Below are 56,574 nucleotides of genomic sequence, written 5' to 3'. Positions count from 1 at the left end.
CGCGAGCGGCTGACCAATTCAATCATTGAGCTATATGACTTCGTTCTGGGATCGCTTCTGTCCGCTGGAATGACCTCCAAGCAAAGCGTCGTGTTCCGTTATGTCACGCGCCTGATGTTCCATATCCCGGATGCCACCATCCACACGTTGCGCGAGCTGATGGAACCGGGCGGGACCGGCAAGTACCAGGAGCATATCGGCAAGCTGGAGGGCACACCACGCCGGTTTTTTGAAACTGAATTCAACAGCAAAGAATTCACCAACACCAAAACTCAGGTGCTCCGGCGTCTCTATGGCGTGCTGGAAAATCAGACTTTTGAGCGGATGTTCACCAACCCGCAGTCCAAGTTTGACATGTTCACCGAGCTGAACGCGGGCAAGCTGATCCTGATCAACACCTCAAAATCGCTGTTGAAAGAACAGGGCACTGAGATCTTTGGCCGCTTCTTCATTGCCTTGATTACCCAAGCCGCACAGGAGCGCGCCACCCTGCCCGCAAGGGATCGCCTGCCCGCTATGGTCTACATCGACGAGGCACAGGATTATTTTGACCAGAACATTGGCATCATCCTCAGCCAGGCGCGCAAATACCGGGTCGGCATGATCATGGCGCACCAATACCTGGGCCAACTCAGCAATGGGCTACAGGAAGCGTTTGAGGCCAACACGTCGATCAAATTTGCTGGCGGCGTCTCAGCCCGCGATGCACGGTCTCTCGCTGGGCAAATGTCGTGCGATGCCGATCTGATCCAGCGCCAACCCAAGGGCACCTTTGCCACCTTTGTGCGCGGATTGACCGACCGCGCCGTGCCTATCAGCTTTCCATTCTTCGTTATGGAGAAACGGGACCGCGCAACAAAAGACGAGATTGATGCAATCCGGGAACACAGTCGAAACACCTATGCGGAACCATGGCAGAACAAGGCTGAAGCCCCCGGAACATCAGATGATGTGCCGCCGGAGCCATCTGAGGAAAACAACGCAGAAGATCCCGCGAATCCTTCGCCAGAGCTCTGATCCAGCCTAATCTGGCATCATGAGCCACTCTGATTCACAACACCACATGAAACAAACCGACAGCCTGGGGCGCGCAACATTCCATCATATTGCGCCACTGACCGACGTGCGTCCCACGGCTCGTGAAGTCCGCTGGCTCAAGCATATCGAGCGTCACGGACCGCTCAACTCGGCCCATCTACATGCACTCACCAAAGGTACGCATCGCTGCAAAGACACCAGCCGGCGGCAGTTGCAGAAATTGCGGGCCGGTGGATTCTTGAGGCTACCGCGCCAACAGCGCTTCACTGAGCATGCCGACTTCAACCCCTACATCTATGACCTGACAAAACAGGCGCGCACTCATCTTATCGATCTTGGCTTGGCAGAACCCGCCGTGCGGCCAACCGGGCATTGGGGACACGGGGCTGCTGTCACTAGCCTGACCAGCGCAATTGATATTGCCGCAGCATTGGACGGCGTGAGCTATATTCCGGCCCATGACATCCTGGCCATCAAACAAACTTCCCTCGCCATTCCCATCGGTAACCGCAAACTGATCCCGGACCAGCTCTTTGCACTGGATTACGGCGGTAGATATCGCGCCTTCCTATTGGAGGTCGATCACGGGACAGAACCCAAGACGTCCAGTGCGGCCCGCAAGAGTTACGCTTCATCGATTGAGCTGTACCGACTGATGATTGAACGGGACCTACACCGTGCGCATTATGGCCTCAAGGCAACCACGTTGGTCCTGTGGGTGTTCTCGCGACGCAGCAACGAACAGCGTTTCCTGGAAATGGTAGCCAAAACCGGTGGCCCGGCGAGAAACCTGATTGGACCTGTCACGGTATTGTTCCGCCCCTTTGAGAGCATATTCTGCCCCAAAGGAGATACACCATGGCACCACGACCATCCGAAGAATTCAAACGCGACGCAGTGCGGATCGCACTGACCAGCGGGCTGACCCGCCGACAGGTGTCCTCCGATCTTGGGGTTGGTATGTCCACCCTGTGCAAGTGGATCAGAACCTATCGTGACGCGGACGTTGTTTCGAAAGAGGATCAGGAACTGGCCAATGAGAACGAGCGCCTTCGCCGGGAAAACCGCCTTCTACGTGAGGAGAGGGAGCTGCTAAAAAAAGCAACAATCTTCTTTGCGGACCAAAGCAAATGAGGTTTTCATTTGTTGAAAAGCACCGCAATAGCATTCCCACAGAGCGACTTTGCCGGATTGTGGATGTCACCCCACGTGGCTACCGAGCCTGACGCAAACGCCCTGCCTGCCAGCGTCAACGTGGGGATATGGTTCTGTTGGCCCACATCCGGGAGCAGCACCGCCTGAGTTTGCAGAGCTACGGCCGACCGAGAATGGTCGAAGAACTGAAAGAGCTTGGTCTGGATATTGGTCACCGCCGTGTCGGCCGATTGATGCGCCAGAACGGCATATCTGTTGTCAGAACCCGTAAGTACAAGGCCACAACGGACAGCAATCACAAGTTCAACATCACGCCAAACCTGCTGAACCGGAACTTCTCAGCAGATCGACCCAATCAAAAATGGGTTGTTGATATCAGCTACATCTGGACCCGCGAGGGCTGGCTCTATCTGGCCGTGGTTCTGGACCTGTACTCCAGGCGCGTGGTCGGTTGGGCTGTCAGCAACCGGATGAAGCGCGATCTGGCCATACGGGCGCTGAACATGGCCATAACCCTGCGCAGGCCGCCCAAAGGATGCATCCATCATTCTGATAGGGGCAGCCAATATTGCTCGCAGGATTACCAGAAAATCCTGCGCCGGTATGGCTTCAAGGTATCCATGAGCGGCAAGGGTAATTGCTATGATAACGCCGCAATGGAAACCTTCTTCAAAACCATCAAAGCGGAATTGATCTGGCGGCACTCTTGGCAAACCCGCAGGGCTGCTGAGATCGCCATCTTCGAGTACATTAATGGGTTCTATAATCCCCGCCGGAGACACTCGGCATTAGGCTGGAAAAGTCCCTTGGCTTTTGAAAAGATCGCCGCCTAAATGAGCACAAGGGGCGGAACGAAAGCGGGACAGGTCCAGATCTGCACGCAAGTGATGCCGAACGACAGAGCCACTCAGGCCAACATCGGTTCCTATTATAGGAGCGATTGGGCCAGATGCCAAAGCGGGCCAGTTCTGTTGTCCCGATCCGGTTTGATAACCGGCTGAACCGAGTGGCCCCAAAAAGCGGGTGACCGAAGTGTGCACCTCCGGCCACCCATACTCCTACATGAGGAGTGTCGGTCAGGCCTCCTCGCGACCCTCCATCCGTATTTGGAGCCAGTCCAGCACTTCATCCTCTACCCATCCCACTCTGCTCGGGCCCAGCTGTACCCGCTTGGGGAATAGGCCGGCCTTTTCCAGACGTGCGACATGTTGTGGTGAATACAGAACCAACTCCTTCAGCTGGGGTTTTGAAAGTATCCTCATCACGATCTCTCCATCTCTGAAGAGCATCGCGATGCCCAAGGTTACGACAATACCTAGGCAGACAGAGGTTAGCAGCTTGGGGATATGGTGGCGAGAGGCGTGTCATCCGGTCAGAATAGGCTTGCTTGGTCAAACTAACTGTCGATGCACAAGAGTATTTGGAAGCGCACAGGAGAGTTAATCTAGGAGCCTATTGCGAGCCTAAGATTCTCAACGATCTTGTAAGTCTTTGTTTTAATGGTGCCCAGGGGCGGAATCGAACCACCGACACGAGGATTTTCAATCAATCTGTGCTTCAATCCTTCCCGAGTTGGGAGCGTCTGATCGGCACTATTTGAGACTAACTGAGACAGGCTAACCCCCTGGAAATCAGTTGAATTGACGAACAAGATTGCGGCATAGTGACGCACAACTTGTCTCAAGTTGTCTCATCCTGTTTCAGGCAATCCCAAGGGTTTTGCAGTCCCGTGCAGTCCCGGTTCTGATAGAGTGCGTCTGGCCAATTTGCATCTCGCAACAACGCGAGAATGAAAATGAAAACCACCCAAATTCTAACCGACAAACTGATCCAAAACATCAAGACGGACAAGCCGCGCATTCAGATCACTGATGCCAAGACAACCGGCCTCAAACTGCGCGTTTCGCGGTCCGGGCACAAGTCTTTCGCCCTGATGATCCGCAACAGCTCCGGAAAATACGCAACTTTCACAATCGGCACCTACCCGGATGTGTCGTTGAAGAAAGCACGCGAAATCGCACTCCAATCACGCGTCGATTTGAAAATCACCGGTTTGGTAACACCGACGGCACCATCCGTCGCTAAGCAGGATGAAACAACCCTCCGTTTACTGCTGGGCGAAGCGCAGTCGGTTTTCGCAGGGAAGAAGAAAACCTGGCGTCCACGTGGCATTCGCAAACCAACTGCTTTTGCCCGGAGGGCCATCGAGAACGTCTTCGAAAATCTATTAGACAAGCCTGTTGAAGCGATTTCAGCTAAGGAATTTGGCTACGCCGCGAACAGCTATAAACCCAAGCGTCCATTGAAGGGGAAAACTACAGCTAATGGCCAAGTCTCTCGTGCATTGTCATACCTCTCCCCGGTCTTAGACTGGGCCGCTCACCGTGGACGCAAATATGGGAAGTTCGGCGCAGGGCGTAAAACCCAACTCAATGTTGCTGAGCTGCTCCGCGTTAATGATCCGTCCACCGACGACCCGACGATTAAGGGCAAACGGGATCGAGTGTTAACGATTGAGGAAATCGCCGCGATATATCCGTTGCTTCGACATCCAACTCCGGACAGAATCCGCCGCAAGAAAGTGTCGCCGAAGAACGACTATGGACCCATCGCAATGCGTTTCCTTTTGTTGTCCGTTGCCCGGCGCGAGGAAGTCGCATCTGCCAAATGGAATGATTTCGATTTCATCAACGGCGTTTGGACCAAACCAGAGGTTAAAGATGCCACCGGAAAGGGTCGCAGCCAACGCTTGCCCCTGTCCGAAGCAGCGTTGAACCTCCTCAAAAGCTTGCCTGGCTTCAAACTATGCCACAAAGACAGCTTCGTGTTCCCCAACCGCGACGGCGGAAAGCTCGACAATTGGAACCGGATTGCAGCGCAAGTTCAAAAAGGCAGCAAGACCAGCGATTGGACGCGCCACGACCTACGCCGCACGGGCGCTACGCTGCTGGAGGAGTTGCAGGTCCCGGTTCAAACCGTCGAAGCCATTCTGGACCACACCAACCGTTTCGCAAATGCGGGCGTCAGTGGTTCCGCCGGGCATTACATGGTCGCCACACGGATCATGAACGTGACGGAAGACCCCAAAGTGACTGCCTTAAATAAATTGAGCACCGCGCTCGATCACATTGTTGCAAAGGCATCTACACCGGCTTCGTTCATCGAGGATTCGTAGAGGTAAAACGCAATGCGTGACTTGCCCATCGCCTGGCAGATATTGGACACAAGGCTAAAGTCCTGGCCAGGTCCAGAAGGCCACTGTTCTGTTTGATGATCTTGTCGGCAGAATTCAGCATCGTGGTTTCCGCGTTTTGATGTTGGTGAGCACCACTATCAAAACGACAACCTCTACCTCGATCATGAGGTCCGCCGCTCCCAGTTCAGTTCGCTAAAATGGGGGCGGTGTCAGCTCAAGTCGAACTATTACAAAACCGAGGGTCCCCGCTTTCGCTGGAATGACATGGCGCGCGTCATTGCAACCAAGGCGGATCCTCGTCCAGCCCCAGTTCTGTGCCTGTTTTTTGTGGTTCTGTGCCTTCAGGGCAAAGCCAATCAGCGCGAACTCTTTCGGGGTTCCACCAATTGTCACCTACATTGGCCATTGACACGTATATTCCTGAAACGTGCGATACCATATTTTCAAACCCTTCTGGCGGTTTAACCCAGCAGGACCAGACATGACGGCCTATCGGTAAAAGCGTGTATTTGTTGCCAATGACTAAATCCAATTGCTCTTGATCAAAGGACTTGGCACCACGTAAATCTGCAGAATGGACGACCGAGCCCGAGAAGACGGTCCGGGCCCAATCTACAGACCGCATCTCAGCGCCAATTAGGACTACCCCCCCCATCTGCATGTCGGTGAGTTCTGCCCCGTTCATCTGCACGTTTCGGAGATCTGCCCCGCCCATTCGCGAGTTTCGGAGTCTTATCCCATTCATCTGCGCGTTTCTGAGGATTATCCCCTCCATCTCCACGTTCCAGATGTATGCCCCCTCCAACTGCGCGCCCGCAATGACTGCTTTTTCCATCAATGCATCACTGATTGATACTCCATTCATCTGTGCGTCTATTAGGACTGTCGCTTCCATCTGTGCTTCGTAAAAACTTGCTCCTTCCAACTGCGCACCCCAAAATTTTGCCCCTTCCATCTGCGCTTTAGTTAGGCTTACCCCTTCCATCTGCGCGCGATTAAAGAACGCTCTTTCTATCTGCGCAAACGAAAGGTCTGCCCCTTCCATCTGAGCTTCGATGAAGTTGACGCCAGCAAGAAAAGAATTACTCAAGTCAGTGCGGCGCAGGTCGGCGCCACTGAAATCCGTTCTTTGCAAGACTCGCAACTGACTAAATCTAAGAGCCCACCACTCCTCGTAGAATAGTCTGTCAAGATCAGCAAAAAAGGCGCGGCATGTCTCAGGATTAAAATTTTGTTCGGCGTTTTCTTGGCCACACCAGGCAAGACGCATCTCGTCTTGATAAGGCGGGGCAGCAATCCCAAATGAAGGATAACCCCCGCATATTCTGGTCTCGACGCCAGCACGTTTGCACCAGTCATATCGAAATATTTTACGACTGGTCAACGGATCACGTGCATCAGGCGGTAGTTCTACAAAATTGATGTTACTCAGATCGGTGGAGGCCATAAGTGCCGTCAACCGCATCCAGATTGGCGGATCATAAGTCAGCCAGGTGGGCGAATTGAATTTGGTCTTCTCGTCAATGAAACTTGAAATTTCATCGCCCCAAGGCGGGCCGGTAAAACCGCCCTCGGTTCTTGCCCAACTTACCAAAACCAGAAAAACGCAAAACACCCTTATGTGTGTCTTGCCCATTTTCAGAATAGTTTTGACCAAGCGATTGTCGACCTTATGCTGTCCCAATTTCTTCCACATCCAAGCATAGCTTTTGTGACCGGTGAGCACACAGAGGCCAAAACTACCCGCCAGAAGAAGAGACATGATCTGATCATGGGCGGGCCAGGAACGGACCCAAAACCAACCGGTGACAAAGGGACCGGACAGCCAGATCAGACAGACGGTTGCCAAATCACCCAGACTGTCCAGCGTCCGCGTTTTGACTGCACCATCGCCCCGACGTCGTAGCACAAAATCATTCAGCAGCCAGGGAGTGAGGTATTCTTCGATGGGTTCAGATTTGACGGTAGCGGTGGTCTCGGCCAGAGCCTCGGTCACTTTGCGGACATGAAGGTGCAGATAGACATAGAGTACTGTCGCCAGTGCCGGGGCGAAGTAGAAAAAACTAAAAGTGGGGATCGAGACGTTGATCAGCGGCAGTTGAGTTTCACGCCATGGAATAAAGAAATCTGCGTCTTGCACACCCAGCACGGTGATGAACGTGAAAGCCAAATAGGCCAGTAACCCCAACCAGTTGGCACGCCCTGCTCTGGTCAGCTCGTTGATCCGGGAGATCTGAGCGGCAGAGTTATCTACTGGTTTATGTGATCGGGTGCGTAGGTTGCGTTTTTTTGAGCTGAGCATGGTGCCTAAATAAATGAATCCTTTGGAATGCAAAATGCGTAGCACGTATTTTTGTTTAGGTCATTTTTCAAATTTATTGCGCTGCGCACAAAAATCTCGGTCTTACCGAACTCAGCAGTCGATGCCGCTCATAGTTTTCTCTTAGTGATCGGAATGAACGATTTGAGCACCTCATTCGGACGGACGGACGCCCCTCCCTTTAGGAGGGCGTCCGTCCGTCCGAATAAATGTTCTCCATTTGTTTTCCGTCCGGATCAAAGGAACCTACTTCCTTTTTGGCGCCACAATCCGCGCCAAAGAAACCGAAACCAGTAAGGGCAAAATATGAGCCAAGATCAATTTAACCATCCAACCGACAAAAACTCATCCCCGCTTAGCGTGCTGGGACATCCGACGATTTCAGCAAATGATTTCACTCCCGATCCCAACACCCCTTACATCGTTCAGCATCTATTGCATCCTGGACAAGTCAGCATGTTTTCCGGGCCGTCAAACTTGGGGAAATCAGCCATCGTTGCGTGCATTTCGGCGCATGTCGCGATGGGTCGCGATTTCTGCGGGTTGCGTGTTTCCCGTGCAGCCATCCTCTACGTGGCCGCGGAAGCACCCAAAGGGGTATTGAACCGGGCGTATCCCTACCTCAGCCAGAAAGCCGCTGGGATCGCTCCGTTTCGAGTATTGGACAAGGCCGTGGACCTGTCCAATCCGGTGATAGTTAAGAAGCTGGCACACGATGCGAATTTGTTCCGAGATCACCACAATTGCGCAGAACTGCTTATTGTCTTTGATACGCTCAATCTTTGCATTGGCGAGGGTGATGAAAATTCGTCCAGGGACATGGGAAAGGTGCTCGCCAATGCTACGTTCATCGCAGAAACAACGAATGCGCATGTCATGATTGTCCATCACATGGGGGCATCGGAAAATGGGCGGCCACGCGGCTCAACAACTTTGACTGCGAATGTCGACACCGGGCTTACGCTGCACAAGGCTGATGAAACACAGCCAAAAGGAACAGTCTTCATCAAAGTTTCAAAGCAGCGAGAAGATGAAAAATCAGAGCCGATTGCGTTTCGGATCCAGGGGTATGAAATTGGAAGGAATAGGCATGGTGAATTATCCACGGTCCCAATGGCCGTTCCGTTCAAGGCTCATAGCTCTTTGATTGAAAATGACAGCCCGAAACCGAACAAAAGGGGGCAATTGTCACTCACTCCAGCACGCGAAAAAGACTTGTTGCGTGTATTGTCTGACCTGCGTGCAAAAGATTCTGGGGCTTGGCACACGCCGAAAGACATAGGCCAAATGTCAGGCGAGCCATTCAACAACATCAGAGGCAACGCTGATACAATGAGAAAGAAAGTCCGAGCAGCCTTGGACGCTCTCATAACAAAAGGCAGGGCAGAGGAAAGCAAAGAAGGCGTGAGGCTGCGCCCATCAAGTGCTGTTGAAACTGAAAGCAATACGCCTCAATCTCTGCATTGACGTCGTCGTAAGTCCACTTGCGCTTCTCCGGATGAACCTGCCAGCGCCCCCTTTTTTGAGGGGGCATCCCGGCGTAGCTGCAAGAAGCGGTCCTCGAACAAATTGACAATTTCGCAAGCCATCTCGTCTTTGGCTTGCACCGACAACTCCGAGAGATCACACGACCGCATGAGATGGCTCTGCATGTAGTTCGAGATGAACTTCAACAACTGGCCACGTTGTTTACGTTTCCTGGCCAGTAAATCCATTTTTTCAATTTCCATGATCGTGTCCCTAATTCCGTTCCAAGGGAGATAGGGAAGGCGCACAACGGATAAAAACATGTTTTTATCCACGCCACCCTCAGCGAGATCATGGCACTGTTTTCATTTCGGCATTCAGTAAAGACCTTTTCAGAAAAGTGTCGAAGCGAAATTCGCACGGCGCAGCTGGGCCAGACTGAGGCACATTTGGCGTATATTACACGCCCCAAGGCAACCCGCGTCGTGTTGCAAGAACGGCTCTCAGGAGACACGCGGCCTCGTTCCGCCAGAAATGCGGAAGAAGCTGCCCAGAAGTCCAAGGGGCGCGTTTGTGAACGCATTATGCTCGCCCTGCCAGTCGAAGTATCGCCGGAGCAGCGTGAAGCGCTTGCACGGGCCTTTGCGGAGCGTTTGACCCAAGGGATCGCCGGATATGTTGTTGGCATCCATGACAAGCATGGGAACGACACCAGAAACCCGCACGCACATTTCGTCTTCTTTGATGTGAAGGAGAAAACCGGTGGGCGGGGCAGACCTAAAAGTATCCTCGGGTTTGCACGGAAGAATGCGATTGAAAACACAGCCAAAATGTGGACCGAACTTCATAACGGGATGATGCATAAATGGGGTTTTGGATCAGATTCCGAGATCTCCCACTTGTCATACGCAAATCGCCGGATCGACCATATCCCGACGATTCACGAAGGCACGGGCGCCAGGGCAACTCCAAAAACAAAAAAGATGAACAAAAAAGAATGGCGACACATCGACCAAGGCCACACACGTGCAGAGGCAAATCTGGTCATCCGAGAAATCAACGAACTGAAAGAGAACCAGACAAATGAACGAGAATTACGATTGGGAACAAGTAATGGAGACAACTCGGCGCAGCGCGGCGGCGGCGTCTCTAAACAGCGAGAATTCGCTGGCAGCGAGTTTAGAACTCCTGCGGAATATGAAAGACCATCCCACCCGGCAAAACGAACTAAGAGCGGCCATTGCGACACTGGAAAAAACACAAACCCAATTAGTCGCCAAGTCCAAGCAGGTGCTCGATGCCGCCAAGGGCGACAATCAAGGTTCCCACCGCTTGCACGCTTTGGGCTTGCTCGTCATCTTCGCGGGAGGCGTCGCATTCGGCGGATATATCGTGAACTGATAATGCTGCGTGATACTTTGAGAGCGCGGCTTTTGCCTAATGAGTGGCAACGCCGCTTACGCTCTGATGATACCCGGCAGAAAGAAGCGAGGCAATGTCTACGTCAACAGGCAAAGCCCCGTATTAGCGAGGCTGAGCTGTTTGAATAATTGCTTCTTAGGCAGCCAAAGGCTCACCGTTGTCGATGATCTTGTTGAGGTCCGAGAGTTTCCAGCGGGAGGAACCACCCAGTTTGATTGGGCTGGGGAACTCGCCGCGTTGAATGTCGCGGTAAATGCTGGCGCGCGAGCGGCAGAGAGTGTTGCAGACGGTTTTGATATCGACCAGGTAGTCGTTAGGTTTTTGAGGTGCGTTGTGTTGCATGGGGTTTCCTTTCACAAAATATGCGAAAGTCAGATTGGCTTTTTTTCCTGAATCCGAAGGGGAGAAGGGATTTTTTTACAATCTTTCAAATACTTGATCATAATTTGTTGGGTCGATTCTGTTTCTGCAGGCCACATATAGGTGTTGAACTGATTTCATCAAGATCCGCTCCCATAAAAATAGCAAGTAGAGGTTTATCCCGGAATATTTCTCAAGATCGCCTCCTCCCCCTTGACCATGTTAATTTTTTGCTCCACAAATGAGGTCCCGATAATTAACATGAGTAGACTTGGTATGGAATCTATTAGCCCCGTAACGATCAAAGATCTTCACGAAGGGGATGCCCATCTTGACGCGCTGCAACTTGATCGCGACCGGCTAATTGCTGCTGGACATCATGCTATGGCAGGCCGCGCCAGTGCTTCCCCCCTTCACCCCTCAAACACCGCTGGCTTCTTGTCCTACGCTGACGGCGTTAAAGGATTGCGGGCTGAGAACATCGGCGACGATTGGCAGCTCTTCAGAAGCGAAGGTGTCGAAGGGATATGCAACGAAGAACTCAAACTTCGGGTTCTGTTTGCAAACGTCTTTGAAGCCTGTGGCGAGGATGATCCTCAGGCCAGATCACGGAAAGGTGCTGGTTCGGAGCGAGTGGCTTGCGGCGACATGTTCGAAGCTGTCGGCGTTGAGCTTCCATTGAGTGTGATTAAATTCAGTGGAGACTACAAAACCTACTACCTCATGGTGGATCAGCACGGGGCGATGGAACTGAGCCTTCCCATTGTGAAGGCTGGTGGAAATTTCTTGCGCTGTGTCGAACGGATTTTCCTAATTGGTGGGAATGACCTTGACGAGATCGACTTCGGCGTTGATGAACCTGCCGACGATTCCGATTTGGACATTATCGTAACTCGAAAATAACGTGAATTTACTATGTTTAGCAGCAAAAGACTCAGCCTGGCCAGAAAACGGCGCAGGCTGACGGCGAAAGGACTCGCCGAGATGGCAGGGGTTTCCCCTGTAACTATCACGCGATTGGAAAACGGCCAGAATGAAGCCGACCCTGCGACCGTGGAAAAGCTCGCGGACGTGCTCAAATACCCCACCTCATTTTTCTTCAAGGAAGAACCCGCGCCTCTGACCAAAGAGATTGTGAGTTTCCGTAGCCTGAAGAGTATGAGCGCCAAGGAAAGGGATGCTGCGCTGTCGGCTGGCGAATTAGGTGTGGAAGTCTATTCGTGGCTGGATGACCACTTCAACTTGCCAGCACTCAACCTACCATCGTTCGATCCTGAGCTAACCCCTGAAGCTGCTGCAGACGCTTTGAGACAGCATTGGGGCCTTGGATACGATCCTATATCGAACTTGCTAAAGCTGCTTGAGTCCAAAGGGATCCGCGTTCTCGGCTTGGAAGAAAACACAGCCAACGTAGATGCGTTTTCGTTCTGGCAGGATGACACCGCTTATACCTTCTTGAACTCTTACAAATCCGCCGAGCGCAGCATTTTTGATGCAGCGCACGAATTGGGCCACCTCGTGTTGCATAAGCACGGCGAAACCTCAGGTGCGAACGGGGACACTCGCTCTGTTGAGTTGGAGGCCAACAGGTTTGCGGCTGCATTCTTGATGCCCGAAGAGGATATTCGCGCCCGAATGCCCCGTCTCATTACAGCAGATCTCATCATCAAGGCGAAAAAGCGGTGGCGTGTATCCGCTATGGCCCTGGCATATCGCCTGAGCCATTTTGACAGGCCTATGCTGACTGAGTGGCAATATCGTTCCATCTGCATTGAGTTAGGAAAAAGGGGATACAGAAGCGGAGAGCCAGACGGGATCATCAGGGAAAGCTCTGTTCTCTGGGGGAAGATATTAGCCGAGCTTTGGTCAGACCGGAAAAATCTTCAAAATTTGGCTGATGATCTGTTCTTGCCTGTTGGCGAGGTCGAAATGTTGCTTTCAGGAATTTTGCCACGAGCCGAACAAAGCGGAGCGAGAAACGGCAATGAGCGCCCAGCCTTGCGAATTGTCGAATAGATTTGAAAAGTGCCCTGCTGACTCTTAGGGGTCAGCAGTTGCGCAATTTCATCAACGGTGGCTCATTCACACCCCCACTCAAAGATGGATGATCTCAACATTACCCCATTTTTGATCAAGGTATTGAGCCAACAGCCGCCGATGGCAAAAGTGTGGTGTGTCTTCGCTGCATAGCAAACAACAACCGTCCAAGTCAGCGGGGCGCAGTTTTTCAACTTTCCGTTTGATAATAAGATCCAGATACTGGTTCTCATAATTTGACCAGTCAATTTTCTTTTTCTTGTATGCGTCAAGCATTGGCTTTGTAGGCGCAAAGTTGGGAGCGTGGATGTAGTCCATTTTGCACAGGCTCTTGGCAAAAAACTTTAGGTCGTCACGTTTAGCGAAACCAGCAAGCTGCGAGACATTATTCAAGCGAACATCTATGAGCTTTCGAGACTGAGATTCTTTGAGACGCCCAAAAAAATTTTCGGCGGTGGTTTTGGTAAAACCAATTGTGAATACTTGAACCATCTCGTCTCTAACCTTCCCGCCGATAAGCGATCTGTTTTTCTCGGCCTTCGTAGGCTTGAGAAATTAGCTCATCTTGTGAGTCAAGCATGTCCCCCCGAGGTGTCCCAAGAATATCAAGAACTCTGAGCATTGTGTCCCTGTGGGATTCCAGCTGACCACTGCCAAGTATATGATTTACCTTGGCGCCGCGCTCCTCAAGAACCTTCGATACTAATATTGTTCTATGGCACTCGGTTGGATCGCGTTCAGAACACATCAGTGCAACTCTATACCGGGCGCTTCCATCTACTACCCTTTTAATGCCGTTCTGAAAAAGAGAGGTTTGGGCCAACTTTTCATAGCTGACCGCATTGCCCACATAGCAGGAACTGTCATCCGATCTGGCACCCAGCTCCTTGCCTAAGAAAACATAGGCAATTTCACTTTCTTTGAGCGCCATCTTCAACGCGTCAGTGTTAAATTGCGGAGCGTGCCTACTATATGGAGACGATCGAACGTCACCAATCGCTGTTATCGAGTGAGTTTTGAGTAGCTTAACAAAGCTCTCGAAAGTCTGAGTGGAGTGACCAATAGTGAAAATTTTCAAGCGTTCTACCATGCCTCCACTCTATGGCATTAATACTGACGCAACCACCTTGAAAGCGTAGGGTTGCTCCACCCAGGGCTCCGCCAAGCTCACTACCAACAGAGGTTGCTGAATTTCATAAGTTCCTTGCCCTCTTCCCATGTAATCGGCTTTTACAAGCGGATCTGTGATTTTGAGGGAATTGGCTTGTCCTCCGCAAATAAAGTTTGCGCGAACAGCCACTCGCCCCGGCGCCCCGTTGAAGCCTGGATCTGTGCTCACAACTATCTCCACTGATTCCGGCTGTATCAAAGCCAAAGAGGTATCAATGTCCACCAGCCGGTTTTGGTCGATTTTATCGTTTTGACCGTATCGCGTAGACTCACAGTGTGGCCAAATTGGTTCATCAAAGTTCTGCACGGCAGGAAGCAAATGTGCCGCAGGCATTACTCCAATTTTTTTCCAATATAATTCCCCATTGATTACATGGTTTTCATTTTGATGTAGAAACGGTTCATGCCGCTCCATGGGGACTTCGACAATATCGAGAACCGAACACTTTTGACCATTTTCGAACAGCCGGTCTTCTTCAGAAATTTCCCGCCCAGGTCGTTCACTTACCGGACGGACCCAGCCTGCATACTGATTTTCTACAATTTTAATTCCCGCAATGCATCGCCCCAGGTGCTTGGTTGAGTTGGCAATGCAAACAAAGGTATTTTTATAAGTCATCTTTTCTCCAATGAGTTGTGTCACTGAAGTAAGAGTTACTATCGCAGATTCAAGATCACTGCATGCTGGACGCCACAATAAAATGAAGACAGTCTATAATCTTTGCTATTCTGCAAACGCAGTCCTGGTGCAGTCCGGGGCGATTAACCAAAGAGGTGCAATAACGGCCAAGTCCTCAAGCCATTATTCTCATTGAGATAAATGGTGCCCAGGGGCGGAATCGAACCACCGACACGAGGATTTTCAATCTCATCCACTATATTAAAATCAATTACTTACAAGCAACTGTGTAACAAACTGTGTAACTTTTGCTATTTCGCTAAGCCGTTGGATTTCCACGATAATCTATAACGACGACGCGTGGACAGGTGAATTTTCTTACCGCCAGTTAGGCCCTCTTGCACTGTACGCACATTCAGCTCATAATCCACCCAATCCCCTGCCAGACCCGAGGGGATTTCAAAATATCTGGTTCATCAGGTGCGACAACTTGTCCACTTGACCTGTTTTTGTTTGCATGTATAATAGCGTTATCGCTTAAGAATAATATGTATTACATCTAAGTGGATATGAAGAGCAGAATAGATTCAGAGATATGAATCATGCGAAGCATTACACATCGAAGATGTGTGTTCTAAACCCCATCCAGCATTGCTAAGACTACGCTGAATTATCTCTCCAGCAATATTACAAGAAATAAGAAACGCGTAAAAAGCGCCCGCCCGCCCGTCTGATAGCTCAGTCGGGTTTTTTCGTGTTTGCTGTCAACAATATTGGCCGGGTCCACGACGACAAATGAAAGCTCAGGCCCGCAGCTTAACTCTCAGCAACCAACACACACAAACAGCGCTAGACCATCACAGTGACCGTCTCTGCGCTTGTCACGACCAATGCACTCGCATGCGCCTCACTGCCTCACTCTTCAGAACTCTTGAACGCGTTCAGTCATAGAGTTTCAGCTACCACCACAACAGCGCTTGTACTTGCGCCCTGATCCGCATGGGCAAGGCTCATTCCTGCCGACTTTCTTCCCTGAGAACGGAGCGCTCGGTGTATTGGCGGATTGCATGAACGGCGGCAGACTACTCTGAGTACTGAGTGATTTTGTCCAACCGTTTATCGTCAGCACCAAAGTCGGAATGAGATCCGGGGCTTGCTGAGTTAGCTCTTTGATCGATTTCTTAGGGAGATCGCTGTTACCTTCAGCAATGCTGTAGAGCGCCAGCATCATTGTGACCGACGCACCAGCTTCTTCGTCTTCGCTTTCGACTATCTGTTCCCACGCATCCATTCTGAGCCGCATCGCCTGTTCAAAACCACACACCCAGGATTCCCATAGAATTTCTCCCGTCCGAGCATCCTCATCGTAAAGTGGTCCGTATTCCAAACTTGGCGGTGTTAGTGAAACCGCAACGTCATTGTAATGGCGCATTATGAGATCTGTCGCCGACTGAAGCGCTTCAAGAGTGGCAAAGTGATCAGCTCCCTCACCCCAGACGCACGGCAACCATTCACTGGGCATGGTCACCTCAGGGCAAACAATCAATCCCGCACAGAAGCCATCGAACTCGCTCAAAAGCATGCCTTCATTTTCCATCGGGATGGAAAGCAGCAATTCATTCAACTGATTCAGTTCGCTATCGTTTAACATGACGGTCCTACCTGAGAGGAATTCCCCGTTACCTTTACCGAACTGCTGCGGAAATGTGTAGAAGTCGATGGTGGTTCAAGGCTGGGATTTTCTGATCCACCACCCGAAGCGGACGTCATGCAATCCGCAGAAAAATGAAGGGCCGAGCCTCTAGCAAGAGATGCTGCGGCCGCAGAAACTCGTCACTAAGGGCGAATTCCGGACTTTCGTTGCAGACGCGAGCCATTCAAGACACCATGTCGGCAGCCGACATTCAGGTGACTTCGAAACCGGTTCTTGTTCTGCGCCGCCGCAAGGCGACTCCGAGCCAAAAGCAGACTATGAAGTTCGCTATTGCCGTCGCCCCGTTGCTACCCATGCTGTTGCAACATAAGAGCGAAGTCCATCAGCTTCGCCATCTAGATAGGCATCTCGCACGGCATCCTTTATCTGTTTTTTCAGTTCGGCGGGTCTCTTCGAAAGATAGGATGGAATTGGGCCGTCTTTCCCGTCGAATGGCCTCCAATAGTCTTCGAAAGATGCGAATTCAGTTCGGATGTGGATTTCACCGATCTGAACTTTGGCAAAGCCCGCTGACTTCAAAGCATCTTCCAGATGGCCGGGTCGCGTGAGCGGCCGCGTGAAGTTCTTTTTTCTAAGTTCGTTGGCCTCAGGGTCTAGCATTGAAGCTGTGTCCAGAAAGAAGCGATTGAACACGAGGCCTCCTCTTACATCCCAAATGGCTACCGCGAGACGGCCGCCCACCTTCAAAGTACGCGAGATCTCGGATATCGCCACGCTCGTGTTTGGAACGAAATTTAAGGCGAGTTGAGACACAACATGATCGAATGTTTCATCTGGCATTGGAAGAGCCTTCAGGTCAGCAACTTCGAACGAAACACGTGGGTCTGAAATTTGCCGTGCGGCGTATTCAACATAAGCCTCAGAGATGTCGACACCGGTAATGTCTGCGGTTTCGGTGCGGCGCAATATTTCTGATGTCAGTGCGCCGGTACCGCATCCGGCATCGAGAATATTGCTGCTATCCTCAAACTCGATGAGATCTAGGAACTTTGGTGCTAACAAGCGACTAAAACGCCCCATTTGCAATTCGTAGCCATTGCCGCTGGAAGCCGAAAAATTCGATGAGTTCGATTCCAATGTGCTATCTCCAAATTGATATTGCCCACGCAACTGATCATTCCAGCCTACACACTACACATTAGCTCGTATCGCGGACGCGACCAAATTTCTATTTCCACCAAGCCAAACTGGGTGTCCGGGTGTCCGGCAGTCCCGCCAAAAGGTGGATGTCGGCTTGGTCCGCACTGCCGTCATCCGACTGATGAAAATGCTGCGCGATGATCGAATGGCCGCTCTGGGGAAGCTGCGCGGCGGCGACGTGATGTCCCGTCAAGGGCCGGTCTGGGCCGTTCGCTACATTTATGAGCGCGTGAATTGACCCGTTTGCTGCGCCCTGCACATTTCGTCACTAAGGGCGGGTTCCTGACCTTCGCTGCGGAGTGTGCCAAGGTGTGCAAAGCTAAACCTGCCGTCATGCCTTGAATGCGGCACACAGCATTGTGTAGCCTCTACAAAGCTCAAACCGAATGGAAAATCTATGTCACGCTAGCATCCGCTGGAAAGCACTGACGTGTCGGGCATAATCGTGTTGCAAAGGATTGCGTCGGTCATAATAGCGCCCGTCATATCCGCGCTGGTCAGATCGGCGCCCGTCAGATCGGCGCCCGTCAGATCGGCGCCCGTCAGATCGGTGTTAATCAGAACCGCGCCGGTCATATCCGCGCCGGTCAGATCGATACCGATCAGCATGGCCTTTCTCAGATTTACGCCGTACAGATTAGCCCCCTTCAGATCAGTGGAGCTCAGATTGGTTCCGTTCAGGATGGCGTCCTTCAGGTCAGCGCCGTACAGTTTTGCGCCGGACATATTCGCTCCGGACAGATCCGCTCCGGACAGATCGCATTCTACGCAAGCAGCGTCTTGTTTCAGTTTTTCTACATGGGAGGCTTCAAACGCGACAACTGGTGCTACGCAAATCGCCCAAACAGTAGCAGCGGTCCCATAAGTTTTCCAATTCACATCCCCATCCCTTCAGTCATGCTGTTTCTTCTATTATTCGCCGTGCAGTTTTCGCGTCGTGCTCATTCAGAATACCCCCCGACTCGACGCAGCGACAAGCGTAGGCGCTAGCCACGCGGCGTATCAAGGTCGGATAAGGGCCGTTCTTGACAGTGATGGTAGAGCGAAATGGCCCAATTGCTGCACCAGGCACATCTCGACACTAAGGGCGGGTTCCTGACCTTCGCTGCGGCCAGCTCCAACGGCAGCAATGCGCAGATTGCGACCTTTGCAAAGTCTGGCTGCGGCTCGCCCTGATAGGGCGTGAACGGCCCAGACCGGCCGTTCGTGGCCACCCAAACTAATGACTGGTTATAGCTCAAACGCCCCTTCTTGCTGGGTTGTTCGTTGAATATCTAACGATGTGGCCCATCGTCGCCTTGACGCTTATCGAGAAGTAATATTTCCCATTTGTCCCAGCCTCTGATTTGGAAGAATGAGTTTCACCAATTGGTTCATTTAAGGGGGGTCACTCGGTCATAAATTGGCGTGTCCAAATAGGTGACGCGCCCTCCCATGATCGTCGCATAAACCTTGATGTGACGGATTTCTCTCGGATCTATTTTTACCGGGTTACCATCCAGAACGACAAAATCGGCAAACTTTCCGATCTCCAGGGAACCGACGTCTTCCTCCATGCCAAATTGATAGGCTGGGTTGATTGTATAGGCCGCCAATGCCTGCTCTGGTGTGATAGCTTGCTGCGCGCCAACGATGCGTCCGCTACTGGTTTCTCGATTAACTGCTGCCCACATATTCAATAGCGGATCAACAGGTGCGACAGGCGCATCGCTGTGCATCGCCGGGCGCAAACCAGCATCATAGGCACTTTTCATCGCACTCATCAGCTCAATATTTTCGGGCCCAAGTGTTCTCTCAAAATGGAGGTCACCCCAGTAGTAGATGTGGCTTGTAAAAATAGTGGGTTCAGCGCCAAGCTGTTTCATCCGAACGAACTGCTCTGGGTGACTAACCTGCGCATGGATGATTTGAGGACGGAAATTTTCTGTATTCGCTGCCCCCATCTCGGTCTTGGCATTTTCCAAAGCATTCAATGCGACATCGACGGCGGCATCGCCGTTGGCGTGAACCGCTGGCCAGAAACCTTTTCGGTAGATGTCGAGGACGAGTTCGTTGAAATATGCTTGTGAGCCCTGAGCACTATCGCCTTTGCCCATTGTATGGTCGTGATAGCCATTGCGCATATATGCGGTGCCCCCTTGAAGGGAGCCGTCAGTCCACGTTTTAATAAAGGGAATGTGGAAAAGTTCGGTTTCGTAGTTCTTTAGCAGCGGCACTATTTCTTCATAATCCGGTGCTGTCGAAAAATACCCTCCAACAAGCCGGGTTGCATAGTCTGGATCCTGGACCGCCTGATAGACCCCCTCCAGCACAAAGGCGTTCATTATCGCCAGCTCGGACCCGGTTGTGATCCCGAATTCTGCGCTGAGTTTCGATTTTTCCACGGCAGCCGCGTGGGTCGCGCTTGGGTAGCTTTTGTAGGGCAGAAATGCGGGCTGACCCGAGAGGTAGCCAGTCAGCTTGCCGGTGTCATCTTTTTCGTAAAAGCCCCCAGCCGGATCAGGCGTGGACTCGTCCAGCCCAGAAATGCGCAGTGCTTCGCTATTCATGAACGCACCGTGCCCGCTAAGATGATAGACAATCACAGGCGTATTGGGGAAAAGTGGGTCCAATAAATCGCGTGTTGGTCCGCGCTTTTCTTCGTAGAGCGTTTGGTCTGCCCCAAAGGCAACAATCCATCCATCTTTGTCAGGCCGAACAGTTGCAATTTTCGTCAAAGCCCCGGCCAGCGTCGGAGTAGTAAACGGCGAGACATCTTCCACCAAAAGCGTGTTGCTCGACATGAATGCGTGGTCATGAGATTCAATAAAACCCGGTACAATAGTGCGGCCGTTCAGATCAAAAAAGAAATCATAAGAGCCAATTTTCTGTCGAACTGCCTCTTCTGTGCCGATTGCAACTATTCGCCCATCACGGAAAGCCAGCGCCTGCGCATCCGGACGCGTCGCATCCATGGTCACGATGTCGGCGTTTATGATCAGCGTGGTTTTCTGTTGATCAGCGGCAGTTTGAGCATCAGCTTCAGAAATTGCGGCAGAAAGGAACATTACCGCAGTCATGAATATAATGAGCTTCACTTTTATCATCGGCTTCTTTCTGAAAATTTTGCTACAGCGATTGGAACGTTCATAGCAAGTATTTGAGGTGCATGGCAAACTGACTACTCTCCAACAACCTAATATGTCACGTTATCCCAAAGCAGTCATTGGTGCTCCGCGCAGCGAACGGCTCCTTTCCTGAAGGTTTTTCGATGCGGGGCGCGGCGTGACAGCTGCCTCCAAATGATGGCGTCCCGCGTTGACAAACCTCGGAAGGAGGAAGCCGCGGGGGGCTGGGTGATGCCTATGGGGAAAGAGCGATGCGGATGGGTTCTACGGCTGGAAGTGGCCGACACTTTGGTAGAACGATTGAGCCTTTGGTGCCGGATGGAACGTCAGTGCCCCCCAGATAAAGGTGTCGCTCGAACTTGTGCGGGTGGGTTCGTGTGCGCATTGGGATGCGAGGCACAGACCGTTTAGTCCGGGCCCTGAGATGGAACCAGAAAGGTATCGTCCAATGGAATGGGCGATTTGTCATGCGGCCTGCTCCCTCGGTGGTGCCCTCGATCTTGGTTGTTGCCCGCGGCGGAATATCTCGACAATGCGCATCGGTCCGCCACAGCAAGGGCACGGCTCCCGTAGAGTGAGAGGGATAATCTCGGCGCTTTGCTGGACCTCCTGGTCAGGCGGCTCCACCTCAAGCAGGGCGCGTATCCTGGCGATGTTGGCCTTGCGGGTCGAGCTGGCCAGCAAGCCATAGTGACGGATGCGGTGGAAGCCGTCGGGTAGGACATGGATCAGGAAGCGGCGTATGAACTCGCCGGTGGAGAGGCGCATGACCCTCTGCCGGTTGCTATTCTTGATGCGATAGTCTTTCCAGTGGAAGGTCACGGCCTCGGCGTCTGCGTTGACCAAGCGGGAGTTCGATATGGCGACACGATGCGTATAGTGGCTGAGATAGGCCAGTACCGCCTCTGGCCCACCAAAGGGCAGTTTGGCATAGACTACCCATTCGGATTTGCGGAACGGGGCGAGCCAAGTAGCAAACGTGTCAGCCTTTGCCAACCCACCCAGATCCCCGAAGAAGCTCAGTTCGCCTGCGTTATGGAGGGCCATCAATCCTTCGATAAAGAGGCGGCGGAACAGCCTGGACAGCACCCGCACATGCAGAAAGAACCCCGGTCTGCATTTGATCCAGCCTACGCCATCCGGCAACAGGCCGCCGCCGGGCACGATCATATGCACATGGGGATGATGTGTTAGTGCTGATCCCCAAGTGTGCAGCACGCTTGTCATACCAACGCGTGCGCCGAGGCGCTTGGGATCGGCCGCGATGGTCATTACCGTTTGGGCGGACGCCTTGAACAGCAGGCTATAGACTGCCTTCTTATTCCAATATGCGATGCGGGCAATCTCGGCAGGCAGGGTGAAGACGACATGGAAATACTCTACCGGCAACAGGTCCTCAGCACGCGCCGCCATCCAGTCCCGTGCGGCTGGCCCCTGGCACTTCGGGCAATGCCTGTTTTTGCAGGAGTTATAGGCAATATGGCCGTGGTCGCATTTGGTGCAAGCCGCCACATGGCCACCGAGCGCCTCGGTCCGGCAGGCCTCTATCGCCGACATCACCTTAAGTTGGCTGAGGCTGATATGCCCAGCATTGGCCTGCCGCCATGCGGGACCGTACTTTCGAAAAATATCAGCAATCTCCAGCTTCGAACGAGACACCGGCCCCGAGCGTCACTCCAACCCTCGTCGGAGCGTGTGATCCTGCAACTGTTTGAGGTTGTCGAACGGGCTGACCGTATTGCGGATCGTCTTAGTGGCGACGTGGGTGTAGCGCGCTGTCGTGCTCAGCTTGGAATGACCCAACAGGACCTGGATCACCCGCACATCGGTATTGGCCTCCAGCAGATGGGTCGCAAAACTATGCCGCAGAGTATGCAGTGTCGCCGGTTTGTTGATCCCCGCCATGTGCTTTGCCGAGGTGAAGGCGCGATTGAGCTGGCGTGGTGACAGCGGATTGATCTTGGGTTTTCCGGGAAATAGCCAGCCCTCGGGTCGTGCCTCAAGCCAATAGTCCCGCAGCAGTTCCAAAAGCCTTCGCGACAGCATCGCCTTACGGTCTTTGCCATTCTTGCCCTCGTCGACATGGATCAACATCCGGTCGCTGTCGATGTCGGCCACTTTGAGGTGGCAAACTTCGGACGCCCGCAACCCAGCGCCATAGCTAATGCCCAAAGCAGCCCGATACTTGAGGCCAGGACCAGGAACGGCTGTCAGCAGATCGGATACCTCCTCGACGCTGAGCACAACGGGCAGTTTATTCGGTTTGCGTCGGAACTGCATGTATCGCTTCATCTCTTCGCGCCCGCAGGTCACGCCGAAAAATAGTCTGAGCGAGACGATCCGGGTGTTGAAGGTCGTCGTCGAAACGTCAGTGTCTGTCATGTGCAACTGATAGGCGCGCAACTCATCTGGTGTTGCGGTATCAGGCGAGCGGCCAAGGAAAGCCGCAAAATGTTTAATCGCACGGATATGCCCTTTCTGCGTCAACTCCTTCAGTCCGCGAATGCGCATATCCTCGATCATCCGCGCTCGCAGCGACGTTGTCTTCTCCTCTTTCATGGAAGCCTCCTGTCTAAAGATTGAGAAGGCCCAATCGTCGAACAGGTTCGTCAGAATACAAAATGCACAGATTTTGCGTAGGTGTGGAACGCTCAACACGAGCGCCATTGCCGCGAGAGCGGCTTAGTCCTTCCGACCTTCGTGCCCCATATGCCGCGTCATGCTGCACCCGGCACGAATGTCGTAGAAGGGCTGGGAGCAGCCGTTAGGCGTGTTTTGCACCAAAGGCAGCTTTGGGCCGAGGCTGTGTGAAAACTCAATTCGGTCGCGATTCCCAAGAATATTATTCCAGTATCTGCCGCTCTGGAGATCACCTTACCGATAGCGCCGAGGTATTGATGCGTACTGAGAATATCCTCCCGCGAGATTCTCGATATACCGAGTTTTCACACAGCCTCGGCCGTTCGCTACAGTTAGACTGGTTGGTGCGGGGCAGAAAAGTATGCTCTTTGGTGGCTCACTGGGAGTCAAGAGAATGTCGGCTTCATCCACGCATCCAGTCCCCCACTTTGATTATAGTTTCTAAGTTCTATAATCAGATCTCATAAACCACTGTCACCGAACGAATTTTTCAGGAGCGCCCTTTTGGATTTCTGAAATCCCGTTAGAATCTTGCACATCAACGCAATTTCATAACGGGTTCATGATGGCACAGGGTAAGCAGGCGAAAGTTCTCACAAACGCTCAGGTTCAGGCAATGCTTCGGCATCTTGAGACCGGTCGAAACAGCGAGCGCAACATAGTCATCTTTTTGCTGACGATGAAAGCAGGTCTTCGAGCAAAAGAAGTCGCGGGACTGCGCTGGACGTCGGTATTGAATTCGAGCGGCGAAGTTGGGGATCACATCGAACTGACAGACAAGACGAGCAAGGGTCGCTCGGGGCGAATTATCCCGATGAACAGGGATCTGCGAAAAGCATTGGGCGTGTGGATGTCGGTATGTTCGGAAAAACGTCAACGACGTGGCGCCCTGCCCTTTCCTGATCGATCCATCATTTGCACAGAACGAAGCGACAGCACACCTGCGCAGGTCATCGTGAATATGTTTCATCGCTGGTATCGCGATCTTGGCTTTGTTGGCGCAAGCTCACACAGCGGTCGACGCACATTCATTACAAACGCTGCAAAGAAAGTCGTGCAGGTTGGAGGATCTCTTCGCGATGTTCAAGAGCTTGCCGGACATTCCAGCCTGACGATGACCCAGCGATACATCGAAGGCGATACGGACGCGAAGAAACGACTGGTGCAATTGATTTGAAACTATCGAGACTGTCGACGGTCTTTAGCGATGACAATTCCCGCTTTGGCCAAGATGACCGCGAAAAAGCCACCAACCCAACCAACCAGCGGCGCGGATAACGCAACCGCTGTGCCCATTAGAGCTAACCCCATGTTACCGACCAAGACAGTCAGAGCAACAGCACAGGTGATCGGGATGATAAGGAGTAGCTGGACGAAAATTGAGCGGCGGCGGAACCAAAACCAAATTCCACTAGCACCAGACCTAACGCGCTTGAACATGTAACCTCCTAGAAATTCATCTCATATGGCCTTGAATGCTTGACCAAGGTCAACCCAAGAGTGTGAGAGCCACTCCTGAGTTCAAGTGATCACTTTGGCAAAGCCACACCGCAACATGCGATAGCGCTACCAATGCTTCCTATGACCGTTCTCTACGACGCCATTAGCGGTGCAGGTTGTTCTTGCTGTTTGTTAGGTTACCAACCGTATCAAGATCCAAATGGTTACCGATTTGACCACGCCGATGCACATGCCCCTCCAGGAGCGCGCTTGGAGCCGAGTCAATGCAGTTTAGCCCGCGAGGGTGGATTTGGCTGCGAACTTTGGCTGTGAACTATCGTCCAGCCCTGACAGACCCTGTCTCTCTAACCCCACTAGCTGTTTTGGTGACGTGGTAGATACCATCGTTCCGCTCTGGAGAACGTTCGATGTGTTGGGAATATCGTCGCTTCATTTCCGATCGGAAATGGAACATAGTCTGCTGAAATGAACAAAAGCGTAGCAGACATGGCAACTTATCGGCCAACACAGGCGGACCACATCGACGGGGCAAATTCCAATAAGGTTTCAGTTCAAGGATTCGCTGATAGCGATTAGATCTGAGCTGACTTCAAGCACAACAGGAGATAGAGATTAGGGGAGAAACACCAGACCATTCACTCTTGGCAGACCTTTTAGCCGATATCTTGCTGGTTTTATCCCCCCAATCCGATCACGCGCAATCACTCTCTGCCCACGCCCCTAAAAGACAGTGTTCAGTGCGGACAACTATTCAGGAATTTTGAAATGCCATCTTCGATAATTTACGCCCGTTTGACCAGGTTTCGTGTATTTGGATTGTTCGGTGGGTAATCCCCCCCGAAACTAAGGGGATGTGGAAGTAGAATTTTCTCGGCAGAATGCATGAGGAGATTTTGATGAAGATGACGAGATATAGCGAACCCCAAATTCTTGCGATCCTACGCCAAGCCGAAGGCGGTGTGCCTGTAACGGAGCTGTGCCGCGAGCACGGGATGAGCAACGCGTCGTTCTACAAATGGCGATCAAAATACGGTGGTATGGACGCGTCGATGATCAGCCAAATGAAGGCGCTTGAAGACGAGAACCGGCGGCTGAAAAAGATGTATGCCGAGATGAGCATGCAAGCAGAATTACTGAAGGAAGCCCTGGGAAAAAAGTGATCCGGCCAGCCTTACGACGGGGTCTGGCCGAGAAAGCGGTGGCGCGCCACGGTATCAGCATTGCGCTGGCCTGCCGCACGTTTGATGTCAGTGAGACGTGCTATCGTTACAGCCCGCTCTTGAGCGATGAGAACGAAGAGATTGCCGATCTGCTGGTTGGGCTGACGGCCGCACGGAAGACTTGGGGGTTTGGGCTATGTTTCCTGCATCTACGTAACGTGCAAGGTCATTCGTGGAACCACAAAAGGGTTTACCGGATTTACTGCGAACTGGAACTGAACTTGCGGATCAAACCTCGGAAACGGTTAAAGCGGGACAAACCCGATGCGCTGGCAGTGCCGGACGCCCCGAACATGACCTGGTCGATGGACTTCATGGCGGATCGCCTCGGGGATGGTCGGGCGTTTCGGCTCTTGAACGTGCTGGATGATTTTAACCGCGAGGGTTTGGGCATCGAGGTCGATTTTTCTTTGCCAGCCGAACGGGTTATTCGCAGCCTTAATCGGATCATTGAATGGCGTGGGAAACCAGGAACCATTCGGGTCGATAATGGGCCGGAGTACATCAGTGGTAAGCTGCTGGAATGGGCTGAGAAACAAGGTATTATCATCCAGTACATTCAACCCGGAAAGCCGCAGCAGAACGCTTACATCGAGCGCTATAATCGCACCGTCAGGCATGAATGGTTGGACCAACATATCATCGAAAACATAGAGGAGGCACAGGACTTTGCCACACAATGGCTATGGACTTACAATAATGACCGCCCGAATATGGGCCTCGGCGGCATCACACCCGCAATGAAACTGAAAATGGCCGCGTAAATTCTACGACCGCCCCCTGTTAAAAATGGGGGGATTACCGGTGAATTTGATCACGAAATCCCGTTCAGTAAGTCGGAACGTATTACAGCCTTAATCGGCCCAAACGGAATGGGAAAAACCGCCTGCCTCAAACTTATTGACGCTCTATTTAAAAAGCGATGGTCGGTTTTCTCAAGCACGGAATTTGAACACATCGTATTTAACTTTTCGGACGGTAGCGAAATAGTAATCCGAAAGTTCCCCGAAGACGAGACATCATCTTCCGTTGAACTCATGGGAATTGCGGTTGAAACAAATACCTCATCCAATGAGACAGGAACTTGGACGCCTCGTTCCATTGATACAACAACGTCAAAATTCTCCCGGGTAGAGAGGTTTTTGCCATTTCTGACGAGAAGTGGTCCGCGAAACTGGACCCATGACTATTCCGGTCAAACATTGAACTTGCAAGATGTTGTAGAAAATTATGCGGCCGATATCCCTGAAGAAATATTGGAGGAATTTTCGGAAACCCCTCCCGAAGATCTATTGACCATTATCAAGAATGTTGATTGTCATTTGATTGAAACTCAGCGCCTTCTAGTCTTTCGCGACGATGACTACAGACGCGGCCCGCATGGCCGGTCTTCTCAGTTGGCGATTTCAAAAAAGGCACAGGTTCTCCGAAATACTATCTCTAAGGAGTTGGCTTCATACGCAGCTATATCTCAGTCACTTGATCGATCCTTCCCTCGGCGCGTGATTCAAACAGGACCGGCAACTTCACCGCAGAACCTGGCCGCATCTTTAGCTGGTCTTGATGCGACAAGGCGTGGCCTTATGGAGGCTGGAATTCTCGATCCAGAAGGTGATGAGGCATTTCCTATCATAAATGATGTCAATGATGCGGTTTCGGCCGTTCTAAAAGTTTACGTTAGTGACACAGAGCAAAAGCTAAATGTTCTTGAAAGGTTACGGGAACGGATACTTCTATTCATTGAACTTATTGATGATAGGTTCACACCAAAGAGTGTGGTTGTTCACAAAAACGAGGGTTTTCGCGTACAACGATCGACGAAGCACGACGTTCCATTGGAGAAATTGTCTTCTGGTGAACAGCACCAACTGGTTTTGTTTTTTGAGCTTCTCTTTGAGCTCAAACCAAACGCCCTAATACTCATTGATGAGCCAGAGCTTTCACTTCACGTGGGGTGGCAGAAGAAATTTATTCCAGACCTGCAAAGAATCATCGCACTAAACGAGTTTGATGTGCTTCTCGCAACTCATTCGCCCCAGCTGATAGGCGAGTGGGACGATGTAGTAGTCGATCTTGGTGATGTGGAATAGCTATGAACTCTCTTACAGCTACAATCACACATCACGATATTTGCGCACAAATTCGTATGGAAAGGCAAAAGCATAGCGGAACGTTTTTGCTTTTGGAGGGCGCCCACGACTCTAGGCGGTTCAAAAAGTTTGTCGACATGGAACAGTGCTCAATCGTCGTTTGTTCAGGAAGATCGAACGTTATTGCGGCAATTGGAAAGCTTCAGGACCAGGGCTTCACAGACTCGTTAGGGCTGGCGGACGCTGATTTTGACAGGTTGCTGAAACAACTGCCGGAAAATGAAGATATAATCTATTCGCGCTATCATGACTTCGATGTGGACGTGATATCGTCGTCGGCTTTTGAGCGCTACTTAGAAGAGGTTGGGAATAGCGAGAAAATTTTGAGCGCTGGAACTATTTCAAAAATTCGGAATGACGTGCTGCAGTTCATCAGGCCCATTTCGGCAATGAGGCTCGTCAATCAAGTTTATTCAATGGGTTATCGACTTGGTCAGTTTGATCTCAGGTTGTTCTTAGCTGAAACGGAGATCGACATAGATAAGATGATTGCCGAGGTGTCCCAAGGAAAGTTTAGCAGCAACAAGGACAAAGAACTTCTTCGGAAGCGGATCGACGACTGCCTGTTACGGAAATTCGATTTGTGGCAATTCTCCAACGGTCATGATCTTATGAGTGCCGTTTCCATTCGTCTGGAAGACCAAATTGGGAGCCGGAAAGGAAGTCAGAATTATCCTAGTGAAGTTTAAAAACACTTACGGCTCGCTTTCGACATCGAAGATTTAAAATCTATTGGACTTCATGACGAGCTTAGGGGTTGGGAGAAAAATAGTAGAGGTCTCAAAGTCCTAAAGTAGAACATTTTCATTGCCTCACGGTCGCGGCTATCCAGCTTGAAGGTTGGCGTGACTGCGAGGACGTGGATGTTTGGGTGATGGTCTTGTCAATTTTCGACAAAGCATTCTGAAGAGATCATTAATGGAAGATTAATTGCAGCCGGAAACAGAAGACTTCACTGATTCACAATGCTCCCTTCAATAGTTTAACGACTGCTGCGTGACGGTATTCTATTCATAAGTTGTGTCGCAATTTATTTCTTTCCATTGGTGAGATGTCCAACAGTATCAAGCGCGACATGATTGCGTGCCTGCTGAAGTTGGTGCAATTGCCCCTCAAGCAGAGATTTCAGTGCCGCGTTTATCCGCTCTAGCTGTTCGACCAAGTCATCACGGTCAGATGGCCCACTCAGAGAAGACAAACCGCGTTTGTACGCCTGATCGGCTTTCTTGCCTGCGGACGCAGATCGGGCAGCGAATGTGGCGACTGAGCCGGATCGAATGATGCCCTCGTCAAGCTGCTGCTGTTCGTCATGGAATTCGGTAAAGGACTTCATGTGTGGTTTCTCCGTTATGTATTGGTGAAAAATGGGAGCGGGCTGTTGTCGTTGTTTGGCTTCAGTCGACGCTTGTTCGCTTCACTTTCGACGAAGGCGCGCATCATGAAAATCAGTTGTGCTGTCATCGGTAAGTTCAGGGATCGGCACGTGCGCTCGAACTCGGTCTTGAGATCGTGCGGCGCGCGAAAGTTCATTGGTGTGGTATTGTTTGTCATGTCTTAGCCCCCTGCTCTTTATTGTATTTATGCGGGCGTTACATTGCGGAGATGACGCCGTACGGGCAGTTGTGCGAAAATGCTCACGAAATGGTACGCGACTTAGATCAGGAGTGATTGTGATATGAAGAGAGTTATTCAAACAGCAGCTGCAATAGCGTTGCTCGCGTGTCCAGCAATTGCAGGCCCAGATGCCACTACTCAAAAACTGCTGGACGATCCTGTTACAATGTTGGACTGGGGCATGTTCAGGCTTGAAACCAGATATAGAGATAGCAGTTGGGTTCTAATTGGCGGTGATACCCACAATACTTTTACCAATGTCAGTTTCAAATGGAACGAGAACAGGGTTCGAATATTTGTTTTGTCCCTTGCGAAAAAAAGTGACGATGCGTTCTCTGGTGATGCAGCAACCGACCGCTGCAAACAAATCATTGAAGGGATAAGGCGCACAGCGGGTGTACTGGACGGTCAAATACACGCTGGTGAATATTCACATTTTGCGATGGAATTTTCCCACAATGGCTTTCAGTACCCGGGAGAAAAAGAGCTCTTGCTTGAATTGGATAAGAAATTCTTCATCAAGGTAAATGTTGACCATAACGGATGCTCGGGAGATTTGCTTTCTACTCGCATAGATTACGAAAGATAGAATGAGTATCATCAGCTTCCGCAGTTGAGAATTTACCGCTATTGTGGACAGCAAACACACATTGAATTTCTTTTTCAGTCACCAAATCGAGCGTCAAATCGAATTGAAATCTCTAGGCGGTCAGCCCAGAGATTTTTCGTTTCCGGCGCCTGAGTGTCAGTAAACATCAGATAGATATGAAAAGATCACGGGGCGCTCACGAAAATGTTATAATGAAAATGGATTATTTCGGTGAATTTGGGAATTCTAGCGATAGCGCGCGTATAAATAGATGTGAGTCATACAGAAGTGTGTGACGACATAACGTAATCAGCGTAGATTAGACTGTCGGAGAAGAGCCAGAGGTGCTTGGATCGCAGATAGCCCGAACGAATAAAGACGCGGGCAGATAGCTAACTATACAAAAGCGCTGAGTATCGAACTAATCACTGAATGTAGCGGGTCGTCCGTGAGATGCTGTTCAGATGGGTTAGAACTTGATATTCCTCGACTCGGCAAGACAGAAGACCGAGTAACAAATGATCTGTCACGAAGTAGGGATTAACCTGCCTAGTTGCTAGAAAGATGTTTTCGATTATCTACTAGCCGCGTTCAGTCGCAAACTAGCCGTCAGTTAAGACGTAACGTAGAATGAGACCGGCTGACCGCCATTCGAACCGAAACTCGGTAATCGTTGCAATCGAAATGTTAGAAACGTCACTTGCGTTTTTTACACTCATCCTTTTGTTTAGGATAAGTGTGTCTACTGCACACATATGAATCTCTAAAAAATCAAATATTGATTATATATTATGTGATTATCAGCGACGTAGGAGCTGATAGCTGCTTGCAGCAACTAAGAGCTTTAAAGAAAACTCTTACGCTTCGCTCCAGAGTTTAGCTTCGCTATCTCAGTATGAATAACTATATGATCTCTTACCAACATCTATAGAGATAAGAGTTCATATCCAGAAAAGATCACACCTTTACATCTAACCTGATCTAAGATTCGACTATCTGTCTTCTACCATTATCCTATGTGAGGCTATCTTTTATCCAAGAGAGACAGAGAGTTCCTTCGCTACGCTCGGAACATGGCAAGCCTTAATCCCATAGAATAATTTAATTGGTCACCTTTATTCAGCTTGCTACACTAATCCACATCAGAACCAAAATTCGATAAAACCGTGTTTTCAGGCCACCTGATAGCCGTTATTTACATGACTCAAAATGAGCCACTTTTCGCTATATGAAAGTTATGATGTTTCGCTCTTACGAGCGTATACCTTTATCCGCCTAGATCAGTGCCTTTATCCACCTCACTTGAAACCGTTCCGGTTTGCTTGTTTCCCTTGCCGCCATTTCGCTCAAGCTGTTGCGGTTTCGCAGACCGACGTCGCGCTCAGCCTGTCATACTGGAGCAAATTCACCCAGCACCACCGACGACCCTTCGAATTTCACAGCCGATACCGCCCACACAGAGCCGCGCAATTGCTTATTTGCCCTTAGTCTGCAAGTTCTCGATCAGATCAGGCGTCAGAGCCATCTTATCGAGATAGAAGCGCTGCAACATTTCGATGCTAGTGCCCGCGTTCTTCGCCAGATTGTAGATGTTCGCCTCGCCCTTCGACTCTTTAAGGCGCTTCTGCAAAGCGTAATGGCGCAGAGAATACGGCGAGAACTTGTGAACATCGTCTTTCAGGCCAGCTGCTTCCAGTATGTGGTTGAAGATCCGACGCGCTGTGTTGATCGCCGTTGTTCGATTTGGATACTCAGGCATCCAGACATATTCATTCTGGTCCGTATCAGCCTCATTCAGCGGGTTCAGCATGCCTCGGTATAGTGGCACCGCAATCGGCATCGTGACGCTTGTGCGCTGACCTGTCTTACCGTCGATCTTCATCTCGAGGTGCGGTGGTTTGCCCTTCACTTGAACGTCTTTGTGCTTCAATCCAAACAACTCAGATTCGGTCGGCCGAAGAAAGCTGTAGACAACAAACCTGAACATTCTGACGTGATGACGACGAACCTTCACACCACGCACGATGTCACCACGCTGCGCGCATTCCTCACCGGCCTGCAAGAGACGAGCATATTCGTCATCAGTGAAAGCCAGTCGGGGCATGTCTTTCGTCTTCTGTTTGGGCATCACCGGCAGTACGTTCAGCAGCCCGTCCTCAACAGCCAACGTCAGCACTTTGCGCAAAATGATCGTGTGCTTTGCTTTGGTGCTTTCAGCCAGAGGCTTGCCCCGTTTTTCGTCTAGCTTGAGCAGATAATCACGCACCGAGCCTGTGTTGATCTTCGTCACATCCCACTTGCCGAAATACGCGATCAAGCCATCGCCTGATCTGTTGAGCAGCTTTGCATCACCACCTGACCACTTGCCGCCCTTCAGCGCCTGTATGCTGATCAACTGCTTGGCATAGCGCTCAAAGCTGGTGGCTTTCTTCACAGCATGTACTGGGTGGCCACCGCTCTTGAAATTGTCAGCGAACTCTATCGCAGCCTCGACTGCCTCGATGCGCACGGTCTCTTTTGTGGTTCGCCGTACGTACTTTTTGGCAAGCGGATCCCACAGACGCAAGAACCAGTAGATCGACTGGCCAGTTTTGTAGATCGCAAGACCTTTTCGAATGTTCTTCTGTGATGTGGTCTTACTTTTTGAATCAGCCATTGGTTAAGCTACCCGCGCTGTGTAACACTGTGTAACTTTTATAGACGGATTTCTGATTTTCCACTATCGAAACTAAGTCAATCTTTTCAGAAGCTTAGTGGTGCCCAGGGGCGGAATCGAACCACCGACACGAGGATTTTCAATCCACTGCTCTACCCCTGAGCTACCCGGGCACGGGAAGGTGTTAACCTTGGGTTGGGGCGTTCTATGCCGAGTACGCGACCGTGTCCAGAGACTTTTGACAAGAAAATTACGAATGTTTGATCTGCAGATTTCTTTCGGCCTGAACGGCTGCATTTTCAGGATCCTCGGCATCCTGGCTGGGCACCGCGTATACCCCATTTAGCCATTTCCCCAGATCGATATCAGCGCAACGCTTGCTGCAAAACGGCCGGTAGGATGCAGTGGTTCCGCCATCGCAAATTGGGCAAGTCACGCCAGAAGCTCATTTAATATGCCCGTCAGGGCCACCCGGCTCCGTTTGCGCTGGAGCTCATAATGACCAAGAGGAGTCCAGCCAACCATCAGGGTTTCCTCGCTGTCGGTGCGAAAGGCCGCCCGCAGAGCCGTTTCAAAGACCCGCCGGTCCTTTTTCGGCATCGGCGCCAAATCCAGCACAATTTGCCCGCCCAGGCCGCGCACCCGCAGCGCCCGCGGCAGTGCTTTGGCACAAGCCATGTTCGCCTTGACCCCAGCCGCCAGCGAGGCGTCAGACCCGGTGTTCACATCTACAGCCACTAGCGCACGCGTCGGCTCAATATACAAAAAGGCACCGCCGGATAGTGGCACGTGAATGCCCCTGACCATCTCTAGCGCCTCCAGCACCCCGTGATGTTCAAAGCCGCCGGCCTGCCGCTCAACCTCTGCTGCCTCTGACCAATCCCGCCAAGCCAGCAAATGCGGAGTATCCCCCTCAGTCAATGCCTGGGGCTCGCAGCCATCGTCCGACATAACTGCGGCGGCCACATCCGCCATTGCTGCGATGTCCTCGGTGATTTGATCGGCTTCGGCGCCATCACAGGCCGATCTGAGAATCAGCCCGTGGGGGCTGTCGCCCATAATTTCATGGGCAATTTCCAACAGTCGGTCCCGCTCAACCTCGTCGCGAATCGAGCGCGAAATATTCAACCCTGGCGCCTCAGGGGTGACAATCGCATAGCGGCTTTTGAACAGGATTTTCTGAGTGACAGGAATGGCCTTGCCATCCTCGGCATAACCGGTGACTTGCACCAGCAGCATCTGCCCCGGAGCCAACCCTTTGACCTGTCGCAGAAACGCTGGGCCATCCGGGGTGCTCAGGAACATGCCGCCCTGCCCCTTGACTGGGCGATCAGCGCGGGCGCGGTAGATCGTACCAGGTGCCGGCTGATCACTTTCGATCAATAGGTCGTCCAGCTTGCCATCCACCATCAGCGCCGCAGCTTCGCGGCCGTTCAGGTGGTCGAGGATGATAGTGCGGCCCTTCATTCGGAGACCTCCTTGTGCAGCGGGTAGCCCGCCGCCTGTAACATGTTTGCGGTTTCGGCCAGTGGCAGCCCGACAATGCCGGTGAACGAGCCACTGATCCAGGGGATTAGCGCCCCTGCAGGACCCTGGATGGCATAGCCTCCGGCCTTGCCCTGCCAGTCATTGCTGGCAAGATAGCTGTTCAATTCCGGGTCTGACAACCGTTTCATCCGAACCTGAGACACCACATCCCGTTGCCATATCTTGTTGCCACGCCGCAGCGCGATTGCGGTGATCACCCGATGACGGCGCCCAGATAGCGCCAGCAGGAACTCGGCGGCTTCACCTGCACTTGCCGGCTTACCCAAAATGCGGCGGCCCAGCGCCACAGTGGTATCCGCACAAAGCACCAGATCCTCATCATCGGCCCGGACAGCCAAAACTTTCTCACGGGCAATGCGACTGCAATAGGCCCGCGGTAGCTCAGCTTTTTGTGGAGTCTCATCAATATCCGGTGCCCGCACCTCATCTGGAGTGATCCCCAGTTGCGCCAAAAGCTCCAGCCGCCGCGGGCTGCCTGATCCCAGAATGAATGCCATCACCGGCCCTCTTGTCCAATTCGGGCTCGCTCCAAAAGGACCCGCCCGTGCAAAGAGCGACCAAACAGAGCAGCCGTCTTCTGCTTGTTAAAAATACCTCCGCCGGAGGCCTCGGCCTTGCACCGCAAGGCCGAATAACAAAAGCCCGGCGAAGCAGCCGGGCTTTGGTCATCTATCAGGATCACGCTTACTTAAAGCGATAGTTGATCCGTCCTTTGGTCAGGTCATAGGGGGTCATTTCCACCTGAACCTTGTCGCCAGCCAGAACACGGATGCGGTTCTTGCGCATCTTGCCTGCCGTATGTGCGATGATCTCATGGCCGTTTTCCAGCTCGACCCGAAACGTCGCATTGGGCAGGAGTTCCTTCACGACACCGGGAAATTCGAGCGTATCTTCCTTGGCCATGTTATCTCCATTTTTGGTTACCCCCGCTCAGATGCGGGATGAGGGCTTAAATGGGGGCTTTTGGGCAGGTTTTCAAGGGCGCAATCACTGCAGATGGCTAATAGTGACCGATTTCACCCGATCATCCTGCTCCATCCAATGACTGCGGTTCAAAACCTGACCGTCGGCCCGGACTCGTGCAATGTCAGCAAGGTCAATTTCAGCCAGCGTCCAACCGGGCCTGCCTAGCACCCCCTCGGCCAAAACCCCCGCCCCCGGGAACCCCGAATCGGGTGGCCCATAGATACCGCCCATTGCCACATTCACAGTCACCGCCCCAAGCCACTCGGCTGCCCTCACGACCGAAGCCATGGCGGCCACACAATACCCCTCCAGCGCCCGTGCCATGGCGCCGACAGGCACCCGCCAATACCCTGACAAAGCCTCCGTGCAAGGGGCGGGCACCAGAATGACATCTGCCGCCCTCAGCGCGCGGCCCAACAGTGGGAATTCGCTATCGTAACACGTAAGAATGCCTACTCCACCTCGCGCGGTCTCAAACAGTTTCAACGCCCCTCCGGAAATTACATGCCAAGTGTCACGCTCCGACCGCGTCAGGATTGGCCAGATCACCCCCATAGGTGCGGCAACACGGGAACAGCATCTGACAAAAGCAAAGCTGAGGTGGCCCGCCACAGTCCGGTTATTGCGCTTGACTTGCGCTCCCCCAGCGCTTGGTCAGATGCCCGATGATCTGATCGCGGGTCTGGCGATAGCAGTCCAGCTTGGCCTCTCGGCTTTCGCCCAGTCCGGTCGGATCCATGATCGGCCAGTATTCCACATCGAGATGAAAGAACCGGGTCAACTCCAACGCCCGGCGCTGGCTGGCAGGTGACAAGGCCACCACCAGATCAAATGAAGAAAGATCATCCCCCCAACGTTCCATGTCATCAAACGAGCGTGAGCGATGGCGTGACAACTCGACACCGATTTCCTGACACACCGAGATAGAAAACCCATCAATTTCCATGTCGGTCTTGACCCCGGCTGACTGAACATAGGTGCCGGTACCATAGAATTTCTTCATGATGCCTTCGGCCATCGGCGAGCGCACCGAATTGTGGTCGCAACAAAACAAAACCGATTGCGGCAGTTCGCTCAACCCGTCAGCCTCCGAAGTGCAGCACGCAGATCAGCGTGAACAGGCGCCGGGCTGTATCGGTGTCGATTTCGGCCTTGCCCTCCAGCCGCTCTTGCAACACGCGGCTGCCCTCATTGTGAATGCCCCGGCGCGCCATATCAATGGTTTCAATCTGACTTGGCGGCAGCGTCTTGACGGCGGTGAAATAGCTTTCACAGATCTGATAGTAATCCTTGACTACCTGCCTGAACGGCGACAACGACAGGTGGAATTCCGCCGCCTTGCCGCCGCCTTCAGTTTCGACATCAAACACCAACCGCTTATCCCGGATGGCCAGTCCCAGATGATAGGGCCCCTGGGGAACCTCGCGGTTCTCACGAGAGGGCAACTGAAAGGAGTTTTCCTCAATCAGGTCAAAAATCGCCACCCGGCGCTCCTGCTCGATCTCTGGTGTCGGCGGCGGCAGGTTGCGGTCGTCCAATTCGATTTGGCTGATGCGGTTCATTGTCTTTGATCTCACTGCACGTATGCGTTGACCCAGAGGTATCGCAAGCCACAGGCCGAGGCAATGCATGGCTTTAGTCGCTGTCATTCAAACAAATTGCATCGGCCTGCGGCAATCTACCATCAAAAAACATTTGAGCCTCCGGCGGGGATATTTTCGGCCAGATGAAGTAACGAATCCTTAACCATCTGAGCCGAGCCTGATTGAGCGGTACAGGCGGGGACGCCGATGACCGCGCCAGGTGAAGCTTCCCGGCCAGTCCGGGAGGCGGATCCCCGGTTTCATCTGGCCAAAAATATCCCAGGGTGAATTGGCCGCAGGCCAAGAGGGGCAGAGCCCCTGCCCCCAGCCCTGCCCTAATCGTTCAATGCATCAAGCCGGGCGCGCACGGACAACCCGTGCGCTTGCAGACTTTCGCTGATGGCCAGCGTCTCAGCTGCTGGCCCAATGGCCCGCAGCGCTGCCGGGGTCATGTGGCTGAGTGTCGTGCGCTTGAGAAAATCCAGGACCGACAGCCCGGATGAAAACCGGGCCGAACGCGCAGTCGGAAGCACGTGATTGGGGCCACCAACGTAATCACCAATCGCCTCGGGGGTATATTGCCCCAGGAAAATGGCGCCCGCGTGAACGGTCTTGAGGCTCAATGCCTCTGGGTCGGCGACGCAGAGCTCCAGGTGTTCTGGGGCAATGCGGTTGGACAGCGCGGCGGCCTGATCCATGTCGGTGACGGTAATCACCGCTCCGTAATCGCGCCAGCTTGGCCCGGCAATGGCGCTCCGCTCCAGGGTCTCCAGCTGTTTCTCCACCGCCGCGGCCACCGCCCGGCCAAATTCAGCATCATCGGTGATCAGGATGGATTGGGCCGTTTCATCGTGCTCGGCCTGGCTCAGCAGGTCCAGGGCAATCCAGTCCGGGTTGTTGTCTTTATCGGCAATCACCAGGATTTCTGATGGGCCCGCAATCATATCAATCCCCACCTTGCCAAACACCCGGCGCTTGGCCGCGGCAACAAAAGCATTGCCGGGGCCGGTGATTTTATCAACCGGGACAATGCTCTTGGTGCCATAGGCCAGCGCCGCAATGGCCTGAGCGCCGCCAATGCGATAGATCTCGTCCACCCCCGCGATCCGAGCAGCCAGCAACACCAGCGGATTAATCTTGCCATTAGGCGTCGGCACGGTAATCGCCAATCGCTGCACGCCAGCCACCTTGGCAGGAATGGCATTCATCAGCACCGACGACGGATAGGTGGCCAGGCCACCCGGCACATAGAGACCCGCCGCTGAAACCGCGGTCCAACGCCAGCCCAGGGTCGCCCCAGCCGAATCCGTCCAGCTTTCATCGCTGGGCATCTGGCGCTTATGGTAAGACCAAATACGCTCGGCCGCCAATTCCAGTGCGGCGCGGTCGGCCTCGCCCACCTCAGCAATCGCCGCGTCGATCTCATCCCTCGAGAAGGCGAGCTGGTCTGCTGCCAGCTCAAGATGGTCAAACTTGGCGGTCAGTTCGAGCACAGCAGCATCGCCCCGGGCGCGCACATCCGCAATAATATCGGCAACAATCGCGTCTACGTCCGGGCTATCCTCGCGTTTGGCCCCCAAAAGCGCGGCAAAACCCATCTCGAAATCATCAGCGCTCGTATCCAGAAACTGCGGCATCAGGCTCTCCTTTTGGCGCTAAATAGCGGCGCACGGGCGCAGGCTCAAGCAAATAGCTGCGGTTAATCACCGTGCCCCGGAGCCTTGCCCGATGGCGCCTGATATGGTCGGGTGACATCGCGCAGTGAAACCTCAAGCGCCTCGACCGACAGCCGCAAGACGCCGTCACCGGCCAGGGTCAGCAGCACATGGCCGGCGCCGTCCTCGCCCGGCTCAAAGCGGAGCTCAAGCAGCGACAGGATCACGTCAGGATCACTGCGATCGACCCCCTGCGAGGCCACTGACAACACAGTGTCGATGACCAGCAGCGATTGCACCCGCTCATAGGCCCGCCCCCGAGATTTGGCCCTGTCGCTGTCTTCCCAGCGAAACCGGTTCAGCAGCAAGGCAAAGCGATTTTGCTTTGCCTGCCAGCGCATCTCGGTGATCGGGAAGACCGCGTCCTGCGTCAGTGACGAGATCACTTGCAGATCCTCCGGCGACAATGCGCCAAGGTTCAGCGGCGCCTCCTCGCCCTCTTCAAATGTTGCGTCAGTCATTACTGCCCCTTGATCCGTTCAATTTTGGCGCCAACAGAGGACAGCTTGCCCACCACGTGCTCATAGCCACGATCCAGATGATAGACCCGGCTCACCACAGTTTCGCCCTCGGCTGCCAGCCCGGCCAGAATCAACGATACCGAAGCGCGCAGATCGGTGGCCATCACCGGAGCGCCTTTCAGCCGGTCAACGCCGGTCACCGTGGCGGTGCCGCCGTGCACCTCAATCTGAGCGCCCATGCGGATCAGTTCCGGTGCATGCATAAAGCGGTTCTCAAAAATCCGCTCTTCCAGAACCGAAGTCCCTTCTGCGGTACACAAGAGCGCCATCATCTGCGCCTGCAGATCCGTCGGAAAACCGGGGAAGGGTTCCGTTATCACATCCACCGCCCGAATCCGGCCATTTCGACGCGCGACCTTCAGGCCCCTGTCGGTCTCTTCAACCGAGATCCCAGCGGCATCCAGTTTCTCGCAGAACGCAGCAACCAGATCGATCCGACCGCCAAGCAATTCCACCTCTCCACCGCAGATCGCTGGTGCCAGCATATAGGTGCCCAGCTCGATTCGGTCGGTGACCACCGGGTGCGTCGCACCATGCAACCGGTCGACCCCCTGAATGGTGATGGTCGAGGTGCCGTCGCCGTCAATCTGAGCCCCCATCCGGCGCAGACAATCAGCCAGATCGACGATCTCAGGCTCGCGCGCGGCGTTGTTGATCACAGTTGTACCCTTGGCCAAAGTCGCCGCCATCAGCACGTTTTCGGTCGCCCCGACCGAAACCAGCGGGAAATCCACGATACCGCCCTTCAATCCCCCCGGTGCCTTGGCGTGAATATAGCCGTCCTTCAGCTCCAGCTCCGCTCCCAGCGCCTCCAGCCCCTTGAGGTGCAGATCAACGGGCCGCGCACCGATGGCGCAGCCGCCGGGCAGCGACACAACTGCGTGGCCATCCCGCGCCAGCATGGGCCCCAGAACCAAAATCGAGGCGCGCATTTTGCGCACGATGTCATAGTCGGCGGTGTGATTGCTGATGTTGTGGCTGGACATCGCCAGCACCTTGCCATCTTGCAATGAGGTCACCTCGGCGCCAAGCGACTGCAGCAGCTCGGTCATAGTTTTGATATCGCTCAACCGGGGCGCATTGGTCAGCGTCAGCGGTTCGTCGCTCAGCAATGTTGCCGGCATCAGTGTCAAACAGGCGTTTTTTGCGCCTGCTATAGGGATTTGACCGCTCAGCTCGTTGCCACCGGTTACCAAAATCGAATCCATCTGCCGTTATCCTTCTGACTTGCCTGTCTGTTTGCCATCAGCACTTGTGCCCGCACGCGCCTTGGCCTGCGCCTTACGCCGCGCCATATTTACTTTCAACGCAGCCTTTAGCCGGTCTTCGCGTGCAGTGGAACTGCCGTTGCTTTTGGGTGTTTTTTTATCTGCCATGAACCCTGTGTAACTTAGTGTGAAAAAACCGTCCAGATTGCCCTTGCACAGTTTTGCAATTGCCCCTAAAAGCCCCCTCACCGGCGCTGATATGGTGCAGTAGACATAGGTCTTCCGCAACATAACAGCTCCAAAGCTTAGGTAGCTGAACGATGAGGGTTTTTCCAGAGCCCGATAGCTACCGAGTGACCATCTGGAGGACAGTGCGCTGTGGTAGCTCAGTGGTAGAGCACACCCTTGGTAAGGGTGAGGTCGGGAGTTCGATCCTCCCTCACAGCACCATTCGATCTGATGCAAAGGCATCGTTTCAATGGACCGCCTCTGGCGGAATTAAGCCCCCCACGTCGGATGTCGATAACCAGCCCCTTGGCTCTCTGACAGCCTGGCCAATGGCGTCATTCAGAATCGTTGGATATCGCGACGGCCATTGTTCTGGCCCCCTCAGCAGCAGCATGCTCTATGATAACTCTGACATGACGAGAAGGTAGACGAGATCCATGAGTGAACGTTACGAACGCCACCGCCAAGCCTGGACAGCTGAGGAAATTCAAAAGCTGCATATGCTGGTGACAAAGGGGATGAGCTTGAAGGCGGTTGCCAAAGCTCTGGCGCGGTCGGAGGAATCGACCAAGAGCAGAGCAAAACTAGACAAACTCAAAATACGGAAAATGCGCTGACCCCTTGGCGCGGCTCCTCCCAAAAGCGGCCCTAGTGCCGCTGTCCGCCGGGGTGATACCATTCGCCGAGCTCAGTGCTTTTTGACTGCAAGCCTGACCTTACGGGCCGCAATGCCGGGCGACAGCAGGCTTTGCCTGCCGCCGCGCCAATGGCCGCGTTCAACCACCCAGTTGAGGGCGCATGGCCTGATAAATAACCGCCGTGGCTACGTTTGCCAGGTTCAGGGATCGGACCAGTGGATTGCGCATCGGCAAATTAAATACTCGATCCTCCATGCCATCCAATATGGCCGCTGGCAGACCTTTGGATTCACAGCCGAAAACCAAATAGGCATCCGGTTGATACTCCGGGGCGTAAACGCTCTGCGCGCCATGTTCCTCAAAGAAATACAGGCTTTCGCGCGGAGGGCTTCGATCAGTTATAAAATCCTCCCAGCTGTCATATTCGCAGAGATTAACATGTTTCCAGTAATCCGTTCCGGCCCGCCGCACCGCCTTCTCATCAAGCGAAAACCCGTAGGGCTTGATCAGGATCAGCTCCAGATTCAGCGCCACACAGGTCCGCCCAATCGCGCCGGTATTATACGGAATTTCAGGGGTCACCAAGACCAGCTTCATGCACGGATCAGACATAGGATGTGTGGGCTTTCTAAGTCACGGGCGCAGGAGCGGCCCGCTGTTAGCCCCTGTTAACCTAACAAACAGGGCCTTAACAGCGCCAACTTTTCCAGTCCAATGGCTGCCAGATGCCCGTCGCCCCATTGCGGAAACACCCCCGTCTTAGCCCCGTTGCGACCCTTCTCCACGGCTTGCCCAAAGGTCCACCCAAGGCCCGCAAAGGTGGTCGCGGGATTTCGGATCTGGCGGAGCGGGCCGACATGGCCAGCCGGTCAATCTGCCTGACCCTGCCTTCAATCCCGGAAACACAGCGCAAATTTGAGCGGGACTTCTGGAAGCAACTTGAAGAGGCCCAACCGCGCATCCTGGCCGCGATTTTGGATGCCACTTCCTGCGCCTTGCGCCGCCATACTTAGGGCGACTTCGGCGTCCCTCCTGGACTTCGAAGTGAAATGCCGACCAGGTTGGGACTGGAGGATACTACCTGTTCAAACTCTGCACAGCACTTCGTCGCGTTCAGCCACCGCTTCGCAGGCGGGGCATTGCAATCAATTTGGGACGCCATGGGAAATCAGGAGAACGGCTTATCCAGATTGGAAGCGTTTGGTTTATCGCCAGTATCGTCAGCCATGCATTCGATCTCAGTCAGCTGACGCTGCTGGCCATAAGGATATAGATTTTCACGACATCTTCAGTGCGGGGCTTTTGCCGGACCGGCGGCCCGGAGAACGAAGGCTCTGGCTGGCGACCGTCGACTTTCGTGACGGCCCGTGTGGACTAAAGATCAGATACCCCCTAAATGACAAAACGGGCAATTCCTACGGAGCAACTCAAACCGGCTACGAGAACGCATTTTACACGCTGTATCGCATTAATTTTTACACACTGATTCACATTAATAGAGATCAAAGATATGCAATCACTACTCGACTTTCTTCGCCCAGAACCGAAGCGAGAGACCGCGGAATTAAAAGTATCTGTTTCTGGAAATCTGGCCGAAATTTCATTGGGGAAGAGGTCATTTTTCATTCGTTCGGATGCGGCGACACCAATCAAACACGACGTTTATGATTTTGCGCTTTTTGGGGCCCTGGCCTTGTCGATCTCGCACAACGTCGAAATAAAGACAGATCTGCCAATCTCCAGAGCGGCGATTGACTCGGCTGAGAGGCTGAAGGCCATAATGAATATGTGGCTGCCTCGGAAAATATATCCAGCGCCACTCAACTTCAGCAATATCGTTGAAAGTGAGCCTAGCTCATTTGATCGTCCGGGCCTGATGTGTCTTAGCGGCGGTGTCGATTCAACTTTTGCCGCTCTTGAGGCGCAAGAAGACCCCAAACTGACCCATGGCCTGTTGATCGCGGGCGCAGACTATCCCAACGCTCAGACTTCGGGTTTCAAGTCTTTGAAACCACGTGTGCAAACCATTGCCAAAAAAACCGGATTAGAGCTTATCACGGTGGAGACCTCGATCCGGAAACTGGGTTTCAATTGGGACATGCTGCATACGCTCAATCTCGCGATGTGTCTCAACTATCATTCTGGTCACTTTGGCTGGGGCGCATTTGCAGCAGATAGTTCACCAGCCATGGAATTTGCAGCTTTTCCATGGGGCAATAATCGGGTGATACACTCCGCTCTTTCCAGTGCACGTTTTCCTATCCGCCACCTCGGCCGTGATTTCTCGCGAGCGGCGAAAGTGCGTAAAATTATTGGGCACCCCAGTGACGTGGCAAGTGATCTCTCTGTTTGTTATCAGGAACAATCACATGGCGGAAATTGTGGCGTTTGCATGAAGTGTATTCGAACGCGCCTTTGCATTCTGACATCCGGTCGCGAATTGCCTGGGTTATTTGTGCAAAACGATAAGCTTGAGACGATTATGGGCAACAGGGCCCCCCAAAAAAATCAAGCCAGTAAGCGGGACGATTTGGCCGTTATGTGGGAACTTCGTTCCGACCTTGCAGACGGGCCTGTGAAAGATGCGATTGATGGCTATATCAAGCGCTTGAAATCCCGAACCATTCCACTCGGGAGACGCTAATGGAAGTGATCCAGCCGGTCACCTACGTGATCAATCTTGATCGCAACCCCGCGCGCCTAAAAGCGACGAAATCTGTTTTGGCCGCTGCCGGGTTATCTTTCACACGGGTGCCTGCAGTCGATGGGCGCAGGCTTGAGGCTGATGCCGGGAACGCCGCGCTTGGCACTTTGGGGCGGACGTTAAGTTGTGGTGAAGTTGGCTGTTTTGAAAGCCACCGCCTATGCGCAAAAAAATTCTTTGCAACGGGCCTACCTTATGGGCTTGTGGTCGAGGATGATCTTGCGCTGCGTCCGATGGGAAAATCGCAACTGGACCACCTTTGGGCGTCCCTTGAGCACATTCACGGTTGGGACGTGATGAACCTTGGCAAGAATGCCAAACGCTTTTGTACACCGCTATTGCAGCCTGGCTGGAAAGAGTTGGGAACAACACATTACCGGGCCCATTATTTTCCTATGACAACACCCGCAATATTATGGTCACGTGCAGGCGCATCGACCTTTTTGGATCTGACACAGCAAATTACGATGCCTGTTGATCTGTTTCTACGCAATTGGACTTTGACGACAGGCCGTGGGATGGCCTTCGCCCCCAGCCCCTTTACGGTTCGGGGTGAAGAAAGCGAAATTGACAAAATGCAAGCAACGCAAGGGTCTCGTTGTGCGGCCCGAAATGCCTCCTATTTGCCCCAGCGCATAAAGCGTCAAATACAGGGATATCTGCTTGCGCGAAAAAGCCAGAAAGCATGGGCATGACTGAAACGATACAGACCGCTTTTGATCGACTTGCATCCGACTTGCGTAACATTGTGCAAGATCACCCCATCGTCTTTCTGCTCAGTCCGGGCAATTGGGGGGATAGCATTATTCGCGAAGGTGCTGAGCAGTTCTTTCTGCACTATGGCTTTAAATATCATACGGTGATTGCCAAAGATGTCATGAAAAAGCGCACCACAATGGAAGCGGAAATCGCCAAATCAGGGCATCCCGCACCGGTCGTCGTTTGCAATGGCAATGGTGCGTTTTGTGGCCACTATGATACGCCGCAGATCACCGCTCAACTGACACAGCATTTTCAAACCGCGGTCATGTTGCCCTCGACAATTGATATGGACCTTAGTCAGTTAACATTTGCGCCCGAGATGCATTTTTTTGTCCGCGACCGATTTGAAAGCCAAGCGCAATTGCCTGACGCGCCGTTTTGTCACGACATGGCGTTCTTTTTGAAACTGGTAGCACCAGAACCACGCAAAGAGGTGGGGTATTTTTTAAGGCAGGACCGGGAAGCTCCAAAGGGTCTTGTGGTTCCACGCGGGAACTTTGATGTTTCAAAAAAAGGGCGTATTTATACACCGATCCAAGGATTTGTTGACGCGATCTCACCGTACAAAACCGTGCATACAAATCGTCTTCATATCGGCATCGTCGCGACTCTTTTGGGACGCGAGACGTATATCTACGCAAATGACTATTTCAAAATTCGTGCAATTTTCGATTCATCCATCAGTCCGTTTTTCCCCAATGCGACGTTCAACACTGTGTTTGTTCCACCAAAAGTGCGCAAACGGTTTTTCAGCTGATTGATTGTTTCGGGAAAGCATTTTTTGGGCTGTGAGGGTGATTGCCCCGGTAGCAGAAGGATGGATTGCCGCCCTCACAGCCATCCCTTGGATTTGAACACTGCCAGGTCAACACCAGGCGGCGCATACCATCCGCCTGTGGCGTATTTAGCACCGCATTTTTGCGCGACGTCCTTGTTGCCGTAAGGAATTTGCAGTGGCGTGTTTGCTGCCGAATTCCCCTGCTCTGAAGCCAGCGGAGGCGTTGCTTCCGCGCAAGCCGTCGTTGCCTTGGGCTTTTGTGCCCGCTTCGTTGACTTAGTGGATTTCTCCGCCATTGGTTCGGATATTTTCTTGCCCGTTTTGCGGCCCCCCCTGCCGGGCTTCGCGTCCTGGTTCTTGTCAATCCACACGGACATAGCGGCAGAGCTGGCCTTGGCCTGGTCGGTTATCGCAACACCTTGTTCCAGCGAGATCCTCTCGGCGAATAACAATTGTGCCGGACTTGCTGGTTTTGCTCCAGAGCCTCCCATTGCATTCCCGTCGACGCCCTCGGCTTTCTTGGGGGCGTGTTGCTCGAGGAACGCACGGCAAACTGATCCCGATTTGGTGTAGCCCGCTGGAGGCTTTATGCGCTTTTGGCGAGCGATGCTGTCAGCGAAACGCTTCATCGCGGCTGTTGGTGGCCGTCCACCGCCCGCGCCGTCCGACGCAGAACCAATCAAGGGTGGCATACCGCCCGGCGGGCCTTCCACCAGCTTGCCAATGATACGCCGGGCGACATCGCAAACAGCATCGATGGCACCAACCATCTCCTGCTTGCCAACGACAACATCGTCGAGCAGGCATTCAAGTCGCGCCGTCACGCCCGGATCGACCAAGGCCGGATCGGCCTGTTGCAGAACACCAAACAACGTTAGCCCAGTTTCGGTGGGCACAATGTTCTTGCCCTGGGCAATCAGAAAACCCTGCCGTTTCAACCCTCCGATGATCTCAGCGCGGGTCGCGGGCGTACCGATGCCCTTGGCTTCCTTCAGCCTGTCACGCAGAACCTCGTCATCGACAAAACGCCAGGCCTGCTGCATCGCCTCAATCAAAGTGCCTTCGTTATAACGCGGCGGTGGCCGGGTTTCCTTGTCCTCGATGACAGGGTTCCGCAACCGCGCGGTCTCGCCGTTTTGCATCTGCGGAAGCAACTGCGCATCGTCGCCCTTCTCGTTGGCGGGTTGCCATTCCGGAAAGGCCGCACGCCACCCGAGATCGATGGGTTGGCGGCCTGTGGCCTTGAATGGAAAGCCGACCGCATCAAGCGATACGGTTGTCTGGCGATAGCGGAAGTCTGGCATGACAGCGGCCAGGTACGCCCGCGCGATCACGTCAAACAGTTTTTTCTCGTCAATCGAAAGGCGCGGCCAGACATCCCGCAAACCGTCGATAGTGTTGACGTTGGGGATGACCGCGTGGTGGCTGGCCCCCTCCAATCCCTTGTCATAGAAACTGCCGCTCTTGCCCCTTCGGACTACCGGCTCCGCTGGCATGGGGATCGTGCTGAACGATTGCCCCGCTTGCAGTCCGGCGACAATCTGCGGCACATCCGCGATCAAAGTCTCGGGCAGGTAGCGCACTTCGGCACGAGGATAGGTGATGATTTTCTTGCCCTGACCATCATAGAGTTCCTGAGCGATCTGCAAAGTCTTGGCCGCGGCCCAGCCGAAGCGAGAGGCGCAGAGTTTCTGCAGTGACGGCAAATCGTGCAGCCTCGGCGGCCGTTGTCGCTTATCTTCGACGCGCACGTTGAGCGGCCCCTCGAAATCACGGGCAGCCATGACCACGGCCTCGGCAAGCTCACGTTTGAGAATTCGATCCCGTGGCGCATGTCGCATCTTGAATTCACCACCCGCGACCATGGCTGTGGCGACGATCTCGAAATAGGGCACCGGATCAAAATCGCGGATTTCCAATTCCCGCTTGCAGGCGATTGCCAGGGTTGGGGTTTTCACACGGCCAACGCCGATGACGCCCCGGGCGCCTTTGCCAAGGATGACGGTGGCGGTGCGGGTCAGTGACAGATTGTAAATCTGATCGGCTTGGCGCCGCGCGACGGCGGCGGCGTAGAGCCGGGCGTAGTCTGAATTGGGTTTGGCCCGGTCGAATGACGCGCGTATGGTCTGAGCGTCCTGGGCTGTAAACAACACCCGCATGACCTCGCCTCGGTACTTGTAATGCTCCAGGATCTCCTGGCCGATGAGCTGCCCCTCTCGGTCGCAATCGGTGGCAAGCCAGACCCGCTTGGCCGTGCGCAGCGCCTCACGGATGGCTTTGAGCTTGGCCGCCTTGTTACCGCCTTTTGCCGGCCGTGTGCCGTATAGGCCCTGGGGCCGCAGCAAGACCGGGGACCACCGCTTCCATTCCGGCACCACATCCTCTGGTTCGAGCAAGGCGAACAAATGTCCCTCGGCGGGCAGAACCATGCCGTAGCGAGACCCAATGGCGGCGCGGACATCTTTCGCCTGGCTGGCTTTCTCGGTGATGACAATTTGATCGGACATGACGAACTCGTTCGGATTAAGGAAGTCAGCAATGCCAGAACGTAAAGTGAACAACTGCCATTCGCAACCCGGCTTTTGGCGGGTGAGTAAAGGTGACGTTCCACCCCTCTCCGGTATGTGAACAAACCACAGCCAGGCAGTGGGTGAGACTTGTCGCCTCGATTATTCAGCCAGCGACCGGTTTCCTGCCTCTGTGCATTGCCGATGACTTTCATCGCAGCACTTCGAGACATAGGTCTCAAGCCCTTCACCTTCGTGATCCCGGAACGCGACGAACCCGCTCCGCCCGGCTCAAGCAGGTTCCCTCTGACACTGCCGAAAGGGGCATTCACGCTTTAGGCCGAAATTCGGCAACAATCCCATGAGGGTGCCGCTAGGTGGGGGCACTCACGCCACCGACAAAGCCATTGGCATGAACAGGGTGCTCATCTAGAAACATGGCCAGTTAACCCTGACGACAAGGACCAAAATCATGCGCGTTGTTGCGATCGATCAGGGCACCTCCAGCACCCGTGGGTTTGTTCTGGATGAGACCGGTTTGGGAAAAATCATCTGCACCCGCGCGCACCGGCAAATCTATCCCCAGCCCGGTTGGGTGGAACATGACCCGGAAGAGCTGTTGCAACATGTCACCGACTGCATCCGGGCGGCGGGACCCGTGGATGCCATTGGCATCGACAATCAGGGCGAAAGCTGTCTCGCGTGGAATGGCGACACTGGAGAGGCGATTTCGCCGGTCATCGTCTGGCAGGATCGGCGCACCGAGGCCCGCATTGCCTCGCTAAAGGCAGATGGGGCGGAACAGCTGACTATGGCCAAGGCCGGCCTGCCGCTTGATCCGTATTTCTCGGCCAGCAAACTGGCCTGGATTCTTGACAACATTGCCGAGGCACGTCCACTTTTGGCTCAGGGAAAACTGCGTCTTGGGACCACGGATGCGTTTTTTCTGGATCGCCTGACCGGGCATTTCGCCACGGATATCACCACTGCCTCGCGCACATCGCTGCTTGGTCTGGAAACCGGACAATGGGCCCCCGAGCTCTGTGCGCTGTTTGGCGTCCCCATCCAAGCATTGCCCGAAATCCGCCCCAGCATGGCCGATTTCGGTGCGGTCAGGCTCGATGGCTGTGCCACCCCGATCACGGTCAATGTGGTTGATCAGCAGGCCTCGCTTTTTGGGCATGGCTGCCGCAATGCCGGTGCCGCCAAGATCACCTTTGGCACCGGCGCGTTTGCCATGGTGCTTACCGGCGATACCCTGTTGCGGGCGCCGGATCAGGGATTGCTGCCGACAATCGCCTGGCAAGCCACTGGGTCGAACCCCGTCTGCGCGCTGGATGGAGGGGTATATTGCGCCAGTTCGGCCCTGAACTGGGCCAGATCGCTGGGGTTGTTCAAACAGTTTGACGAGATAAACAGCTTTGACGCACCCGCCGCCATTGGCCGCAATCTGGCGTTTGTGCCGGCGCTGACCGGGCTCGGTTGCCCGCATTGGGATGGGTCTGCGGCGGGGCTTTGGATCGGCATGTCGCTGGATACATCGGCCAAGGATATGGTGCAGGCAATCCTTGAAGGCATCGCCCTGCGCGCCGATCAGGTGATCACGGCAATGGACGCATTGGTGCCGATTGGCGACAGGATTTCCATCGACGGCGGCATGTCCGCCAATCCGTATTTCTGCCAGTTCCTAAGCGATGTGCTGCAAAAACAGATCATCGTGCAGCCGATGGGCGAACAGACGGCACTGGGCACTGCATTGATGGTGGCCGGAGATCCGCCCAGGGGCACCGCCAACGCGCCGGCCTGTCTTCGCTACGACCCCGCGCCTGAGGCGCCCGACAAAACTCTGTTTGCCGAAGCCGTATCGCGGTCCCGCAACTGGCGACCCAAACGGGTGTGACACCCGGCCTATTCTGCTATGAACTTCAGTTCAATTTTTACCGGTTTGCCCGCGGCAGTGAATTTTCCAACCGGCACCAGGATACGGCGTTCGGGCCGGGCATTTAGCGGCATTTTCCACAAGGTCTGATCGCCACACATGGCAACCAGAGTGCCTTTTGCCCGGCGCGTCACTCGCAGTTGCAGATGTTTCATCCCTGCGGAGCCAGCGGCCAGCGACAACCGTTGCGGCACCACATATCTGATCACCGGATCAGCGGCGACAACCTCAATCTCAGCCCCCACCGGCGCCAGATCTCCAGCCAGATCTGCGGCCACCCACCGGGCGGTCTGGCGGCCTTCATTCCAGCTCCATCCGGCGGTTTCGACCGGTCTCAGAACATTGCCCGTGGCGAAATAGCAGGGATCCGAGCACCGACCGTACTGGTCCACCACCGGACCTTTGGTCGCGGCATCAACGGCCAGATGACCACAGCGAGCCAGCGCCACTTCGGGGGTGAACTGACCGCTCAGGATCACCCCGTCGCAATTGATAACACGGTGATTGCCCGCCCTGTCCACCACTTCGACACCGGTGACGGATCTGTTGCCGAGAATGGCACTCAGCCGGGTGCCCAGATGCAGCGGCACCCCCACAATGCGCGGAAACAGCCCGGTGGGCCAACGCGCAGTGACACCCTCATTTGCCTCGATCATTGCCACCGGTTTGATGCCCGCGTGCCGACAGGTCATGATTGCCGAGAACGAAACCAGTTCGGTGCCGATGATCACCGGGCGTTCAAATGGCGTGCGATCCTGTAGGTAGACCGTCGACTGCAAAGCCCCGGTGTTCACCACCCCCAGCGGCCGCGGCCCGGTGATGAACCGGCAAGAGCGCGGAGTTTCACGCACACCCGTGGCATAGATCACTCGGCGTGGTGCGATTTCGGCAACGCCGTCCTTGGTTGCCAGCAACAATTTCCCGTCCGGGCGCGCTTCGACCACGGTGGTCGACGTGCGGATCTCGACCCCGACCAGACGGGCCGTGGCAACCAGTTTTCGGGCGTATTGCGGCCCGGTCAAAACCCGTTTGAATTCCCGAATGCCAAAGGGGGGATGGCCACAATGGCGGGGTATGCCGCCAGCCTCGGGGTCGCGTTCAAGCACCACGACCCGGGCAATGCCCAGTGCCTTGAGTTCGATCGCCGCCGAAAGACTGGACGGACCGCTGCCAATGATGGCCACATCAATCTGGTCAGTCATGTTTGATGTCCTTGGCTAGAGGGATGTCAAAATGACCGTCGGTCAGTTCCGTCAGGCGCGCAGAGCAGTAGAACCCCTGACAGCGCCCCATGGTCACCCGCGTCTGGCGCTTTAGCCCCGCCAAGGACCGCGCCGCCAGCGGCCCGGTCAACGCCTGTCTGATCTCGGCCTCGCGTACCAGTTCGCAATGACAGATCATGTCGCCCTGCCCGCCTTCGCGCCATGCCCGCGCGCTTTGCTCGGCCAGAATATTGGCCTGCGGCACTCGGGGGTCCGGCAGCGGCTCATGTGCAGCCCCCCAATCCCGATACTGGGCAAACACATGCTGGGCGATGCCCAATGCCGCGCTTAACCCGGTTGAGCGGATGCCGCCAACGGTGATCCAGTTGCTGTCCGGACGCGGGATGATGCGGTATTCCTTTTGCTCGGTCGCGGGGCGCAAACCGGCATAGGTGGCGGTGATCGGCATGTCGGCCAGCGTCGGAATTATCCGGATTGCCGCCTGCATCAAACCTTCGAGAGAGGCCGTATCCGTGGACGCCTCATCGCGGCTTTGCTGTTCATCTGCCGTGGGGCCGACCAGCAGGTTGCCAAAAATCGTCCGGCACACAACCACGCCTTTGGTGCGCGCGGTCGGGACCGGTAAAATGATCGCCTGCAACAGCGACGCGGCTGCCTTGTCAAAGATCAGGAACTGGCCTTTGCGCGGAGTGATCAAAAAATCGGACAGGCCCAGCACCGCCTGGTCCACATAATCGCCATAAAGACCGGCGCAATTGATCACCTGACGACAGTTCAACACACCGCGTGACGTCTCCAATTGCCATTCTCCACCGGCAAACCCGCCCCCGGTGACCTCGCACTTCAGAAACACTTCTGCACCATTCTGCAACGCCTGTTTCAGATAGGCATAGGGGGCCGACCACGGGTCGATCAGAGCCTCGCCCGGAACCGAGATTGCCGCCAGCGCCCGATCTGACAGATGCGGTTCATTGTCGCGCAGGACCGTCTGACCCACGAGAGTGGCATTGCTGATACCATTCCTGTGCGCCTGTTCCAGCAATGTGTCCAGCCTGGCAACCTCAACGTCATTCCACGCCACGACATAGGCCCCGGCGGCATCCAGCGGCAGGCGCATATCCTGGTGGATTTGCCGATACTCTTCGGCGCCTTTGCGGATGCAATCCAGTTCGATCGAACCGACCGGTGCGTCAAACCCGGTGTGCAAAATGGCGCTGTTGGCCTTGCTTGCGCCGTCCAGAATATCGCAGGCCTTTTCCACCAACGCCACCCGCGCGCCCTCTAGGGTAAACCGCCGGGCCATGGCACAGCCGACAACGCCGGCGCCAATCACCACCACATCGAACAGGGTAGAGCTGAGGCTGGATTTGCGGTCCGGCATCATGGCATCGCCCGTTTGGGCCCGTTCGCGGACAGGTAGAGGCCGGTCAGGGTACGGTCTGCATGGGCCAGTCGCCAGGACAGCATTTTCTGGGCATAGGTCAGAATCTGCGGTGCATAGGCCAGATCACCGGCCGGATCATCGGCCTGATCCAGACCTTCCAGATCCAGATGGTGGCGCGTCACATAAGCCAGAAACGGATGGTCCGTCGCGGCCTCAGGATCGCATGGGTCCCGCATGTCGTCCGGGGGATACATGGTGTTGTAGGGGGCCAACGCGATGAACGGAGGATGCGGGCGCAACAGGCTGAGATGCAGGAACCACGGCGCGGTTTTTTGGGTCTCGATCGCTGTGACCGCCTCGTCGCAGACGATGAATTCCTTGTGCAGGATCAGGGCCCTGGCGATGGCAATACGCAGGCGCTGGCCACCGCTGAAGGCATGCGGATAGCGGCTCAGATGTTCCACATCCAGACCACATTGGGTGGCGATCTGCTTGACCCGCTGTTTCAGCTCTTCTCCCCTGGCGACCTTGTTGGCCAGCAAGGGCTCTCCAATCACATCGCGCACCGTCATGCGCGGATTGGCGAATATTTCCCGCACCGGTCCCTGTTCGACGATACGCCCCATATACATAATCGCCACGTCATCGGCAATCTGGGCCACCACCTGCGCCTGAATGGTCACGTCCAGCGCCGTGGTTGGCTCGTCCGCGATCAGCCCCGACGGGTTACAGGACAGCGCCTTGGCAATCATCGCCCGCTGCCGCATGCCGCCGGAAAACGCGTAGGGGTATTGATCAAAGGCGCGGTCCGGGTCGGAGATGCCCACCTTGTCCAACATCTTGACGGTCAGCCTGCGCACGTTTTGCGCCGCAAACAGCAGCACCGAAAGGGCAATCACACCAACCATAGCCAGGTAGTGCTTTTTGAACTTCCACCACATCAGCTGCCATTGCGAGGCCATCTCGGGCCGACGCTTGTTGCTCTGTTCCTTGGTGGTCGGGACCGTTGTATCAGGAGAGGTCATGGCGGGGTCAACTTTCCGGGCTGATGCGGGGATTCAACATCACCACGCCGACGATTGGGTTCAGGGCGATGCGCACCGGGTATTTGAGCAGCAGCTGCGTGGGCGACAGGCCACCGGCCCGGGCCGCAATCACATACATCTTGTTGTTCAGCTCATCCAGCACCGAGGCCCGCAGGGTGCGGATCAGATAGGCGGTGCCGGAGGTGCCCAGTACGATAATCGGCACCCACAGATGCCTGATCAGATTCTTGGCCCGTGCCCAGTTCCAATCCACGTCTTGGAATTCGGGGGAAAACAGACCGCCCACGCTTGGACCAAAATATTTCTGCCCCAGATACATCAGCATCAGTGTGAACGGCATGCGTTCAGCGATCACATCGGCAACCGGTCGCTTCCATCCCCATGAATTGCCAAAATCCCCATGCAGGACGATCGTGCTGATCCAGTCGAAATATTGCACCGACCAGAGGCGGTTAAGGCCAAGACGTTCACGCAACTCAACCATTTCCGCACCGATCTTTATGTACGCATCGCTGCCGGGCAGAACAGTTTTCCAGGTCTTACCCAATTCGAACAGGCGCGCGGCCCATGCCGGAGGCTCTTCTCCGGCGGCACCGTTTGTGGTCCCCCAGTTGCCCCATTGCTGACCAACCAGCGGCGAGCCTTCGGAATAGGGCGGGATGTAGTATTCAACCTGCGAGATCAGGTTCGGCTCGAACGGAACGTCCCACTCCATATTGATGTCGCGGGTGCTGGCCTTGGCCTTTTCACGCGACAACTGACTGGTGACCTCTTTCATGGTGACGTCAACGCCAACCGCGCGCCAGTAATCTGCCACCAGAGGGGTGAAAGATTCACCGCCGAATTGGACCGCATGTTCCCACAGGATGTTGAAGGGTTCGCCATCAGGGTGCAGACGCTTTCCGTTGGCTGCCATTTTCATGCCCATTTCGTCCAGCAATGCATTGGCTGCATCCGCATCAAACGCGACCGCATAATTGCGATCCTCGTCGGTGACAAAGCAACACCCAGCGGCAGCGCCGCCCCGGGAGTTCCCAGGCCAAACCACAGCGCTTCATTCAGTTCGTCCCGGTTGATCGCCAGCGACATTGCCTTGCGGAACCGCACGTCGGCGTAAACTTCGCCCATTCTGAGGTCTTTGATGGTCTGGTTGAAAGTGATCGCCGGGCCGGTCTGTCCCGGAGGCAACGTCACTTTGTAGCCGCCCGCCTCTTCGCCCTCTTTCAAAACCGAGAAGTTGGACAGACCGACGCCCTGCGCCTGATAATCCGATAGATCCAGCTGATATGGGGATTGGGACGTGATCCCCTGGGGATCACCAACCGATGGAGAACTTGCCGCCAGGGCACCGCCGGCCACCGACATAGAGACAACCAGCGCAGCCCCCATTTTGGCACCAGAAATATACCTACGGGGCCATAGATAGCTCAAAATTTGCATTTCCACCTCCCCGTTTGTGGATATCTCATTGCCTTTTCGGCACGCCCCCCCCCTGCAAACCAGTGCAATAAGCGCTAACATGATCAGTACAATGCGTCAATCTGATTGGTTATGATAACTTACTGGCGTTTTACGATTGGCTGACCGTGATTGCGTTACCGTCCAAGGCATGGTTTAAAAATTCGACCTACAAGGTAACAAAACACGATGAGCAGCCAAAAACGAAACCCCCTGGCAAGACGACAGTCTTTACGCCACGAAATCGCATTGCGCGGCACCGTTTCTGTCACAGAATTATGCGATATCCTGGATGCCTCGCCGGCCACCATCCGGCGCGATCTGGCAGCACTGGAACAAGATGGCTTTGTCAGCCGCGGCTATGGCGGTGCCTCAGTGCGCCCAATCCGCCATGCCGAAGAGGCCTTGGCGATCCGCGAGCAAAGTCACATCAGAGCCAAACAGGCGATTTCGCGCGCCACCATCGGGTTGATCAAATCCGGCGACACATTGTTTCTGAACGATGGATCAACCATTCTGCCGCTGATTAATGATCTGGCCCTGACCGATCTGGAACTGTTTATCGCGACCCCGGCTGTCAACATTGCCCAAATCCTGGCCAACAACCCCAATGTCACCGTTTGCCTGCTGGGCGGCTTCCTGCGCCAGACATCACTGGCCACCGACGGTCATTTTGCCGAGGCGATGATTGATCAGATCAACGCAGACCTAGCGCTATTGTCCTGCGATGGTTTCAGCACCACCGATGGCATGTGTTTCTCGCACGCGGGGGATGCATCCATTGCCCAACGGATGTCGAAAAAGGCCACCCGTACCATCGGACTGGTACACCGGGCTAAATTCGACTGGCGTGCGCGCATGACCGGAGTCCCCCTGTCGTCAATCGACACACTTGTAACCGACGACCTTCCGCCCGACGTGGAGAACGGCCTGACCCTCGCCAATATCGAGGTGATCGAGGCCAAGCACTTGACCTCCTAATCTTGCCATAACGCCACCTGCATGTTCAACAATCGGAACCATGGCGGCCTTATGGCGCCTTCTAAAATCCGCCAGGATCCGGTCCGGATCAATGTCGGTCCTTGCTCCAATTCCAAAGGATAGCATCCTAGCCCGTTGGCCAGTATGTAATTCTGACAACGGCAGCCAAACTGGGGTCCCCACAAAGGACGCAAAGCCCAGCACAAGGATTAGAACCCTGCCAAATCGCCCTATCTGCGACACTGGCTTGTTGTCGTTCGCTGGGATCAATCAGCCCCCCTCCGTTACCGGACGATGCAAGATCGGTATT

54 protein-coding genes, 3 tRNA genes and 3 pseudogenes (1 of these 60 running past the window's edge) are annotated in these 56,574 nt (G+C 54.1%); 23 read left to right on the top strand and 37 right to left on the bottom strand.

Features of this window, described 5'->3' with window-relative positions:
- From QPJ95_RS11040 to QPJ95_RS11030, 3 genes and pseudogenes are all read left to right on the top strand, one after another.
- A protein-coding gene (locus QPJ95_RS11040) for a type IV secretory system conjugative DNA transfer family protein (RefSeq protein ID WP_270919397.1) crosses the window boundary here: on the top strand, window positions 1-1,017 show its end. It extends 1,059 nt beyond the left edge of the window; the window shows 1,017 of its 2,076 coding nt (coding positions 1,060-2,076); its start codon lies beyond the left edge, outside the window; the stop codon is at window positions 1,015-1,017.
- A 46-nt stretch (window positions 1,018-1,063) separates the two neighbouring features.
- Window positions 1,064-1,951, top strand: a complete 888-nt coding sequence (locus tag QPJ95_RS11035) for a replication-relaxation family protein (protein ID WP_286018265.1) — start codon at window positions 1,064-1,066, stop codon at window positions 1,949-1,951.
- Window positions 1,897-3,026 (top strand): annotated as a pseudogene (locus QPJ95_RS11030) (IS3 family transposase). The gene QPJ95_RS11035 and the pseudogene QPJ95_RS11030 overlap by 55 nt, the downstream one beginning before the upstream one ends.
- 243 nt (window positions 3,027-3,269) lie before the next feature.
- Here QPJ95_RS11030 and QPJ95_RS11025 read toward each other — a convergent pair.
- Window positions 3,270-3,455: a helix-turn-helix transcriptional regulator gene (locus QPJ95_RS11025; RefSeq protein ID WP_270921054.1), complete on the bottom strand. Its 186-nt coding sequence runs from the start codon at window positions 3,453-3,455 to the stop codon at window positions 3,270-3,272.
- Between the two features lie 527 nt (window positions 3,456-3,982).
- On the opposite strand from QPJ95_RS11025, the gene QPJ95_RS11020 reads away from it, so the two are divergent.
- Window positions 3,983-5,368, top strand: coding sequence for a tyrosine-type recombinase/integrase (locus tag QPJ95_RS11020; RefSeq protein ID WP_270921053.1), 1,386 nt, complete (start codon window positions 3,983-3,985; stop codon window positions 5,366-5,368).
- 295 nt (window positions 5,369-5,663) lie between these two features.
- Here QPJ95_RS11020 and QPJ95_RS11015 read toward each other — a convergent pair whose 3' ends face one another.
- Window positions 5,664-7,736 (bottom strand): pentapeptide repeat-containing protein, encoded by a 2,073-nt coding sequence (locus QPJ95_RS11015; RefSeq protein WP_270921052.1) that lies wholly within the window; start codon window positions 7,734-7,736, stop codon window positions 5,664-5,666.
- Between the two features lie 279 nt (window positions 7,737-8,015).
- On the opposite strand from QPJ95_RS11015, the gene QPJ95_RS11010 reads away from it, so the two are divergent.
- Window positions 8,016-9,176: an AAA family ATPase gene (locus QPJ95_RS11010; protein ID WP_270921051.1), complete on the top strand. Its 1,161-nt coding sequence runs from the start codon at window positions 8,016-8,018 to the stop codon at window positions 9,174-9,176.
- Here QPJ95_RS11010 and QPJ95_RS11005 read toward each other — a convergent pair.
- Window positions 9,161-9,439, bottom strand: coding sequence for a hypothetical protein (locus QPJ95_RS11005; RefSeq protein ID WP_270921050.1), 279 nt, complete (start codon window positions 9,437-9,439; stop codon window positions 9,161-9,163). The two genes, QPJ95_RS11010 and QPJ95_RS11005, sit on opposite strands and share 16 nt — an antisense overlap.
- 90 nt (window positions 9,440-9,529) lie before the next feature.
- Between QPJ95_RS11005 and QPJ95_RS11000 the strand changes: the two genes are divergently transcribed.
- Entirely contained in the window at window positions 9,530-10,726 is a 1,197-nt protein-coding gene (locus QPJ95_RS11000) for a MobA/MobL family protein (protein ID WP_270921049.1), read from the top strand.
- Between the two features lie 7 nt (window positions 10,727-10,733).
- Here the strand turns inward: QPJ95_RS11000 and QPJ95_RS10995 are convergent, their stop codons facing one another.
- A complete protein-coding gene (locus tag QPJ95_RS10995; RefSeq protein WP_270921048.1) occupies window positions 10,734-10,940 on the bottom strand; it encodes a helix-turn-helix transcriptional regulator in 207 nt (68 codons plus the stop codon).
- Between the two features lie 294 nt (window positions 10,941-11,234).
- Here QPJ95_RS10995 and QPJ95_RS10990 point away from each other — a divergent pair, with 294 nt between their 5' ends.
- Both QPJ95_RS10990 and QPJ95_RS10985 read left to right on the top strand, forming a co-directional pair.
- Entirely contained in the window at window positions 11,235-11,861 is a 627-nt protein-coding gene (locus QPJ95_RS10990) for a hypothetical protein (RefSeq protein ID WP_270921047.1), read from the top strand.
- A 12-nt stretch (window positions 11,862-11,873) separates the two neighbouring features.
- The gene (locus tag QPJ95_RS10985; RefSeq protein ID WP_270921046.1) at window positions 11,874-12,974 is read left to right on the top strand and encodes a helix-turn-helix domain-containing protein; all 1,101 of its coding nucleotides are present in this window, start codon (window positions 11,874-11,876) and stop codon (window positions 12,972-12,974) included.
- 78 nt (window positions 12,975-13,052) lie between these two features.
- Here the strand turns inward: QPJ95_RS10985 and QPJ95_RS10980 are convergent, their stop codons facing one another.
- The 6 genes from QPJ95_RS10980 to QPJ95_RS10955 form a co-directional block, all read right to left on the bottom strand.
- Window positions 13,053-13,487: a DUF488 domain-containing protein gene (locus QPJ95_RS10980; protein ID WP_270921045.1), complete on the bottom strand. Its 435-nt coding sequence runs from the start codon at window positions 13,485-13,487 to the stop codon at window positions 13,053-13,055.
- A 7-nt stretch (window positions 13,488-13,494) separates the two neighbouring features.
- A complete protein-coding gene (locus QPJ95_RS10975) occupies window positions 13,495-14,085 on the bottom strand; it encodes a DUF488 domain-containing protein (protein WP_270921044.1) in 591 nt (196 codons plus the stop codon).
- Window positions 14,086-14,094: 9 nt separating this feature from the next.
- On the bottom strand, window positions 14,095-14,784 hold the full coding sequence (locus QPJ95_RS10970; protein ID WP_270921043.1) for a dual OB domain-containing protein: 690 nt from the start codon (window positions 14,782-14,784) through the stop codon (window positions 14,095-14,097).
- A 202-nt stretch (window positions 14,785-14,986) separates the two neighbouring features.
- A tRNA-Phe gene (locus tag QPJ95_RS10965) sits at window positions 14,987-15,059 on the bottom strand.
- 680 nt (window positions 15,060-15,739) lie between these two features.
- Window positions 15,740-16,435 carry a UPF0149 family protein gene (locus QPJ95_RS10960; protein ID WP_270921042.1) on the bottom strand — a complete coding sequence of 232 codons (696 nt, stop codon included), beginning with the start codon at window positions 16,433-16,435 and terminating at the stop codon, window positions 15,740-15,742.
- A 330-nt stretch (window positions 16,436-16,765) separates the two neighbouring features.
- On the bottom strand, window positions 16,766-17,575 hold the full coding sequence (locus QPJ95_RS10955) for a class I SAM-dependent methyltransferase (protein WP_286018264.1): 810 nt from the start codon (window positions 17,573-17,575) through the stop codon (window positions 16,766-16,768).
- A 157-nt stretch (window positions 17,576-17,732) separates the two neighbouring features.
- Between QPJ95_RS10955 and QPJ95_RS10950 the strand changes: the two genes are divergently transcribed.
- On the top strand, window positions 17,733-17,876 hold the full coding sequence (locus QPJ95_RS10950; protein WP_270921244.1) for a hypothetical protein: 144 nt from the start codon (window positions 17,733-17,735) through the stop codon (window positions 17,874-17,876).
- Window positions 17,877-18,043: 167 nt separating this feature from the next.
- Here the strand turns inward: QPJ95_RS10950 and QPJ95_RS10945 are convergent, their stop codons facing one another.
- Window positions 18,044-18,517, bottom strand: coding sequence for a pentapeptide repeat-containing protein (locus tag QPJ95_RS10945; protein WP_270921243.1), 474 nt, complete (start codon window positions 18,515-18,517; stop codon window positions 18,044-18,046).
- A gap of 168 nt (window positions 18,518-18,685) precedes the next feature.
- On the opposite strand from QPJ95_RS10945, the gene QPJ95_RS10940 reads away from it, so the two are divergent.
- The gene (locus tag QPJ95_RS10940) at window positions 18,686-18,814 is read left to right on the top strand and encodes a hypothetical protein (protein ID WP_270921242.1); all 129 of its coding nucleotides are present in this window, start codon (window positions 18,686-18,688) and stop codon (window positions 18,812-18,814) included.
- 197 nt (window positions 18,815-19,011) lie between these two features.
- Here QPJ95_RS10940 and QPJ95_RS10935 read toward each other — a convergent pair whose 3' ends face one another.
- The 3 genes from QPJ95_RS10935 to QPJ95_RS10925 all read right to left on the bottom strand — a co-directional run bounded on the left by QPJ95_RS10935 (window position 19,012) and on the right by QPJ95_RS10925 (window position 23,304).
- Window positions 19,012-20,724, bottom strand: coding sequence for an amidohydrolase (locus QPJ95_RS10935; RefSeq protein ID WP_270921241.1), 1,713 nt, complete (start codon window positions 20,722-20,724; stop codon window positions 19,012-19,014).
- 486 nt (window positions 20,725-21,210) lie between these two features.
- Complete coding sequence (locus QPJ95_RS10930) at window positions 21,211-22,404, bottom strand: IS91 family transposase (protein WP_270921270.1); 1,194 nt, start codon at window positions 22,402-22,404, stop codon at window positions 21,211-21,213.
- Window positions 22,405-22,416: 12 nt separating this feature from the next.
- Entirely contained in the window at window positions 22,417-23,304 is an 888-nt protein-coding gene (locus QPJ95_RS10925) for a tyrosine-type recombinase/integrase (RefSeq protein ID WP_270921271.1), read from the bottom strand.
- A 646-nt stretch (window positions 23,305-23,950) separates the two neighbouring features.
- Here QPJ95_RS10925 and QPJ95_RS10920 point away from each other — a divergent pair.
- From QPJ95_RS10920 to QPJ95_RS10905, 4 genes are all read left to right on the top strand, one after another.
- The gene (locus QPJ95_RS10920; protein ID WP_270921272.1) at window positions 23,951-24,562 is read left to right on the top strand and encodes a tyrosine-type recombinase/integrase; all 612 of its coding nucleotides are present in this window, start codon (window positions 23,951-23,953) and stop codon (window positions 24,560-24,562) included.
- Window positions 24,563-25,742: 1,180 nt separating this feature from the next.
- A protein-coding gene (locus QPJ95_RS10915; RefSeq protein ID WP_286018159.1) for an IS3 family transposase occupies window positions 25,743-26,830 on the top strand; the annotation gives its coding sequence in 2 pieces (ribosomal slippage) (window positions 25,743-26,004 and window positions 26,004-26,830; 1,089 coding nt in all).
- A gap of 108 nt (window positions 26,831-26,938) precedes the next feature.
- Window positions 26,939-28,156: an AAA family ATPase gene (locus QPJ95_RS10910; protein ID WP_286018263.1), complete on the top strand. Its 1,218-nt coding sequence runs from the start codon at window positions 26,939-26,941 to the stop codon at window positions 28,154-28,156.
- Between the two features lie 2 nt (window positions 28,157-28,158).
- On the top strand, window positions 28,159-28,905 hold the full coding sequence (locus tag QPJ95_RS10905; protein WP_270920486.1) for a DUF4435 domain-containing protein: 747 nt from the start codon (window positions 28,159-28,161) through the stop codon (window positions 28,903-28,905).
- A gap of 341 nt (window positions 28,906-29,246) precedes the next feature.
- Here QPJ95_RS10905 and QPJ95_RS10900 read toward each other — a convergent pair whose 3' ends face one another.
- Both QPJ95_RS10900 and QPJ95_RS10895 read right to left on the bottom strand, forming a co-directional pair.
- On the bottom strand, window positions 29,247-29,549 hold the full coding sequence (locus tag QPJ95_RS10900; RefSeq protein WP_270920487.1) for a hypothetical protein: 303 nt from the start codon (window positions 29,547-29,549) through the stop codon (window positions 29,247-29,249).
- Between the two features lie 14 nt (window positions 29,550-29,563).
- Complete coding sequence (locus QPJ95_RS10895; RefSeq protein WP_270920488.1) at window positions 29,564-29,767, bottom strand: hypothetical protein; 204 nt, start codon at window positions 29,765-29,767, stop codon at window positions 29,564-29,566.
- A gap of 124 nt (window positions 29,768-29,891) precedes the next feature.
- Between QPJ95_RS10895 and QPJ95_RS10890 the strand changes: the two genes are divergently transcribed.
- Entirely contained in the window at window positions 29,892-30,419 is a 528-nt protein-coding gene (locus QPJ95_RS10890) for a hypothetical protein (protein ID WP_270920489.1), read from the top strand.
- Window positions 30,420-31,893: 1,474 nt separating this feature from the next.
- Here QPJ95_RS10890 and QPJ95_RS10885 read toward each other — a convergent pair.
- The 13 genes and pseudogenes from QPJ95_RS10885 to QPJ95_RS10825 all read right to left on the bottom strand — a co-directional run bounded on the left by QPJ95_RS10885 (window position 31,894) and on the right by QPJ95_RS10825 (window position 40,907).
- The gene (locus tag QPJ95_RS10885; protein ID WP_270920490.1) at window positions 31,894-33,075 is read right to left on the bottom strand and encodes a tyrosine-type recombinase/integrase; all 1,182 of its coding nucleotides are present in this window, start codon (window positions 33,073-33,075) and stop codon (window positions 31,894-31,896) included.
- A 98-nt stretch (window positions 33,076-33,173) separates the two neighbouring features.
- Window positions 33,174-33,248: transfer RNA gene (locus QPJ95_RS10880), tRNA-Phe, on the bottom strand.
- A gap of 77 nt (window positions 33,249-33,325) precedes the next feature.
- On the bottom strand, window positions 33,326-33,511 hold the full coding sequence (locus QPJ95_RS10875; RefSeq protein WP_270920491.1) for a DNA gyrase inhibitor YacG: 186 nt from the start codon (window positions 33,509-33,511) through the stop codon (window positions 33,326-33,328).
- Window positions 33,508-34,542: a ribonuclease E/G gene (locus tag QPJ95_RS10870; RefSeq protein WP_270920492.1), complete on the bottom strand. Its 1,035-nt coding sequence runs from the start codon at window positions 34,540-34,542 to the stop codon at window positions 33,508-33,510. Before QPJ95_RS10870 ends, QPJ95_RS10875 begins: the two co-directional genes overlap by 4 nt.
- Window positions 34,539-35,120, bottom strand: a complete 582-nt coding sequence (locus tag QPJ95_RS10865; protein ID WP_270920493.1) for a Maf family protein — start codon at window positions 35,118-35,120, stop codon at window positions 34,539-34,541. Before QPJ95_RS10865 ends, QPJ95_RS10870 begins: the two co-directional genes overlap by 4 nt.
- A gap of 187 nt (window positions 35,121-35,307) precedes the next feature.
- Window positions 35,308-35,526 carry a translation initiation factor IF-1 gene (gene infA, locus QPJ95_RS10860; protein WP_005978431.1) on the bottom strand — a complete coding sequence of 73 codons (219 nt, stop codon included), beginning with the start codon at window positions 35,524-35,526 and terminating at the stop codon, window positions 35,308-35,310.
- 84 nt (window positions 35,527-35,610) lie between these two features.
- Window positions 35,611-36,126 (bottom strand): annotated as a pseudogene (locus QPJ95_RS10855) (nitrilase-related carbon-nitrogen hydrolase); the annotation flags it as partial.
- 82 nt (window positions 36,127-36,208) lie between these two features.
- Window positions 36,209-36,667, bottom strand: a complete 459-nt coding sequence (locus tag QPJ95_RS10850) for an arsenate-mycothiol transferase ArsC (RefSeq protein WP_270920494.1) — start codon at window positions 36,665-36,667, stop codon at window positions 36,209-36,211.
- Window positions 36,668-36,671: 4 nt separating this feature from the next.
- Complete coding sequence (locus QPJ95_RS10845) at window positions 36,672-37,151, bottom strand: UPF0262 family protein (protein ID WP_270920495.1); 480 nt, start codon at window positions 37,149-37,151, stop codon at window positions 36,672-36,674.
- 356 nt (window positions 37,152-37,507) lie between these two features.
- Window positions 37,508-38,809, bottom strand: a complete 1,302-nt coding sequence (hisD, locus tag QPJ95_RS10840; protein ID WP_270920496.1) for a histidinol dehydrogenase — start codon at window positions 38,807-38,809, stop codon at window positions 37,508-37,510.
- A 62-nt stretch (window positions 38,810-38,871) separates the two neighbouring features.
- Entirely contained in the window at window positions 38,872-39,348 is a 477-nt protein-coding gene (locus QPJ95_RS10835; protein WP_270920497.1) for a DUF2948 family protein, read from the bottom strand.
- On the bottom strand, window positions 39,348-40,616 hold the full coding sequence (gene murA, locus QPJ95_RS10830; protein WP_270920498.1) for a UDP-N-acetylglucosamine 1-carboxyvinyltransferase: 1,269 nt from the start codon (window positions 40,614-40,616) through the stop codon (window positions 39,348-39,350). The genes QPJ95_RS10835 and murA overlap by 1 nt, the downstream gene beginning before the upstream one ends.
- A gap of 6 nt (window positions 40,617-40,622) precedes the next feature.
- On the bottom strand, window positions 40,623-40,907 hold the full coding sequence (locus QPJ95_RS10825; RefSeq protein ID WP_270920518.1) for a hypothetical protein: 285 nt from the start codon (window positions 40,905-40,907) through the stop codon (window positions 40,623-40,625).
- An 84-nt stretch (window positions 40,908-40,991) separates the two neighbouring features.
- Between QPJ95_RS10825 and QPJ95_RS10820 the strand changes: the two genes are divergently transcribed.
- Window positions 40,992-41,066: transfer RNA gene (locus QPJ95_RS10820), tRNA-Thr, on the top strand.
- 215 nt (window positions 41,067-41,281) lie between these two features.
- Window positions 41,282-41,461 carry a hypothetical protein gene (locus QPJ95_RS10815; protein ID WP_270920499.1) on the top strand — a complete coding sequence of 60 codons (180 nt, stop codon included), beginning with the start codon at window positions 41,282-41,284 and terminating at the stop codon, window positions 41,459-41,461.
- 159 nt (window positions 41,462-41,620) lie between these two features.
- Here the strand turns inward: QPJ95_RS10815 and QPJ95_RS10810 are convergent, their stop codons facing one another.
- The gene (locus QPJ95_RS10810; protein ID WP_390923681.1) at window positions 41,621-42,079 is read right to left on the bottom strand and encodes a tRNA (cytidine(34)-2'-O)-methyltransferase; all 459 of its coding nucleotides are present in this window, start codon (window positions 42,077-42,079) and stop codon (window positions 41,621-41,623) included.
- Window positions 42,080-42,207: 128 nt separating this feature from the next.
- Between QPJ95_RS10810 and QPJ95_RS10805 the strand changes: the two genes are divergently transcribed.
- The 4 genes from QPJ95_RS10805 to QPJ95_RS10790 all read left to right on the top strand — a co-directional run bounded on the left by QPJ95_RS10805 (window position 42,208) and on the right by QPJ95_RS10790 (window position 45,705).
- The gene (locus QPJ95_RS10805; protein ID WP_270920501.1) at window positions 42,208-42,495 is read left to right on the top strand and encodes a hypothetical protein; all 288 of its coding nucleotides are present in this window, start codon (window positions 42,208-42,210) and stop codon (window positions 42,493-42,495) included.
- Window positions 42,496-42,992: 497 nt separating this feature from the next.
- Window positions 42,993-44,126: a hypothetical protein gene (locus QPJ95_RS10800; protein WP_270920502.1), complete on the top strand. Its 1,134-nt coding sequence runs from the start codon at window positions 42,993-42,995 to the stop codon at window positions 44,124-44,126.
- The gene (locus QPJ95_RS10795) at window positions 44,126-44,881 is read left to right on the top strand and encodes a glycosyltransferase family 25 protein (RefSeq protein ID WP_270920503.1); all 756 of its coding nucleotides are present in this window, start codon (window positions 44,126-44,128) and stop codon (window positions 44,879-44,881) included. Before QPJ95_RS10800 ends, QPJ95_RS10795 begins: the two co-directional genes overlap by 1 nt.
- The gene (locus tag QPJ95_RS10790; RefSeq protein ID WP_270920504.1) at window positions 44,878-45,705 is read left to right on the top strand and encodes a hypothetical protein; all 828 of its coding nucleotides are present in this window, start codon (window positions 44,878-44,880) and stop codon (window positions 45,703-45,705) included. Before QPJ95_RS10795 ends, QPJ95_RS10790 begins: the two co-directional genes overlap by 4 nt.
- Before the next feature lie 74 nt (window positions 45,706-45,779).
- Here QPJ95_RS10790 and QPJ95_RS10785 read toward each other — a convergent pair whose 3' ends face one another.
- Complete coding sequence (locus tag QPJ95_RS10785) at window positions 45,780-48,233, bottom strand: type IA DNA topoisomerase (protein ID WP_270920505.1); 2,454 nt, start codon at window positions 48,231-48,233, stop codon at window positions 45,780-45,782.
- Window positions 48,234-48,376: 143 nt separating this feature from the next.
- Window positions 48,377-48,463, bottom strand: a pseudogene (locus QPJ95_RS24185) (IS6 family transposase); the annotation flags it as partial.
- A 242-nt stretch (window positions 48,464-48,705) separates the two neighbouring features.
- Between QPJ95_RS24185 and QPJ95_RS10780 the strand changes: the two are divergent.
- A complete protein-coding gene (locus tag QPJ95_RS10780) occupies window positions 48,706-50,133 on the top strand; it encodes an FGGY family carbohydrate kinase (protein WP_270920506.1) in 1,428 nt (475 codons plus the stop codon).
- Between the two features lie 8 nt (window positions 50,134-50,141).
- On the opposite strand, the gene QPJ95_RS10775 is transcribed toward QPJ95_RS10780, so the two are convergent.
- The 5 genes from QPJ95_RS10775 to QPJ95_RS10750 are packed head-to-tail and all read right to left on the bottom strand — an operon-like array spanning window position 50,142 to window position 55,265.
- On the bottom strand, window positions 50,142-51,374 hold the full coding sequence (locus tag QPJ95_RS10775) for an NAD(P)/FAD-dependent oxidoreductase (protein ID WP_270920507.1): 1,233 nt from the start codon (window positions 51,372-51,374) through the stop codon (window positions 50,142-50,144).
- Window positions 51,367-52,779 carry an NAD(P)/FAD-dependent oxidoreductase gene (locus QPJ95_RS10770; RefSeq protein WP_270920508.1) on the bottom strand — a complete coding sequence of 471 codons (1,413 nt, stop codon included), beginning with the start codon at window positions 52,777-52,779 and terminating at the stop codon, window positions 51,367-51,369. The genes QPJ95_RS10775 and QPJ95_RS10770 overlap by 8 nt, the downstream gene beginning before the upstream one ends.
- On the bottom strand, window positions 52,776-53,804 hold the full coding sequence (locus tag QPJ95_RS24065; protein ID WP_313851677.1) for an ATP-binding cassette domain-containing protein: 1,029 nt from the start codon (window positions 53,802-53,804) through the stop codon (window positions 52,776-52,778). The genes QPJ95_RS10770 and QPJ95_RS24065 overlap by 4 nt, the downstream gene beginning before the upstream one ends.
- A gap of 7 nt (window positions 53,805-53,811) precedes the next feature.
- On the bottom strand, window positions 53,812-54,747 hold the full coding sequence (locus QPJ95_RS10755; RefSeq protein WP_270920509.1) for an ABC transporter permease subunit: 936 nt from the start codon (window positions 54,745-54,747) through the stop codon (window positions 53,812-53,814).
- Window positions 54,744-55,265 carry an ABC transporter substrate-binding protein gene (locus tag QPJ95_RS10750; protein WP_270920510.1) on the bottom strand — a complete coding sequence of 174 codons (522 nt, stop codon included), beginning with the start codon at window positions 55,263-55,265 and terminating at the stop codon, window positions 54,744-54,746. The genes QPJ95_RS10755 and QPJ95_RS10750 overlap by 4 nt, the downstream gene beginning before the upstream one ends.
- Window positions 55,266-55,472: 207 nt before the next feature.
- Between QPJ95_RS10750 and QPJ95_RS10745 the strand changes: the two genes are divergently transcribed.
- Window positions 55,473-56,264: a DeoR/GlpR family DNA-binding transcription regulator gene (locus QPJ95_RS10745; RefSeq protein ID WP_270920511.1), complete on the top strand. Its 792-nt coding sequence runs from the start codon at window positions 55,473-55,475 to the stop codon at window positions 56,262-56,264.
- The last annotated feature ends 310 nt before the right edge of the window (window positions 56,265-56,574 follow it).

The organism is Parasedimentitalea psychrophila (assembly GCF_030285785.1).
Taxonomy (GTDB): Bacteria; Pseudomonadota; Alphaproteobacteria; order Rhodobacterales; family Rhodobacteraceae; genus Parasedimentitalea; species Parasedimentitalea psychrophila.
This window is presented reverse-complemented; position numbering and strand designations above follow the sequence as displayed.

Coding starts and splice junctions, on each gene's coding strand:
- QPJ95_RS11025 (WP_270921054.1), bottom strand. CDS start 3,455: ATGAGGATACTTTCAAAACCCCAGCTGAAGGAGTTGGTTCTGTATTCA.
- QPJ95_RS10890 (WP_270920489.1), top strand. CDS start 29,892: ATGAAGAGAGTTATTCAAACAGCAGCTGCAATAGCGTTGCTCGCGTGT.
- murA (WP_270920498.1), bottom strand. CDS start 40,616: ATGGATTCGATTTTGGTAACCGGTGGCAACGAGCTGAGCGGTCAAATC.
- QPJ95_RS11020 (WP_270921053.1), top strand. CDS start 3,983: ATGAAAATGAAAACCACCCAAATTCTAACCGACAAACTGATCCAAAAC.
- QPJ95_RS10925 (WP_270921271.1), bottom strand. CDS start 23,304: ATGAAAGAGGAGAAGACAACGTCGCTGCGAGCGCGGATGATCGAGGAT.
- QPJ95_RS10990 (WP_270921047.1), top strand. CDS start 11,235: ATGGAATCTATTAGCCCCGTAACGATCAAAGATCTTCACGAAGGGGAT.
- QPJ95_RS10775 (WP_270920507.1), bottom strand. CDS start 51,374: ATGACTGACCAGATTGATGTGGCCATCATTGGCAGCGGTCCGTCCAGT.
- QPJ95_RS10900 (WP_270920487.1), bottom strand. CDS start 29,549: ATGAAGTCCTTTACCGAATTCCATGACGAACAGCAGCAGCTTGACGAG.
- QPJ95_RS10770 (WP_270920508.1), bottom strand. CDS start 52,779: ATGATGCCGGACCGCAAATCCAGCCTCAGCTCTACCCTGTTCGATGTG.
- QPJ95_RS10960 (WP_270921042.1), bottom strand. CDS start 16,435: ATGTTAAACGATAGCGAACTGAATCAGTTGAATGAATTGCTGCTTTCC.
- QPJ95_RS10980 (WP_270921045.1), bottom strand. CDS start 13,487: ATGGTTCAAGTATTCACAATTGGTTTTACCAAAACCACCGCCGAAAAT.
- QPJ95_RS10865 (WP_270920493.1), bottom strand. CDS start 35,120: ATGGCATTCATTCTGGGATCAGGCAGCCCGCGGCGGCTGGAGCTTTTG.
- QPJ95_RS10785 (WP_270920505.1), bottom strand. CDS start 48,233: ATGTCCGATCAAATTGTCATCACCGAGAAAGCCAGCCAGGCGAAAGAT.
- QPJ95_RS10750 (WP_270920510.1), bottom strand. CDS start 55,265: ATGCAAATTTTGAGCTATCTATGGCCCCGTAGGTATATTTCTGGTGCC.
- QPJ95_RS11000 (WP_270921049.1), top strand. CDS start 9,530: ATGGCACTGTTTTCATTTCGGCATTCAGTAAAGACCTTTTCAGAAAAG.
- QPJ95_RS10755 (WP_270920509.1), bottom strand. CDS start 54,747: ATGAAAATGGCAGCCAACGGAAAGCGTCTGCACCCTGATGGCGAACCC.
- QPJ95_RS10815 (WP_270920499.1), top strand. CDS start 41,282: ATGAGTGAACGTTACGAACGCCACCGCCAAGCCTGGACAGCTGAGGAA.
- QPJ95_RS10970 (WP_270921043.1), bottom strand. CDS start 14,784: ATGACTTATAAAAATACCTTTGTTTGCATTGCCAACTCAACCAAGCAC.
- QPJ95_RS10920 (WP_270921272.1), top strand. CDS start 23,951: ATGGCACAGGGTAAGCAGGCGAAAGTTCTCACAAACGCTCAGGTTCAG.
- QPJ95_RS10985 (WP_270921046.1), top strand. CDS start 11,874: ATGTTTAGCAGCAAAAGACTCAGCCTGGCCAGAAAACGGCGCAGGCTG.
- QPJ95_RS11005 (WP_270921050.1), bottom strand. CDS start 9,439: ATGGAAATTGAAAAAATGGATTTACTGGCCAGGAAACGTAAACAACGT.
- QPJ95_RS10825 (WP_270920518.1), bottom strand. CDS start 40,907: ATGTTGCGGAAGACCTATGTCTACTGCACCATATCAGCGCCGGTGAGG.
- QPJ95_RS10885 (WP_270920490.1), bottom strand. CDS start 33,075: ATGGCTGATTCAAAAAGTAAGACCACATCACAGAAGAACATTCGAAAA.
- QPJ95_RS10995 (WP_270921048.1), bottom strand. CDS start 10,940: ATGCAACACAACGCACCTCAAAAACCTAACGACTACCTGGTCGATATC.
- QPJ95_RS10805 (WP_270920501.1), top strand. CDS start 42,208: ATGCCCGTCGCCCCATTGCGGAAACACCCCCGTCTTAGCCCCGTTGCG.
- QPJ95_RS10895 (WP_270920488.1), bottom strand. CDS start 29,767: ATGACAAACAATACCACACCAATGAACTTTCGCGCGCCGCACGATCTC.
- QPJ95_RS10800 (WP_270920502.1), top strand. CDS start 42,993: ATGCAATCACTACTCGACTTTCTTCGCCCAGAACCGAAGCGAGAGACC.
- QPJ95_RS10845 (WP_270920495.1), bottom strand. CDS start 37,151: ATGAACCGCATCAGCCAAATCGAATTGGACGACCGCAACCTGCCGCCG.
- QPJ95_RS10795 (WP_270920503.1), top strand. CDS start 44,126: ATGGAAGTGATCCAGCCGGTCACCTACGTGATCAATCTTGATCGCAAC.
- infA (WP_005978431.1), bottom strand. CDS start 35,526: ATGGCCAAGGAAGATACGCTCGAATTTCCCGGTGTCGTGAAGGAACTC.
- QPJ95_RS10910 (WP_286018263.1), top strand. CDS start 26,939: ATGGGAAAAACCGCCTGCCTCAAACTTATTGACGCTCTATTTAAAAAG.
- QPJ95_RS24065 (WP_313851677.1), bottom strand. CDS start 53,804: ATGACCTCTCCTGATACAACGGTCCCGACCACCAAGGAACAGAGCAAC.
- QPJ95_RS10790 (WP_270920504.1), top strand. CDS start 44,878: ATGACTGAAACGATACAGACCGCTTTTGATCGACTTGCATCCGACTTG.
- QPJ95_RS10905 (WP_270920486.1), top strand. CDS start 28,159: ATGAACTCTCTTACAGCTACAATCACACATCACGATATTTGCGCACAA.
- QPJ95_RS10810 (WP_390923681.1), bottom strand. CDS start 42,079: ATGAAGCTGGTCTTGGTGACCCCTGAAATTCCGTATAATACCGGCGCG.
- hisD (WP_270920496.1), bottom strand. CDS start 38,809: ATGCCGCAGTTTCTGGATACGAGCGCTGATGATTTCGAGATGGGTTTT.
- QPJ95_RS10935 (WP_270921241.1), bottom strand. CDS start 20,724: ATGATAAAAGTGAAGCTCATTATATTCATGACTGCGGTAATGTTCCTT.
- QPJ95_RS11010 (WP_270921051.1), top strand. CDS start 8,016: ATGAGCCAAGATCAATTTAACCATCCAACCGACAAAAACTCATCCCCG.
- QPJ95_RS10870 (WP_270920492.1), bottom strand. CDS start 34,542: ATGAAGGGCCGCACTATCATCCTCGACCACCTGAACGGCCGCGAAGCT.
- QPJ95_RS10940 (WP_270921242.1), top strand. CDS start 18,686: ATGGCCCAATTGCTGCACCAGGCACATCTCGACACTAAGGGCGGGTTC.
- QPJ95_RS11035 (WP_286018265.1), top strand. CDS start 1,064: ATGAAACAAACCGACAGCCTGGGGCGCGCAACATTCCATCATATTGCG.
- QPJ95_RS10780 (WP_270920506.1), top strand. CDS start 48,706: ATGCGCGTTGTTGCGATCGATCAGGGCACCTCCAGCACCCGTGGGTTT.
- QPJ95_RS10975 (WP_270921044.1), bottom strand. CDS start 14,085: ATGGTAGAACGCTTGAAAATTTTCACTATTGGTCACTCCACTCAGACT.
- QPJ95_RS10835 (WP_270920497.1), bottom strand. CDS start 39,348: ATGACTGACGCAACATTTGAAGAGGGCGAGGAGGCGCCGCTGAACCTT.
- QPJ95_RS10745 (WP_270920511.1), top strand. CDS start 55,473: ATGAGCAGCCAAAAACGAAACCCCCTGGCAAGACGACAGTCTTTACGC.